The sequence below is a fragment of the Streptomyces luteolifulvus genome, from assembly GCF_008806595.1.
Classification (GTDB): Bacteria; Actinomycetota; Actinomycetes; order Streptomycetales; family Streptomycetaceae; genus Streptomyces; species Streptomyces luteolifulvus.
This window is the reverse complement of sequence record NZ_VZRB01000006.1, coordinates 284,508-340,751: the sequence shown is the minus strand read 5'-3', so window position 1 is coordinate 340,751 and position 56,244 is coordinate 284,508. Positions and strand designations below refer to the sequence as shown.

Genomic DNA, 56,244 nt, shown 5'->3' with positions numbered 1-56,244 from the left:
GACCGGAGCGTGCCGTGCGCTGGGCGGGAACTTCGCCGCTCTGTCGGTGTGGGAGCGGGAACTCGGCCGGCTGCGCGTCCTGGTGAACGTGGGGGAGCGGTCCGCGGGCGAGGTCGAGTTCCCCGACGACGAGGCGTACCCCGTGCACCAGTTCCCGGAGATCGCCGAGTTCCTGCACGAGCGCTGGGCCCAGGGCGGCGAGCCCAACGCCTGGGTCGAGACCGCCGAGGGCCCGGCGGCGGGAGGCTCTGCCGGTTACGTCCATCAGCGCGTCGCCGCCCTGCGCCGCCGGGGCCGCGGCTGCTGCGTCGTCGCGCCGATCGTGCTGAACGGCAGGGCCTGGGGCGAGCTGTATGTCGCCCGCCCGGCCGGCGCTCCCGTCTTCGAGCGGGGCGACGCCGACTTCGCCACCGTCCTGGCCGCCGTCGTCGCGGCCGGGATCGCACAGGCCGAGCGGCTGGAGGAGGTCCGGCGGCTGGCGTACACCGATGCGCTCACCGGTCTGGCCAACCGTCGTGCGGTGGACGGACGGCTGGACGAGGCGGTGGAGCGGCACCGGCGGGACGGCGTGGTCGTCAGCCTCGTGGTGTGCGATCTCAACGGGCTCAAGCGGGTCAACGACACCCGGGGACATGCCGTCGGGGACCGGCTACTGGAGCGGTTCGGGTCCGTGCTGTCGTTGTGCGGGGCCATGCTGCCGGGGGCGCTGGCGGCCCGCCTCGGCGGTGACGAGTTCTGTCTGCTGGCGGTCGGCCCGTCCGCCGACGCGGTGGTCAAGGCGGCCGACGAACTCTGCCGTCGCGCGGCCGAGCTGGAGCTGGGGGAAGGGGTCGCCTGCGGGGTCGCCTCCACCGACGACCCCATTGGGCCGCTGCACTCGGCCCGCCGGCTGTTCCGGCTGGCCGACGCGGCGCAGTACCAGGCGAAGGCGCGGCGGGCGACGAGGCCGGTCGTCGCCGGGCGCGAGGGTCCCGACGACGCGGTCGTACGGATGGCCGACGAGCCCGTCGGCGAGATGGCGACCCCGGAGCGCCGCAGGTTCAGGGGGCGGCCCTGAGGCGCCCAAGGGGGTGTGACCCAGTTGTAAGGGGCGAACCCGGTCCCCACTGGTGACATCTTCGAATTCACTGCGTACGCTCCTGAATATGGATATGCACACTGTGGTGGTGGGGACGTCCGGGGTGACCGCGTCCGACGTTCTTGCCGTGGCGCGCGGCGGCGCCCGGGTCGAGCTCTCCGAGGAGGCGGTCGCTGCCCTCGCCGCGGCCCGCGGGATCGTGGACCAGCTCGCCGCGAAGCCCGACCCCGTCTACGGCGTGAGCACCGGCTTCGGCGCCCTGGCGACCCGGCACATCAGCCAGGAGCTGCGGGCCCAGCTGCAGCGCAACATCGTCCGCTCGCACGCCGCCGGCATGGGCCCGCGCGTCGAGCGGGAAGTCGTACGGGCCCTGATGTTTCTCCGGCTCAAGACCGTCTGCTCCGGCCACACAGGTGTCCGGCCCGAGGTCGCGCAGACCATGGCCGACGTGCTCAACGCCGGGATCACCCCGGTCGTCCACGAGTACGGCTCGCTGGGCTGCTCCGGCGACCTGGCCCCGCTGTCCCACTGCGCCCTCACGCTCATGGGCGAGGGCGACGCCGAGGGCCCGGACGGAGAGGCCCGCCCCGCCGGCGCGCTCCTCGCCGAGCACGGGATCGCCCCCGTCGAACTGCGCGAGAAGGAGGGCCTCGCGCTCCTCAACGGCACCGACGGCATGCTCGGCATGCTGGTGATGGCGCTCGCCGACCTCGACAGGCTCTACACGTCGGCCGACGTCACCGCCGCCCTGTCGCTGGAGGCCCTGCTAGGCACCGACAAGGTTCTCGCCCCCGAGCTGCACGCCATCCGCCCGCACCCGGGGCAGGGCGCCAGCGCCGCCAACATGCTGGCCGTACTGAAGGGTTCGGAGCTCACCGGCCACCACCAGGACGACGCGCCCCGCGTCCAGGACGCCTACTCCGTGCGCTGCGCCCCGCAGGTCGCCGGTGCCGGACGGGACACCCTCGCGCACGCCCGCCTCGTCGCCGAGCGCGAGCTGGCGTCGGCCGTGGACAACCCGGTCGTGCTGCCCGACGGACGGGTCGAGTCCAACGGCAACTTCCACGGCGCCCCGGTGGCCTACGTCCTCGACTTCCTCGCCATCGCCGCCGCCGACCTGGCCTCCATCGCCGAGCGCCGCACCGACCGGCTGCTCGACAAGAACCGCAGCCACGGCCTCCCGCCGTTCCTCGCGGACGACGCCGGAGTCGACTCGGGGCTCATGATCGCCCAGTACACGCAGGCCGCGCTGGTGAGCGAGATGAAGCGGCTCGCCGTACCGGCGTCCGCGGACTCGATCCCGTCCTCCGCGATGCAGGAGGACCATGTCTCCATGGGCTGGTCGGCGGCCCGCAAGCTGCGCACCGCCGTCGACAACCTCACGCGTGTGCTCTCCATCGAGCTGTACGCCGCCACGCGCGGCGTCGAACTGCGCGAGGGGCTGAACCCGGCACCGGCGACTCAGGCGATCATCGAGGCGCTGCGCGCCGCGGGCGTACAGGGCCCCGGCCCGGACCGCTTCCTCGCCCCCGACCTCGCGGCGGCGGACGCGTTCCTGCGCGACGGGGAGTTGGTGGCGGCGGTCGAGAAGGTGACGGGACCGCTCGCCTGACCGCTTGTGTCCGTACGAGGCCGCCGTCGTCCTCCCCCGACGGCGGCCTCTCGGCTCACCTGACCTTGGCGACCTGCGCCTCGATGACGGCCGCCGGGATCTCGGCCGGCTCGCCGGAGGCGAGCGAGGCGAAGTCCACCGTGTAGAACGTGGCGATGGTGTTGCCGCTGCGCACCACTTCGGTGTGGAAGGTGGCCGTGCCCTCGCCGTCCACGTCGATGTCCGAGGAGAACGCCACCGTCTCGTCGCCGCTCCCGGACCCCTTCTCCGCGGCGACCTTGGTGACCTTCGTCTTCTCGCCCTCCGCAGGGAAGCCGTATCCGCCGGAACAGGCTGTCACGCCGTCAGAAACGGCCTTCATCGCCTTCTGCGCGCCGTCGCCCTCGTACGAGGACAGGCCCACGAACGTGAGTCTGACCTTGAGGGCGTCCTCGATGTCGGCCTCGTCGATGTCCGCCGGGGACGTGGCCTTCGAGGTCTTGTCCTCCGTGAGGGAGTTGCTGGCGTTCGCGTCCGTGTCACCCGGAGCGAGACCGGCCGTCGCCCAGGCGAGCGGCGCGCACTGTGCCTTGTCGGTCTTCACCTGGTCCTTGGACTTCGGCATGGTGTCGTCCCCCGAGGCGACCTTGAAGCCCTTGATCTCGCTCTGGGTGAGCAGCAGTTTCTCGAGGTCGGCCGCGGTCAGCGCCTTCGCGGCCGGAGCCGACGAGGAGGCGGATTCCTTGGCGTCGTCGGAGTCCTTGCCGGAGTCCGAGCAGCCCGTGACGAGGGCGAGCGACAGTGCGCTCACAGCAGCCGTGGCGCACAGCCGTGCCCCCGATGATCTCTTCATGGGCGGACTATGAAGTCCCCGTCAAGGAAGCGTCAAGTGGATTCAGAAACCGAGGCGTTCCCGGCGAACCGAATAAACGACGAACCCGGCACCCACAGCCAGCAGCGTGGTCCCGCCGACCACGTACGGCGTCGTGTCGAAGCTTCCCGTGTCGGCCAGCCGGGGCTCGCTCGCGGCCCCGTCCGAGACCGTGGACGCGGCCCGCGCCTGCGTCGTGACCTGCGGCGCGGGGCTCGCCGAGGACTCCGCTCTCGCCGGGCCGTCCTGCGTTGCGTTCGCGGACGGAACGAACCACAGGGCGCCCAGAAGGGTCCCCGCGGCGGTGGCGGTCAGCAACGGACGGCGAGCGGATGACACGGAATATCGAACCCCTTGTGACGCCGGTGAATTGGCCGTGTGGGGCGATGTTAGTGAAAGGCGCGGGTCACGGGAAAGTCACGGGAGCATCGGGCCTTACGCTCCGGGCATGAGCACTCCTGAGACATCACGTTTTGTACGCCTTCGCGTAGAACTCGTTCTCGAGGTCGAGGACCGGGACGCGGTCATCAAGACCGCGTTGCGGCGCATCGTCGCCGACGACGACATGCCCGCCACCGAGCGGACACACGCCGAGAGCGCTGTGACGGAAGACACTGCGGAAGCCCTCGCCTACCTCGTTGATCCGTTCGACCTGGTCAGCGATGTGCCGGGGATCGAACTCGCCCAGGCCTCCTGGAGCAGCGAGCAGATCGAATACGACCCGGACTCGCCGGACTGGGACCTCGACGAGGATGATGTCGACGAGGACGACTACGTCGAGGACGAGGTCGTGGCCGGCGACGGCCGGGCCGGCTGACGCGGCTTGGGAAAATCGTGACCCCGGGCGGCAACCGCCGTCCGGGGTTTCGTCGTCTCAGGGGGCGCACGGACCGCATACGCACCACCCGCCCCGGCGGACGTGGTGTGCCCCACACCTACAGAAAATGTGGAACGGGACCGGCCGGTCGTAGCGTTGAAGTCTTGTTAACGGGGACTCTCTGGGTTCTGGGGATTCGGCAACGATGGAGAAGCGTGTGATGACGAACAGTAAGCGGCGCAGGGGCCTGACGGTCGCGTCCGCGCTGCTCGGCGGTGTGCTGGTGCTCTCGGCCTGTTCCAGCGGCGGTGACGCCGATGGCGGCGACGGCAAGGACACGTCGCAGGCCAAGGTCGACGAGGCGGCAGCCAAGAAGACCTCCGAGGCCCAGATCAAGATCACGCCCAAGGACGGCTCGGACAACGCCTCCATCAACAACTCGGCCGCCGTCACCGTGAGCAAGGGCACGCTCACCGAGGTGACGATGACGACGGCCGAGGGCACGGCCGTCGAGGGCCAGATATCCGCCGACAAGAAGAGCTGGAAGCCCAGCGCCCAGCTGGAGCGCTCCACCACCTACAAGCTGAAGGCGACCGCGAAGGACTCGGCCGGTCGCGCCGCCCACGAGAACGCCTCGTTCACCACGGTCTCCCCGGCCAACAGCTTCATCGGGAACTTCTCGCCCGAGGACGGTTCCACCGTCGGCGTCGGCTACCCCGTGTCGATCAACTTCGACAAGGCGATCACCAACAAGGCCGCGGTCCAGAAGGGCATCACCGTCACCTCCAGCGGCGGCCAGGAGGTCGTCTGCCACTGGTTCAACGCCAACCGCATGGACTGCCGGCCCGAGGAGTACTGGCAGGAGAACTCCACCGTCACGCTGAAGCTCGCGCTCGACGGTGTCGAGGGCGCCTCCGGTGTCTTCGGCGTTCAGCAGAAGACGGTCACTTTCAAGATCGGCCGCAACCAGGTCTCCTACGTCGACGCGCAGTCCAAGCAGATGAAGGTCACGCGCAACGGCAAGACCATCAAGACCATCCCGATCTCGGCCGGTTCGCCCGACAACAAGACCTACGAGGGTCAGATGGTGATGTCGGAGAAGTTCAAGGAGACGCGCATGAACGGCGCGACCGTGGGCTTCACCGACGACGACGGCAAGGGCGAGTACGACATCAAGGACGTGCCGCACGCCATCCGTCTGACGAACTCCGGCACCTTCGTGCACGGCAACTACTGGGGCGCCAAGTCCATCTTCGGCAGCGTGAACACCAGCCACGGCTGTGTGGGTCTGTCGGACACGAAGGGCGCCAACGACAAGGGCACGGCCGGCTACTGGTTCTACACCAACTCGATCCTCGGTGACGTCGTGGTCGTGCAGAACACCGGCGACAAGACGGTGGCCCCGGACAACGGCCTCAACGGCTGGAACATGGACTGGGCGCAGTGGAAGGCCGGTTCGGCCGTCTGACGGTCCGGCGATCCGACGATTCACAGCTCTCCGGTGCCGCCCCCAGGGGCGGCACCGGTGTTTCCGGGGCCGCCCACTGCCTTGTTTCCGGCCGGTGCCCCCCACTGCCTTCTCATCCTTCTCTTACGGCGGCCTTATCCAGTCATCACGCGCCGTTCCTACGGTGCGGTCATGTTCTTCACCTACCTGAGGCGCGAGCTGCGCCGCCGCAGAAAGGCGGCCCTCGTCGTCGCCTCCGGCCTCGCGCTCGGCATCGCGCTGGTCATCGTGGTCAACTCCGTGTCGTCCGGCATGGGCAAGGCCCAGGAGAAGGTCCTCCAGTCCCTCTACGGACTGGGCACCGACATGACGGTCACCAAGGCGGCCGAGCCGCAGGCGAGCGGCTCCGACCGCCCGCGCTTCCAGTTCGACGCCCGGGACAGCGGCTCCGACGAGGAGCAGAGCAGCGACGTCGTCATGGTGCAGGGCTTCGAGACCCTGGCCGGCTCGACCGTGACCAAGGTCGGGGCGCAGAGCGGTGTCTCGGACGCGGCCGGCGGCCTCAGCCTCCAGGTCATCAAGGTCGACGGCCAGTTCACCCGGGGCCAGGTCCAGCAGAACGGCAACGGCGGCGACCAGCAGGGTGCGGGCCCCGGCCCGAGCGGCGGCACCAGCAGTGAGCCGCAGGGCGAAGTGCGGGGCGGCGGTGCCGACTTCGACGTCAACAGCTACTCGGTCTTCGGCACCGATGTCACCAAGCCCGCCCTCGGCCCCCTGACCTCCTCGAAGATCACCAGCGGTCGTACGTTCACGTCGACGGAGACCGACGCCAAGGTGGCCGTCGTCGACTCGGCGTACGCCAAGGAGAAGAAGCTCAAGGTCGGCTCCACCGTCACCATCAAGAGCGTCAAGTTCAAGGTCATCGGCGTCGCGACAGCCGACAGCGGTGACTCGGCCGCCAACCTCTACATCCCGCTCGAACAGGCGCAGACGATCGGCGACGCGAAGAACAAGGTCACCACGATCTACGTCAAGGCGACCGGCTCGCAGCGGATCGACGCCGTCAAGTCGGCGATCCAGAAGAACATCCCGGGTACGACGGTCACCACGTCCGCCGACCTCGCGGACACCGTCTCCGGCTCCCTGTCCACGGCCTCCTCGCTCGCCACCACCGTCGGCAAGTGGCTGTCCATCGCGGTGCTCGTGGCCGCCTTCCTGGTCGCCGGTCTGCTCACCTCCTCGGCGGTCTCCCGCCGGGTGCGCGAGTTCGGCACGCTCAAGGCACTTGGCTGGAGGTCGGGCCGGGTCACCCGGCAGGTCGTCGGCGAGGCGATGGTCAACGGTCTGCTGGGCGGTGCGCTGGGCATCGCCCTCGGCCTCGCGGGCGCGTACGCCGTGACGGCCGTCAGCCCCACGTTGCAGGCCCAGTTGGGCGGTGGCGCGGGCGGCGGCACGGGAGGCGGTCCCGGCGGCTTCGGCGGCGGACCGGGCCGGGCGGCCGCCAAGACCCTGGACGTCGCCCTCACGGCCCCGGTGAGCGTGACGACGGTGGCGATCGCGGTGGGCCTCGCGGTCACGGGCGGCCTGATCGCGGGCGCGTTCGGCGGATGGCGGGCGTCGCGGCTGCGGCCGGCGGACGCGCTGCGCCGCGTGGAGTAGCGGACCGCCCTCGACCCGCGCGAGCCGACCCACCCCAGGTGCGCGCGGAACTGCGCGACCAGCCCCCACGAACCCGCAGCCGAAAAGCGACGAACCCCTCCCAGGAGCCACCCACATGTACGAACTCAGAAATGTCACGAAGCGCTACACCCGAGGCAAGGAAACCGTCCACGCCCTCGAAGGCGTCGACCTCACCATCGCCGACGGGGACCGTCTGGTCATCCAGGGTCCCACCGGCGGCGGCAAGTCCACCCTCCTCCAGATGCTCGGCGGCCTCGACCGCCCCACCGAGGGCGAAGTCGTCCTCGACGGCACCGACCTGGCCAGGCTGCCCGAGGCCAGACTCACCAAGATCCGCAGCGAGAACATCGGTTTCGTCTTCCAGAGCTTCAACCTGATCCCCACCCTCACCGCACAGGAGAACGTCGAGACCGCCCTCGTACCCCTGGGCGCAAAGGGGAAGGAACGGCGCGAACTCGCCGCCGACGCACTGGAGTCGGTCGGTCTGGGGGAGCGGCTCGGGCATCTGCCGGGCGAGATGTCCGGCGGCCAGCAGCAGCGCGTCGCCATCGCCCGGGCGCTGGTGAAGCAGCCGAAGGTGCTGCTCGCCGACGAACCCACCGGAAACCTCGACGAGTCGATGCGGGACGAGATCATGGACGTACTCGAACGCATGTGGAAGGAGCTCGGGCTCACTTTCATCATGGTCACCCACGACTCGTCGATCGCGAAGAAGGCCCCGCGTCTCGCGACGATCCGCAAGGGGCGGATCTCGGTGGAGGAGAACACGACAAACTCGTAACAGAAAGCCCTCTCTGTTGCTTGCCTGTTGAGCCAAGTGATCACCCCCCGGCATACTGCGTCCTCCGGGGGGTGCACGCGCATGCGTGCGAGACCTCCCCCGGCCGGGTGAACGGGGAATTCACCCGGTACTTCCGCAAGGGGGAGTTTTGCGTAGACAAGTGAAAAAGGCATGCGCGGCCACGATCGCCACGGCGGCCGCCGTGGCGTTGGCGGCGGGCATGACCAGCCCGGCATCCGCGAAGGCCGCACAGGCGACCGGCACTTCGAAGGCCCAGCTCACGTCGAAGCACCGCCTCACCCTGATCACCGGTGACCGCGTCGTCGTCGACGCCAAGGGCCGGGTCGTGGGCGTGGAACCCGCCAAGGGCCGCGGCCACATACCCGTCCAGCTCCGCAAGGCCGACGGCCACACCTATCTGATACCGGCCGACGTCGCCCGCCTGGTCGCGAACGGCAAGCTCGACCAGCGCCTGTTCGACGTCACCGAGCTCAACAAGGCCACCACCCGCAAGTCCCAGAAGTCCGGCCTGAAGGTCATCGTCGGCTACAAGGGCGCCGCCGGGGCCGCCAAGGCCGACGTCCGTGACGCGGGCAAGCTCCGTACCAGCCTCAAGTCCCTGAACGCGGACGCGATCCAGACCAAGGTCGAGGACGCGCCCGAGCTGTGGGACGCGGTCACCGACGGCGACAGAACCGCCTCCGGTATCGCGCACGTCTGGCTCGACGGCGTCCGCAAGGCCAGCCTCGACAAGTCCGTGCCGCAGATCGGCGCCCCCACCGCGTGGGCGGCCGGCTACGACGGCAAGGGCGTCAAGATCGCCGTCCTGGACACCGGTGTCGACGCGACGCACCCGGACCTCAAGGACCAGGTGATCGCGTCCAAGAACTTCTCCACCTCCGCCGACGCGACCGACAAGTTCGGCCACGGCACGCACGTCGCCTCCATCGCGGCCGGTACGGGCGCCAAGTCGGCCGGCAAGTTCAAGGGCGTCGCGCCGGGCGCGAAGCTGCTCAACGGCAAGGTGCTCAGCGACGACGGCTACGGCGACGACTCGCAGATCCTCGCGGGCATGGAGTGGGCGGCCGAGCAGGGCGCCGACGTCGTCAACCTGAGCCTGGGCGGCGGCGACACCCCGGAGATCGACCCGCTGGAAGCCGAGGTCAACAAGCTCTCCGAGACCAAGGGCATCCTGTTCGCCATCGCCGCCGGCAACGAGGGCGAGTTCGGCGCGCAGACCGTCGGCTCCCCGGGCAGCGCTGCCTCCGCGCTCACCGTCGGCGCGGTCGACGACCAGGACAAACTGGCCTCCTTCTCCAGCCGCGGCCCCGGCATGGACGGGCAGATCAAGCCCGACGTGACCGCGCCGGGTGTGGACATCACCGCGGCCGCGGCCCCGGGCAGCATCATCGAGCAGGAGGTCGGGCAGAAGCCCGAGGGCTACCTCACCATCTCCGGTACGTCGATGGCGACCCCGCATGTCGCGGGCGCGGCGGCGATCCTCAAGCAGCAGCACCCGGACTGGACGTACGCCGAGCTCAAGGGCACGCTGACCGGCTCGACCAAGGGCGGCACGTACACGCCGTTCGAGCAGGGTTCGGGCCGCATCCAGGTCGACAAGGCCATCAAGCAGTCCGTGATCGCCGACCCCTCGTCGGTGGGCTTCGGCATCCAGCAGTGGCCGCACACCGACGACACGCCGGTCACCAAGCAGCTGACGTACCGCAACCTCGGTACGAAGGACGTCACGCTCAAGCTCACGTCGACCGCGACCAACCCGAAGGGTCAGGCCGCTCCGGTCGGCTTCTTCAAGCTCGGCGCCACCACGGTGACGGTCCCGGCGGGCGGCAAGGCCTCCGTCGACCTGACCGTCAACACCAAGCTGGGCGGCACCGTCGACGGCGCGTACTCCGCGTACGTGACCGCGACGGGCGGCGGCCAGAGCGTGCGCACGGCGGCCGCGGTGCAGCGCGAGGTCGAGTCGTACGACGTCACGCTGAAGTTCATCGACCGTGACGGCAACCCGGCCAAGAACTACAACACCAGCCTGGTGGGCCTCTCCGGCCTCGCCAAGGAGAAGTTCTACTCGCCGTACGACGCCGACGGCACCGTGACCGCCCGCGTTCCGCGCGGCGGTTACGTCCTGGACTCCGCGTTCTTCGTGGACCCGGAGGACTTCACCAAGGGCGCCGACTGGCTCGCCCGGCCGAAGCTGAGCGTCACCAAGAACCTCACGCTCACGCTGGACGCCCGCACCGCGAAGCCGGTCGACATCACCGTTCCCGACACGGACGCCAAGTCGGAGTTCGCCACGGCGGAATACGCGGTCAGCACGCCCGGCGCCAGCTTCGGCTTCGGCTGGTGGCTCGACTCGTACACCAACTTCCGCAGCGCCCACCTGGGCCCGAAGGTCACCGACGGTTCGCTGACCCAGCAGTGGGACAGCCACTGGACCAAGGGTGCCGACGAGCAGTACGACACCACCGCCGGCGGCACGGTCACCGAGCTCGCCACCGGCTACACCAAGCACTACAAGGCGAGCGAGCTGGCCACGGTGAAGGCCAAGCTGGGCTCCGGGGCGAGCGGCAAGAAGGGCTACCTCTCGGCGGTGGGCTGGCTGCCCGCCAGCAACAGCGCCTCCTCCATCGGCATCCCGCAGACCCTGCCCGGCACCCGCACCCTGCACCTGTCCACCTCGGACGGCGTGAAGTGGCAGCTGGACTTCGAGCAGAGCGGCGGCGTCGACGCGGACGGCTTCCCCATCACCGAGGCGTACTACACGCTCGGCGAGCCGCACACCTTCAAGGCGGGCCAGTCCTACACGAAGCGGGTCAACACGGCCGTCTTCGGACCGCACCTCACCAAGGACTTCGGCCTCTTCCGTGACGGCAACAAGATCTCCGGTGTCCTGCCGCTGTTCGCCGACGGCAAGGGCAACCCGGGCTCCTCGCTGTTCACCTCGGTCAACACGACCCTCTACCGCAACGGCACCAAGGTCGGCTCCCACGACGACCCGCTGTTCGGCGAGAAGGAGTTCAAGGTCCCGTCCGGCGACGCCGAGTACAAGCTGACGACGTCGGTCAAGCGCAGCGTCAAGATCGCGGCGGCCTCCACCCGCGTGGACGCGAGCTGGACGTTCCGCTCCAAGAAGACCACCGACCTCACCAAGCTGCCCGCGTCCTCGGCTCGCTTCGCGGCGACCACGGGCCTGGACAACAAGGTCACGGCCGGCGAGAAGGTCAAGATCCCGGTGATCGTCGAGGGTGCGGCCAAGGGTGCCAACCTGAAGTCGCTGTCGGTGTACGTGTCCTACGACTACGGCCAGACCTGGAAGAAGGTCGACGTCAAGGACGGCAAGATCACCGTGAAGAACCCGGAGAAGGGCAAGGCCATCTCCTTCCACGCGAAGATCGCCGACAAGAAGGGCAACAAGTCGACGATCTCGATCTACAACGCGTACTACGGCAAGTAGACCCTCGTCTGCTGACCGGGTTCGCTGAGCGCTGAGCGAAAGGCCCGCCGGAGGTGCAGCCTCCGGCGGGCCCTTCGTGTTTGTGTGGGCGTATGACTGCAGAGACCGTCGAATACGTCCGGTACCGCATCCCCGAGCAGCAGTCGGCGGAGTTCCTCGCCGCCTACACCCGTGCCGCGGCCCAGCTCGCGGCCGCGCCGCAGTGCGTCGACTACGAGCTGACCCGATGCGAGGAGGACTTCGAGCACTTCATCCTGCGCATCACCTGGACGTCGACCGAGGCCCACCTGGAGGGCTTTCGCAAGTCCGAGCTGTTTCCCGGCTTCCTCGCCGAGATCCGCCCCTACATCAGCGACATCCAGGAGATGCGCCACTACAAACCGACGACGGTCCGCGGCACGGGCTCCGCCGTCCCCACCCTCTACTCCTGGGCGGGCGGAGCCGAGGCGTTCTCCCGCCTGACCTCCCTCTTCTACGACAAGGTCCTGAAGGACGACCTCCTGGCGCCCGTGTTCGACGGCCTGGCCCCCGAACACGCCTCGCACGTCGCGCTCTGGCTCGGCGAGGTCTTCGGCGGCCCGGCCGCCTACTCGGAGAACCTGGGCGGCCACGGCCACATGGTCGCCAAGCACTTCGGCAAGAACATCACGGAGCCCCAGCGCCGCCGCTGGGTCAACCTCATCCAGGACGCGGCGGACGAGGCGGGCCTGCCCACCGACGCCGAGTTCCGCTCGGCGTTCCTCGCCTATGTGGAGTGGGGCACCCGACTGGCGCTGTACTTCTCGGGCCCGGACGCTCAGCCCCCGGCGGAACAGCCGGTACCGAAGTGGAACTGGGGGGCGGCGCCGCCGTACCAGCAGTGACGTGGCCTTGATGTGCCGGTCACGGCAATGTCGGCCCGTCCGGCGTTCGAGGCGAGGCCGTTCAGGCCGATCGGGGGTCCGGGGGCGGAGCACCCAGCGACCCGCCCGCACCCGACCGTGTCGCCCCCGAGCGCGTCGCATCCGCACCCCAGCTCGCCAGCAGGCGCAGCGCCTCCGCCGAGGCGGACCCTGGTTCGGCGTGGTACGTGATCAGGTTCTGGTTCGGATCATCCGCCAGCCGGAACGACTCGAACGACAGCGTCAGATCACCGACGAGCGGATGACGCAGCCGCTTGACCCCGTGGCCCTTCTCCTTGACGTCATGCGTGGCCCACAGCCGCCGGAACTCCTCGCTCTTCAAGGACAGCTCACCCACCAGTGCGGCCAGCTGCGGGTCGTCCGGATGGCAGCCGGCGTCCATCCGCAGATAGGCCACGATGTCGGCCGCCTTCTGGTCCCACTCCACGAACAGCTCGCGGTACTCGGGCTTCAGGAACACCATCCGCGCCCAGTTCCGCTCCTGCGCCGGCAGCCCGGCCCAGTCCCCGAAGACGGCCGCGGCCATCCGGTTCCACGCGAGGACGTCCGAACGCCGGCCCGCGATGTAGGCCGGAACACCGTCCAGCGTGTCCAGCAGCTGCCGCAGCGGCCCCCGCACCTGCTGCGTACGCCCCACCGGCTTCTTCTTGTGCTGCTTCGGCTTCGCCAGATGCATGAGATGCGCATGCTCGGCCTGGCTCAGCCGCAGAGCGCCCGCGATCGCGTCGAGGACCTCCGCGGACACGTTCTGCCCGTTGCCCTGCTCCAGCCGCGTGTAGTACGCCACCGACACCCCGGCGAGCTGCGCCAGCTCCTCGCGGCGCAGCCCCGGCACCCGGCGATGGCGCCCGAACCGCGGCAGCCCGACGTCCTCCGGCTTCAGCCGGGCGCGCCGGGTGCGCAGGAACTCGCTCAGCTCGGCGCGCCGGTCCAGGGCCCCACCGACGCCGGCCTGCCTGGGCTCCTGTGCGGGATCGGGCGGTGCGTCCATGCCCTCCAGTATTCACGGTCGTACGCAGACCAACCTGACCCCGCCAGTGGTAGGCACAGCGAACGTAGGCAGAGCCGTGGCCTGGGTGAATCCTTGCCCCTTCGCCAGGCTGGACGTCGTGCCCGGACGGACAGCAGACGACAGCCGGGCGCGGAATCCCGCTAGGAGAACCCCGGCATGACCACTGTTGCTGCGTACGCCGCACCCGCCGCCAAGGCTCCGCTGGAGCGCACCACCATCGAGCGCCGGCCGGTCGGTGAGTTCGACGTCCTGATCGACATCAAGTTCGCCGGCATCTGCCACTCCGACATCCACCAGGCACGGGAAGGCTGGGGCGAGGCGATCTTCCCCATGGTCCCCGGCCACGAGATCGCGGGCATCGTCTCCGAGGTCGGCCCCGGTGTCACCGGGTTCGCCGTCGGCGACCGCGTGGGCGTCGGCTGCCTGGTCGACTCCTGCCGCGCGTGCGAGAACTGCAAGGCCGGCCTGGAGCAGTACTGCACCGGCGGCGCCGTCGGCACGTACAACGCCCTCGACAAGAACGGCGAGCCTACCTACGGCGGCTACGCCGAGAAGATCGTCGTCGACGAGAACTTCGTCGTCCGCATCCCCGAGGGGCTGAAGCTGGACGAGGCCGCGCCGCTGCTGTGCGCCGGCATCACCACGTACTCCCCGCTGAAGCACTGGAACGCCGGCCCCGGCAAGAAGGTCGCCGTCGTCGGCATGGGCGGCCTCGGCCACATGGGTGTGAAGATCGCACACGCGCTGGGCGCGGAGGTCACGGTGCTCTCGCAGTCCCTGCGCAAGAAGGAGGACGGCCTGAAGCTGGGCGCGGACCACTACTACGCGACCAGCGACCCGAAGACCTTCGAGGAACTGCGCGGCACCTTCGACCTGATCCTTTCGACGGTCTCGGCGCCGCTGAACCTGGACACCTTCCTGTCCCTGCTGAAGACGGACGGCGCCTTCGTGAACGTCGGCGCGCCCGAGGAGCCGGTCCGCCTCAACCTGTTCTCGGTGATCGGCGGCCGCAAGACCCTCGCCGGCTCCGGCATCGGCGGCATCAGGGAGACCCAGGAGATGCTGGACTTCTGCGCCGAGCACGGCTTCGGCGCGGAGATCGAGCTGATCGGGGCGTCCGAGATCAACGAGGCGTACGAGCGGGTGCTGGCCAGTGATGTGCGGTACCGGTTCGTGATCGACGCCGCGACGATCTGACGCCCCCGGACGTCCCGGCCCCGGACGCCCCGGCCCCGGCCGCTTTGGGCCCTGATGAGGCAAGGCTTGCCTCATCAGGGCCCGGAGTATGTTGAGTACGGGAGGTCCATACGATGACCGTTCAGCTGAACCACACCATCGTCGCCGCGCACGACAAGGAGGCGTCGGCCCGCTTCCTCGCCGAGATCCTGGGGCTGGACGTGAGCCCCCAGTACGGCCCGTTCATCCCGGTCGAGATCCCCAACGGCGTGACCCTGGACTTCATGGAGACGTCCGGGACCATCACCCCCCAGCACTACGCGTTCCTCGTGTCGGAGGAGGACTTCGACACGATATTCGCCCGCATCGAGGAGGCGGGCCTGACCTACTGGGCGGACCCGTTCCACAGCCGTCCCGGAGCGATCAACCGCAACGACGGCGGCAGGGGCGCGTACTTCGACGACCCGAACGGCCACAGGCTGGAGATCCTGACCAGGCCGTACGGCAGCGGAGGCTGATCCCTCCCACGTGGCAGGAGTTCCCGGCGGAGAAGGTCCGGGAGCCGCGACAGGGCGTGGGCGGGCCCAGGCGGGCCTAGGGGGTCTTGGTGAGCGGGGATGCGGGCGGGACGGCAGGGTCGGTCCCGCCCATGTCCAGGCGGAACGGCGGGTACTGATCGGTCATCAGCGCGGCGTAGGCAGCCACCCGCGCCACCCAGCGGGCCAGACCGAGCAGGAAGTCGAAAAGGTGAACCGGGTACCGGGCGGTGAACAGCAGAATGACCACGGCGACCAGAGAGAGGAAGGCGATCAGACCCCCGCCGCCACGCCAGCCGTCGTCGTCCGCCCAGCCCCAGCCACCGGCGAACACCCCGACCACGATGTACTGCGGGATCGCCAGCAGCCACCACTTCACCAGGACCAGACCGCGCGAGAGACGCTCCGGATAGGCGACGTCGAAATGCGCCGGGTAGTCCGGCACGTCCGCGAGCGTGAACGGCGGGTACTGGTCCGTGCCGAGCGCGGTGTGGGCGTAATAGGTGACCCGCCAGTTCCAGCGCATCACGCCGACATTGAAGTCGAACAGGGTCCGTGGGTACTGGCCGGTGAACAGGATGGCGAAGAACGCGACGACGGTCACGAAGAAGAACGCGATCCACAGGAAGAACAGCACGATGTAGTGCGGGATGGCCAGGAGCCACTTCACCAGCCACAGCCATCTGGACAGCCGAGGGTCGAGAGACGCCTCGATACGCACAGGTGACACGCTGACAGGCATCATGCGGCTCAACTCCCAAACGGTTTCCCGATCATGAATCGAGACTCGCACCGGAAGGGGAGGGGCGCGACCGGGACTGGTCCATACGGGGCACGCGCCGTCGCTTTTCTACGGCGCATAGTAGGCGGCGTACTGAGCGGACTGTGCTTCGGTGGAGAAGTCCTCGAAGTCGCCGACGGCTTCGCACTGGAGCAGGCGTTGCAGGGCCGCATCCGCTTCGGGCAGACGCTTGCCCAAGAGGTACGACTTGGTCCTCGCCAGTCCGCTGCCGCACAGCAACTGGATGTCGATCGAGCAGTCGGCGTCCATGCCGGCGGACTTGGCCTGCCAGATGAGCAGTACGTCGTCGAGCGAGCCGGCGTTGAACAACTGCACGCAGCACAGCTTCATCAACTCCGTGTCGCCGTTGCCCTGAGCTTCTTGTTCCAGCCGGACGTGGTCGCTGAGCAAGCTTCGTACTTCGTCGAGGCTCGAGCCGTCGGGGCGCAGTCCGTAGCGGTGCAGACTCTCGTCTTCGTCCATCTCCACATCTTCTACTGGGAAGCGCTCCTCCGAACCGGAGGGTCCCGGCGGCGGGTTCCGCCACCTTGCCGTGTACGTCAGCCCAACCCGGGCCACGAGTCGGTTTCCGGGTGGCAGTTCAGCCGCGGCGCGCCTCGATCGCCGCGGCAACCTCGTCGAGGTCCCTGGCGATGGCCTTGCTCACGACCCGTGACCCAACGCCGCCCATCACCTTGGCGAGCAGGCCGGTGATCCCACCACCGTGTGCCGTGGCAGTGAACGTCATGCGGACCGTCGTCGCCGACGGGCCTTCCGCCTGCAACTGCCACTCCGAGACGTAATGGGTGCCATGCGACTCGGCCTCCACGACGTACCGCGCGGGTGGTTCGCTGGCGGTCACCCACATCTCCTCGGTGGTGTCCTTGCCGAACATGCGCCGGGTCTCCCGCCACCGCGTGCCGACGCCGAAGTCCCCGTCCGTGAGGACTTCGACGTTCGAGACGCTGCTGAGGACGTGTTCCATGCCCCCGGGGTCGGTCAGGGCCTCCCAGACAAGCCCCTGACCTGCGGCGATACGGCGCTCGACGACGACGCTTCTGCTGGTCATGCCACCCATGAAAGCACCAGGGTCCGACGGCTGCCCGATGACTGAGCGATGGCCGTCTGCGCCTCAGAGCAGGAGCGGAAGGCCTACGAGTGCCGCGGCGCTCGCGCCGAGTGCGGCCAGGAGCGACCCGGGCCAGTTGCCCGACTGGGCGTAGGTCAGCAGCCCGGCCAACAGTCCGGCCACTACCGAGGCTAAGAGAATGAGAGCCCAGCGCAAGGACAGCCGCTCCGGCGGGGGCGTGGGCGTGGGCGAGGTCGGTTCGGACATACGGCTCTCCTGCAACTGCGTCAGGACGGGATGAGGCAGCCCTGAGTCGGCTGCCGCGCACCGACACCGGCCTGGTGACGTCAGCTGCGACTCACCCTGGCCGTGCCCGGTGCCACCGAAACATCTCGAATGAGTGACCACCATAGCCATATGAGTTAGATCAGAGAAGGCTTCTGATATGTCATCACTCGCCGTGAAGGGGCATGAGAGCAGGCACCGGGCAGACACACGACAGATGTGCGCTCCGGCGTGCGCCCGGCGAGCCGTCTGTGCTTCTGATTGCGGTGGGCGGACTGCTGACTAGAGCGGCACTGTGACATAGCATCCCTGCCATGACTGGTCCCGAATTGGACCCTCCCGTGGATTCCGAGGACGTTTTACGGGGCTCGACCGCCAAGGTGGTGGAGCGACTGGGCTGCCAGATCGTGGAAGGCGGCAAGCCCCGCGACCAGCACCTGACCGTGGAAGCCGTCATGCACGAATGCGGGGTCACCCGGCCCATGGCCCGCGAGGCACTGCAGACGCTGCATCAGAAGGGCCTGATCAATCTGCAGCCGCGGATCGGAGCCACGGTTCAGGCACTGGAACGGTGGGATCTGCTGGACCCCGACGTCATCGCGTGGCGTCTGGAGGTGGCCCCCGACAGCCAGATGCGGTCACTCACGGAGCTGCGGGAGGTGATCGAGCCCCGGGCGGCCAGGCTGGCAGCCCTGAGCAGATCCGCGGAGATCTGCCACGACCTCACCAGCCAGGCCCGCACCTTGCTCGCCCTCAGCGAGGACGAGGACTTTGCGGAGCCGAAGGACGGAGCCGCTGTCCGGCAGCGCTTCCGGGACGTCGATGCAGCCTTCCATCGCACCCTGCTCGCCGGCTCGCGCAACGAGCTGTTCCTGCGTCTTTCCCACCCGGTCGTCATGGCGTTGAATCACCGGATCGACCGGGACTGGGCGGGCGGTCACCAGGAGGAGATGGTCTCGCCGGCGCGCGCTGTTGTCGGCGCCGACACCGTACAGAGTTATCCCACGCGGCCGCAGCCGATCGCCATGTGGCTGCACATGGGGCTGGCTTACGCCGTCGACCAGGGCCTGGCGGCGGCCGCGGAGGCTTTCGCGGAGGCCATCCTCGCGGAGATCCGCGGCGGGAGACTGCAGGATCCCGTCGTGCTCGACCATCTTCGGGCGGGTCTGGACCAGTTCAATACCAACGGCCTGCCGGCCGCTCATCGAGCCGGCTTCCAGGACGCCCTGGCCTCGTTGATCCGTGCCCGGCGCGCCCCCGTCGTCGTCATGGGGGCAAGTGGATGCGGCAAGACCACTGTGGGCCCGTACTTGGCGGAGTCGCTCAGGGTGCCGTTCGAGGAGGGCGACCGCTTCCATCCCCCGCGCAACCTGGAGTCGTTGCGGAACGGCACCCGTCTCGACGACAGCAGCTGCAGCCCATGGCTTGCCGCCATCGCGGGCCGTATGCGTGCGGCGGGCTCGGAGGAAGGGCTGGTGATCACGTGCTCCGCGCTCAGACGTATCCATCGCGAGATGCTGCGAGTTGCCCGCCCCGACGCGTTCTTCGTGCACCTGGACCTCGACCAGGACCTGGCCACCGCCCGCGTGGCCGGCAGAGAGTCGCACGTCATGCCCGCGTCCCTGGTGTCCTCACAGTTCGAGGACCTGGAGCCATTGCAGGAGGACGAGGCCGGCATGACGGTCGACGCGACCTTGCCCGTCGAACGCATCGTCGCCGAGGTCCAGACCGAGCTGGCCCGGCGCACGCGAGGGTGTTGAGAGGGTCCTGGCCCTCGACGGGGCTGGCGAAAGCAACCCTTCCTGGGCGTGCGGTGGTCTTACCGGGCGTCGGGCGTCGGGCGTCGGGCGTCGGGCGCCGGGCACGGAGGACCGGCCTCTGACGACTCGCACTGACATCCCCACGGGAAGGGCGCACTCCATGGTGCTGAATCCTGACTTCTGCCTGGACGTTCCGGAGGGTTTCGACGATTCGGACGCCGAGACCGGGGTGCATCCCATGGCCAGGAAGCTGTTCCCCGCCACAACTGCCGCGGATGCCTTCAGGAAAGCCCATGAGTGGGTGCGGGAACAGAACATCCGCCTGACGGACGTGTCATGGGATTTCTTCCACGAGGAGGACCAGCCCTACTGCCTGAGCATCTATTTCACGTTCGAGCTGGGTCCCGAGGACACCTGAGCGGCCGGGGCCCGCCAAGCGGGTCGGCCTGCCGCGGCACCGTGCAGATTGCCCGTGCCACGCGGGGTGCGGATTCCACGCACCCGCACCCGCACCTGGCGCCTGACCCCGTCCCGGCCAGCCTGTGCTGCCATGTGCCCCTTGCGTGCTTGGACGTGCAGACGCCGGGTTCATTGTTCTTACACTGCGTCGTCACGTCGGGGCCTGGTCGGGGAGAGTCCGGCAGGCGTGCCCTGCATCGGGATCCTCAGCACCTCGATCAGACTGGCGTAACTGTCGGAGCCGTGGCCTGCGGCCTTCGCCCGCTGCATCGCGGTCCTCAGCAGTTCGGGCAGGGCGTTGTCGACGCCTCGGAGTGCCGCGGCGTGGATGAGGTGGTCGATGGCAGCGATCTGCACATCGACGGTTGCGTCGTCTCCCGGGTAGCGACCGGCGTCCACTTGGACCGCGTAGGTGGTCAGGAACCCGGCCACCGCCGTCAGCCAGCGGACTGCGACGGGGGTGAACTCCGTGGCCGGTGTCTGCTCCGCGCCGACCAGCGCGGCACCGTGCAGCCAGCCGGTCATGGTCGACCACATCAAGCCGAGGAGCGCCGCGTCGTACAGGGAGGCCAGGCCGGGGTCGGAGCCCAGGTACAGGGGATCGCCCAGGGCCGCCAGGGTCGGACGGTGGGTTTCGAACGCGGCGGGCGAGCCGCTGTAGAGGAACATCATCTCGGGGCTCCCCACGCCGGGCGGGGTGGTCATGATCGCGCCGTCGACGTAGTCGATGCCGTGGGACCGGGCCCAGGTGACCGCCTCTTGGGCCTGCTCCGGCGAGCCGGAAGTGAGGTTGACCAGGGCCTTCCCCGTGAGAGCGTCGGCGACCGGGTCGAGGACGGAGTGCAGGGCGTCGTAGTCCAGCACGCAGGTGATGATGAGCGGGCTCGCCGAAATCGCCTCCTCGGGGGTCGCGGCCAGTCGGGCACCACGGTCGGCCAGCGGCTGCGCTTTGGACACCGAGCGGTTCCACACGGTGAGCGGATGGCCACTGTCCAGCAGGGTCGCCGCGAGCGCCGAGCCCATCGAGCCCAGCCCCATGACGGTAATGGCCTGTCGGTCGCCATTCATGTCACAACTCCTTTTAGATCGGTACGTGTTGGTCGATCACGTACTGATCACGCTCGCAGCGCCCGGCGAACGAGGACAGTGACACCCGTGACGGCTGCCACCAATTTCCTGCCATACCATTCGGGAGCATGGGTGCCGGATCTGTCGCCGTCGTCGTGACCGAGGAGTTGGCCGTCCCCTCGTGGGATCTCTACGAGTTGAGCATTCCGTGCACCGTCTTCGGCACGCCGCAGCCCGACCTGGCAGACGTCTGGTACGAGTTGCGTTTGTGCAGCGCCGAAGACCGTGCGCAGGACGGCGCGGTGTCGGGAACGGGCCTCTCACTGCGGACGAGCTACGGGCTCGACGACCTCGCCGACGCCGACACCGTGATCGTGCCCTCAGTACCCGACTCATGCGTGGACGAGGGCACACCGCTGCCGCCGGACCTGATCACCGCCCTGCGCGGCGCTTACGACGCGGGTGCCCGCATGGTCTCCCTGTGCACCGGCGCCTTCGCGCTCGCCGAGGCCGGGCTGCTCGACGGACGCCGTGCCACGGCCCATTGGATGCACACCGCGCAACTGGCCGAGCGTTACCCGAAGATCCACGTCGACGACTCCGTGCTGTACGTGGACGACGGCGACGTACTCACCAGCGCCGGGCTCACCGCCGGTCTCGACCTGTGCCTGCATCTGGTGCGGCGCGACCTCGGTGCGCACGTCGCCAACCAGCTGGCGCGCCGGATGGTCGTTCCCGCGCACCGTCCCGGCGGCCAGGCACAGTTCATCGACCTGTCGGTACCGGAGACCGACGACCAGGGACTCGCGCCGGTACTGGAATGGGCCCGCGCCCACCTGGACCAGCCGTTGACGGTCGACGAGCTGGCACGGAGAGCGGCGATGAGTCCGCGGACGTTCTACCGACGCCTTAGGGCCGCCACGGGGACGACTCCCCTTCGGTGGCTCCTCGAGCAGCGGCTGGGACGGGCGCGGATGCTGCTGGAGTCCACGGACCTCCCGGTCGAGAAGGTCGGGGAGCTGAGCGGCCTCGGCACGGCGAACAACCTTCGGCACCACTTCCTCAAGCAGGTCGGGGTGTCGCCGAGCGACTACCGGCGGATGTTCCCCTGTTCGACTGCGGCAGTTCGGTGACGTTGCCCGGCCTGCGCCGTGGGCACCGCCGGCAGCAGAAGGGGGGCGTCATGCAGCGTGCAACGTGCGTTGGACGGTTTCCCGACCGTGACCGACGCCTCCGCATCGCCTCGTCGTCGATTCGGATGGCCGGCCCTTCAGGCTGCGGCGCCGCAACGAGTACGGAAAGGTGCCGGATGCGGCATCGGCGAGGAAGAGCGACGATGGACTTCTGGGCCGCGGCGATCACCATCTTGGGGGCGTGGGAGACGTCATGCCGGTTCACAAGGTCCGCCCGGACATCAGCGTCCTGAATGACAGCCTCGAGGTGCCGGGGATCGGGCACCTCCCGGTGAACGCCTTCGTGCTGTTCGCCTCCCAGCCCGTCGTCGTCGACACCGGGCTCGGGCTGCCCGACCGGAACTTCCTGGAGACGGTCGGATCCGTGATGGATCCCGCCGACGTGCGGTGGATCTGGCTCACGCATCCGGACCGGGATCACACAGGCGGAATCTTCGATCTGCTGGCCGCGGCGCCGGAGGCTCGTGTGGTGGCCACGTTCCTTTCTGTGGGGCTCATGTCCTGTGAGCGGCCGTTGCCGCTCGATCGCCTCCATCTGATCAACCCGGGGCAAACCATGGATGTCGGCGACCGGACCCTCACGGCGTTCAGACCACCGCTGTACGACAACCCGGGCACGGTCGGCTTCTTCGACGACCGGACGGGGGTCTGCTTCAGCTCCGACTGCTTCGGTGGGCCGATGTCCAGCGCCGAGTTGGCACGAGCCGATGACGTCGGTGCGGTCGGCGACGAGGAATTGCGGGCCGCGCAGCTGCTGTGGGCCACGGTCGACAGTCCATGGGTGCAGAACGTGGACGCCCAGAAGTTCCGTGGCAGCTTCCAGCCTCTACGGGAGAGGGAGCCGGAGCTCATCCTCTCCACGCACCTGCCCCCGGCACCGGGAATCACCGGGACGATGATCGACAGACTGGGTTCGGCGGCTGGGGCCCCGGCGTTCACGGGGCCGGACCAGGCAGCGCTGGAGCAGATGCTGGCGGGGTTCGAGCCCACGGGCGGCGGGCAGCCGGCGTCCGGAACTCCGGATCGTTAAGCCCGTTGGTCGGCCAGAGGCAAGGCGGCCGCCATCTCGTTCCGCTCCTTGCGGCCGATCAGCGGGAAGATGATCTTCAGTCCCTGCTCACTGTCCACCGAGGAGATGACGAACGAGGAGTTGAGTATCCGCTCCTTGATCTCCGAGCGGACGAGACCGGCGCGCGGGATCGTCATCAGGTGTTCTTCCGGCCGGGCGAACGTCGGGTTCGCGCGGAAGATGAAGATGCGGCGGTCGGTCATCGCCAGGTACATGGGGGTCGGCGCCGGGATCACGGCCATTCCACCGCCGCTCAGGATTGCAGAGGCTGCCGCGAACGCCGCCGTCCGGCGCACGGTGACGGAACTCAGGTTCACGATCGTCGCCACCTCAACCTGCTCCCCGGACTCGAGCATGGGGTCGACGGCGGCCAGGAAGAGTCTGCGGCGCTTTCCGTTCACGGGCGTACTCCTGAGAGGTCGGGCGTGAGCCGTACGGGACTGCCCCGCACGGCTTGCGGCTGTCCGGCTCCTTTGGCGCCACAGGGTCCCCGTACCCGGACAACAGCCGTGCCGGAGTCCCGCACGGGCCCGGCCGGCGTGAGTCGTCGGCATACCTTGCCATACGTGGTCAGGGACCCGTTCCTGGTGGTTCTCGCGTACACCAGGGCCGACTGGACGGGCCCGGAATCGCCAGGAACCCTCACGCGTTGAGGAGGGTGGGTATCGGAGGCCTGTGGGGTTGGCCGAGTAGGCCGAGTCGAGCAAGCCGAGAAGTATTGGAGGGGCCGTAATGGCTGCGCAGACGCAGAGGGCCGTGTTGGCGGGCGGATGCTTCTGGGGGATGGAGGAGCTGATCCGCCGCCTTCCGGGTGTGACGGCGACCCGGGTCGGATACACCGGGGGTGACGTGCCGAACGCGACGTACCGTAACCACGGCACGCACGCGGAGGCCATTGAGATCCTTTTCGACCCCGAGAAGACCGGCTACCGCGCGATCCTGGAGTTCTTCTTCCAGATCCACGACCCGAGCACCAAGAACCGCCAGGGCAACGACATCGGCCTCAGCTACCGTTCGGCGATCTACTACACGGACGACGAGCAGAAGCGGATCGCCGAGGACACGATCGCTGATGTGAACGCCTCCGGACTCTGGCCGGGCAAGGTCGTCACCGAGGTGGAGCCGGTCGGCCCCTTCTGGGAGGCCGAGCCCGAGCACCAGGACTACCTGCAGCGTTACCCGGACGGCTACACCTGCCACTTCCCGCGCCCGGGATGGCGGCTGCCCGCCCGCACGGAGGGCTGACGGCGACTGCGCGGAGGCGGCCCGGCCGACGCATCCCACGCTCGGCCGCGCCCCCGCCGGGGAACCCCCATGACGACATGCGCTGATCCGGCCGGGGATGACACAGGCGCTCAGCGCAGCAGCGTCGCCGGGCTGCCGCCGTTCGCCTCGTAGCCCGCGACCGCGAGCGCGCGGTAGACCGCGAACTCCGCCGCCGGGTCGGCACTCAGCGTCCAGGGGAGGGCGCCCACATGGCCGTCGACGTTTATCAGCTGGTTCATGGCCTCCGCCCAGCGCTCGGAGCGGACCAGGAAGAAGACCAGGAGGTGGCGGACGTGCGCCAGCATCGGGTCGTCGGGGCGGGCCGAGTGCACGGCGTGCAGCGCGCCGTGGATCGCCTTGGTGACGACCTCGCTCTGGTAGAAGCTGCTGACCAGGTTCACCTCGGGCAGGTGCTCGAAGACCGAGAACAGCGGCATCGCGGCGAGCGGGGAGCCCTGGGGCGCGCGGGCGGCGGCGGCCTCCGCGAACGACGTGGCCTGCGCGCGCGAGCCGTGCCACTTCTCGCACCAGTAGTGCAGGGCGGCCAGATGCGCTCCCATATGGGCCGGGGCGCGGTCCAGGATCTGCAGCCACAGCTGCTCGAACTCGGCCTGCGTGTAGGCGAGTCCACGGGCCACCGACAGTTCGACGATGTACGGGATCGGGTCACCGGGAGCCAGCAGCGCCGCGTCGGCGCACGCCGACCTGGCCTCCTCCATGATGATCCGGAACTCGTCCGTGCCCGGCGTCGACGTCCGCCACGCCTGCTGCACCAGGAACTCCGCGTGGACGGCCGCGCCGCCCGCGTCCTTGGGTGCCTCGGCCCGCCACACCCGCAGCCACTGGCCCCCGGGCGTCTCGCTGACCCCGCCGGGCCGCTGCTGCAGTTCCAGGGACGCGGCGCCGGCGAAGGCCTGCACACGCTGCCAGCGCAGCTCGCCCTCGCTCTCCGTGCCCGAAAGGAGCTGCGAGGCCGCCCGGTAGTCCTGGGTGTGCTGCACCAGGTCGAGGACGTCCAGCAGGTCCTGGTCGGGGCCGGGCATGCGGATGTCCAGCTCCTCCTGCCGGACGAACCCGTAGTTCGCCGGGTCCGCGGCGTCCGGGTGGCCCGGCGGCACCTGTTCGATCATGCCGCGCCTGCGCCGCAGGAACGGAAGCAGCACGAAGCCGAGCATGACCAGTGCCATCAGGACCCAGAGAATCTCCATGCCTCAAGCGAACCAGACGGTGCCGACAATTGGCCAACCTGGTCGCGGACACCTGTGGAAAACCGTCGGTGTGCCCGGAAAACCGCCGTCGTCGTCCCGTGGGGCGACGGGAACCCGCCCCTCCGTTCTCCCGCGTCCCACGGCCGTACGGCGCGGCTCCCCGGGGCGCACTACCCTCGGTGCCCATGAGCGACAGGCAGATCAGTCAGCACTTCGAGACCCTCGCGATCCACGCGGGCAACACCGCCGATCCCCTCACCGGCGCGGTCGTCCCGCCGATCTACCAGGTCTCGACCTACAAGCAGGACGGCGTCGGCGGCCTGCGGGGCGGCTATGAGTACAGCCGTAGCGCCAACCCGACCAGGACCGCCCTGGAAGAGAACCTCGCGGCGCTGGAGGGCGGCCGCCGTGGCCTCGCGTTCGCGTCCGGGCTGGCGGCCGAGGACTGCCTGCTGCGTACGCTGCTCAGCCCCGGCGACCACGTCGTCATCCCCAACGACGCGTACGGCGGAACGTTCCGTCTGTTCGCGAAGGTCGTCTCCCGGTGGGGGGTCGAGTGGTCGGTCGCCGACACCAGCGATCCCGCCGCCGTACGGGCCGCGATCACCCCGAAGACCAAGGCCGTGTGGGTGGAGACCCCCTCCAACCCGCTGCTCGGCATCACCGACATCGCCGCCGTCGCGCAGATCGCGCACGACGCGGGCGCCCGGCTGGTCGTCGACAACACCTTTGCCACGCCGTACCTGCAGCAGCCGCTGTCCCTCGGTGCGGACGCCGTCGTGCACTCCCTGACGAAGTACATGGGCGGCCACTCGGACGTCGTCGGCGGCGCGCTGATCGTCAGCGACCCGGCGCTCGGCGAGGAACTGGCGTACCACCAGAACGCGATGGGCGCGGTCGCCGGGCCCTTCGACTCCTGGCTGGTGCTGCGCGGCACCAAGACGCTCTCGGTGCGCATGGACCGGCACAGCGAGAACGCCACCAAGGTCGCCGACATGCTCACCCGGCACGCGCGCGTGACGCGTGTGCTGTACCCGGGTCTGTCCGAGCACCCCGGTCACGAGGTCGCCGCCAAGCAGATGCGGGCGTTCGGCGGCATGGTCTCCTTCCAGGTCGAGGGCGGCGAGGAGGCGGCCGTCGAGGTCTGCAACCGCGCCAAGGTCTTCACGCTCGGAGAGTCGCTCGGCGGCGTCGAGTCCCTCATCGAGCACCCCGGACGCATGACGCACGCGTCGGCGGCCGGCTCGGCCCTCGAGGTCCCGGCCGATCTCGTACGCCTCTCCGTGGGCATCGAGAACGTCGACGACCTGCTGGAGGATCTGCAGCAGGCGCTCGGCGGGTAGTCACGGGCGGCGCCGGATCACCAGTTCGTGAGCGGTGGGGTCGTGTCCGAGGGCGGCTCCACCCAGGGGTGGGCCATCAGCGCCCACACCAGGAAGGTCACCGACGCGGCGAACAGCAGCAGCCACATCAGACGGCGTGCGACGGTTCTGCGACGCAGCATGCGGCCGCCACGCCGTACGACGTCCGCGTACAGGTCGGGCGGGACGGCCGGCTGCGTCCGTTCCATGATCCGCCGCGCGGCGGCCTCCCGCTCGGGCCGGTTCACGACGTCACCGCCTTCGCGCCCATCGGCGCCGGTGCCGGTCCCCGCGGGGGATGCAGCAGTGTGGCCGTCGCCCGGTCGCAGATCGCGTGGACGCGTTCGGCGGGCAGGCCGAGCAGAGCCGCCGCCTGCTCCTCGGCGACGCCCTCGAAGAACCTGAGAACGAGGATCAGGCGCTCCTGAGGGGTGAGCGCGGCCAGCGGACTGCCGGGGTGCGGGCGGGCCCGGCCGAGGCCGCCGTACTGGTGCCACGCCCCGCGCGCGAACCGGGTGGCCAGATACTGGCGGGCACGGTCGTACGGGTCCTCGCCGCGCAGCCGGTCCCAGGACGCGTACGTGTGGGCCAGGGACAGCGTCAGCAGGCGCCGCGCGCGCGGATTGTCGTCCGGTGTCTCCGCCGTCAGCAGCGTGGCGGCATGCAGCAACCGCCCGGCAGCGCCCGCGACGAACGCCTCGAACTCCCGGGCCCGGCGGGCGCCTTGGGACGCTTGCCGTTGTCGCACCGCGCCTCCTGCCTGAGGGCGACCCTGAGGATGCGGGACCCGGCCGCGTCCGGAAACGCTCGGGCCGCCTGCGACAGGGATCCCGATCTCATATGAGGCCAGGGGTGCCCTTTCGGTCAAGAGCCACGCACGCACCGGTGGCGTCCCGCCCGGGACCGACCTCCACCGCTCCACGCGCGTGTGGCGACGCTCAGGTCGGCGACGGCGCGTCCGCTCCCGGCAGCCCCTGGACGGCCATGCGGGCCGACAGGGCGGTATTGAAGCGTGTGAGGAGCGTGCAGAAGGCCTCGCGCTCCTGCGGCGCCCAGTCGTGGGTCAGCTCGGCCATCAACTGACGCCTGGACGACCGCACTTCCTCCAGGCGCGACTGCCCGCGCGGGGAGAGCTGGAGCACCACGGCCCGCCCGTCCTCGGGGTGCGAGGTGCGCTTGACGAGTCCGGTGTCGACGAGCGGAGCCACCTGCCGGGTGACCGTGGACGAGTCGATCCTCATGCTCGCGGCGAGCGCCTTGACGCCCATCGGTCCTTCGTTGTCGAGGCGGTTGAGCAGCAGGTATGCGGCCCGGTCCATGGAGTTGCGCACCTGCCCCACCCCGCCGAGCCGGGTCTGTTCGGCACGGCGGGCGAACACCGCCACCTCGTGCTGCAGGGTGTCGAGGAGACCGGTGTCACCGACGGTCGTCATGTCCATCGACATTTCAGGTGTTGTGGGCATGGCCGGGGGCTCGCTTCATGAAGGGGGTCCTGGGTTGGGGGACAGGGTACGCGGCCGGGGGGCGGGCCGTACCGGCGCTGAGGAAACCGGTCTCGGAGGTTGGTCACAGCCGCGGTCGCGGCGAGTGAACTGCGAGACTTGAGCCATGAACCACCGCACGGCCCACCCCCCGCCGCCGGTCACCCTCGACGACGTGCGCGGCGCTCAGAAGATGCTCGCGGGCGTGGCGCGGATGACCGCCATGGAGGGCAGCCGGCACCTGTCCCAGCTGGTCGGCGCCCCGGTGCACTTCAAGTGCGAGAACCTGCAGCGGACGGGATCGTTCAAGCTGCGCGGCGCGTACGTCCGTATCGCCTGCCTGCTGCCCGAGGAGCGGGCCGCCGGAGTCGTCGCCGCGAGCGCGGGCAACCACGCGCAGGGCGTGGCGCTGGCGTCCGCGCTGCTCGGGGTGCGTTCCACCGTGTTCATGCCGCAGGGCGCCCCGCTGCCGAAGATCAGCGCCACACAGGAGTACGGCGCCGAGGTGCGCCTGCACGGCCAGGTGGTCGACGAGACGCTGGCCGCCGCGCAGGAGTACGCGGCCGAGACGGGCGCGGTGTTCATCCACCCCTTCGACCACGCCGACATCATCGCGGGCCAGGGCACGGTCGGACTGGAGATCCTGGAGCAGTGCCCGGAGGTGCGCACGATCGTCGTGGGCATCGGCGGGGGAGGGCTCGCGGCCGGTATCGCGGTCGCGGTGAAGGCGCTCAGGCCGGACGTGCGGATCGTGGGTGTGCAGGCGGCGGGCGCGGCCGCGTACCCGCCCTCGCTGGCCGCCGGGCGGCCGGTGTCGGTCGACAACCCGGCGACCATGGCCGACGGAATCAGGGTGGGGCGGCCCGGCGACGTACCGTTCGGGATCATCGGCGACCTGGTGGACGAGGTGCGCACGGTGACCGAGGACGAGCTGTCCACCGCGCTGCTGCTGTGCCTGGAGCGGGCCAAGCTGGTCGTCGAGCCCGCCGGCGCGAGTCCGGTCGCGGCGCTGCTGAGCGACCCCGGATCCGTCGAGGGGCCGGTCGTGGCGGTACTGTCCGGCGGCAACGTCGACCCGCTGCTGCTCCAGCGCATCCTGCGGCACGGCATGGCGGCGCAGGGCCGCTACCTGGCCGTACGTCTGCGGCTGACGGACCGGCCGGGCGCCCTCGCTACGCTGCTCGGGGTGTTGTCAGTGGTGGACGCTAACGTCCTCGATGTGAGCCACGTACGGACCGACCCACGGCTCGGGCTCACGGAGGCGGAGGTCGAGCTGCATCTGGAGACGAAGGGCGCGGCGCACTGCGCCGAGGTCGGCCAGGCCCTCCGCGAGGCGGGTTACAAGGTCATCGACTGAGGTCAGGGCCTGTTCGTCACTTGTTTCGTCACTCGTTCGGAAAATTCCGTTGAGAGACGCGATACATCGCGTTAGTGTTCGTCGCGTCTCATGACGACCATCCCGACCACGACCACCCCGACCACGACCAACCCCGAAGACGTGGAGACTCACATGCCAGGCGCCATCTATGCCGAAGGTCTCGTCAAGACCTTCGGCGACGTAAGGGCTCTGGACGGCGTCGACCTCGATGTGCCCGAGGGCACCGTGCTGGGCCTGCTCGGGCCGAACGGCGCGGGCAAGACGACGACGGTCCGCTGTCTGACGACCCTGCTGCGCCCCGACAGCGGCAAGGCGGTCGTCGCCGGCCTCGACGTGCTCAGGCACCCCAACGAGGTACGCCGCTCCATCGGCCTGTCCGGCCAGTTCGCCGCCGTCGACGAATACCTGACCGGCCGCGAGAACCTGCAGATGGTCGGGCAGCTCTACCAGATGAAGGCGAAGGAGGCGAAGGTCCGGGCCGACGAACTGCTGGAGCAGTTCAACCTCGCGGACGCCGCCGACCGCACCGCCAAGACCTACTCCGGAGGCATGCGCCGCCGCCTCGACCTGGCCGCGGCCCTGGTCGTCTCCCCGCCCGTGATGTTCATGGACGAACCGACGACCGGCCTCGACCCCCGCAACCGCCAGCAGCTGTGGGAGGTCATCAAACAGCTGGTCTCCGGCGGTACGACCCTGCTGCTGACCACCCAGTACCTCGAAGAGGCCGACCACCTCGCGCACGACATCGCGGTCGTCGACCACGGCCGTGTCATCGCCCGCGGCACCTCCGACCAGCTCAAGGCCCGCACCGGAGGCGAGCGCGTCGAGGTCGTCGTCCACGACCGCGAACACATCCCGACCGCCGCCGAGGTGCTGGCCGGGTTCGGCAAGGGCGACACCTCCATCGAGGATCACACCCGCATGCTCACCGTCCCCGTCACCGGCGGCGCCAAGCTGCTGGCCGAGGTCATCCGCGAGCTGGACGCCCGCGGCATCGAGATAGACGACATCGGGCTGCGCCGCCCGACCCTGGACGACGTCTTCCTGTCCCTGACCGGCCATGTGGCCGAGGTGAAGGACGAGGAGCCCGGCGCGGCGGCCGGCGCGGCCGCCAAGGACCGCCGGCACAAGAAGGAGACCGCCAAGTGAGTGCCGTGACCGATGCCGTGCGGATCGCCGCGCCCGGCAACCCCGTCACCCAGTCCGTCCGCGACTCGCTGGTCGTCGCGAAACGCAACCTGATCCGTATGTCGCGGATCCCGGAGATGGTCATCTTCGGGCTCATCCAGCCGATCATGTTCGTGGTGCTGTTCAGCTATGTGTTCGGCGGCTCCATGAACATCGGCGGCACCACCGACCCCGCCGTCTACCGCGAGTTCCTGATGGCCGGCATCTTCGCGCAGACCGTCACCTTCGCCACCGCGGGGGCGGGCGCGGGCATCGCCGACGACATGCACAAGGGCCTGATCGACCGCTTCCGCTCGCTGCCCATGGCCCGCGGCGCGGTGCTGACCGGGCGCACCCTCGCCGACCTGGTGCAGACGGCGCTCACCCTGTTCGTGCTGGCCGTGGTCGCCCTGCTGGTCGGCTGGCGCACCCACACCAACTTCGGTGAGGTGCTCGGCGCCTTCGGGCTGCTGCTCCTGCTGGGCTATGCCTTCACCTGGGTCGGCGCGCTGATCGGCCTGTCCGTGCGCACCCCGGAGGCGGCCACCTCGGGCGGACTGATCTGGCTGTTCCCGGTCACGTTCATCTCGAACGCGTTCGTGGACTCCAGCAGGATGACGCCCTGGCTGCAGCACGTCGCCGACTGGAACCCGTTCAGCGCGACGGTCCAGGCCTGCCGTGTGCTCTTCGGCAACCCCGGGGTCTCGCCCTCGGACGCCTGGCCCATGGAGCACCCCGTGTGGGCCTCGCTGATCTACTCGGTCCTGATCATCGTCATATTCAGGACGCTGGCGGTGCGGAAGTACCGGTCCGCGACGGCATGACAGTGCCCCCGGCGTCTCGGGGACGCCGGGGGCCGGTCAAAGGACATGCCGGACGGGATCAGCTGGTGTACGGCTCGGCCTTGAGGATCGTCACCGAGGCCTTCTTGCCGTTGGGCAGCTCGTACTCCGCGTCCTCGCCGACCTTGTGGCCGATCACGCCGGCGCCCAGCGGCGACTGCGGCGAGTAGGTCTCGATGTCGGCGCTGGCGTACTCGCGGGAGGCGAGCAGGAACGTCAGCGTGTCGTCCTCGTCGCCGTCGAAGGCGATCGTCACGACCATGCCGGGCGCGACCGCACCGTCCGCCGAGGCCGGCGCCTCACCGACCTGGGCGTTCTCCAGGAGCTGGGTCAGCTGGCGCACACGGAGCTCCTGCTTGCCCTGCTCCTCCTTGGCCGCGTGGTACCCGCCGTTCTCACGCAGGTCGCCCTCCTCGCGCGCGGCCGCGATCTTGGCGGCGATCTCCGTGCGCGCAGGACCAGTAAGGTGCGCAAGCTCGTTCTTGAGCTTGTTGTACGCCTCCTGGGTCAGCCAGGTGACGTTCTCGCTGGTCTGGGTCACAGGTGCTCCTCGTAGGTACTGGGAATACAAAGCATCGCCCTACCCAGAAGAATGTTCCTTCTCGGATGGGCGAAACCACGAGCCTAACAATTCAGGGGCGGAAGGGGGAGGACATAAGCCACCAGAATTTCATTGACGCAGGTCAGCACCCACGCATTCGGAGCGACGTCAGTCGGCGTGGCAGCCGAGCAGTTCGGCCGTCGTGCCCGCCGAGGTGGTGCGGAGCGTGACGACCTTGTCGATGCGTGTCGCGGGCCCCTCGAAGCGGAAGTCGGCCCGGCCCACCTCGGCACCGTTCTCCGCCTGGGACCGCAGCGTGCAGTATCCGCTGACGCCGGCGTCCTTGCGGACCTCCAGATGCACCTTCACCGCGTCCGTCGACGGATCGAACGTGATCACCTCGGCGCTGATCTTGTTCTGGCCGACGTAGTGGTAGGCGAAGTAGCCGACCAGAGCGAGAAGCGCCGCCGCGAGGACGGCACCGACGACCTTCAGCGTGCGGTCCGCGCGCGCGTCCGAGGAACGGCCGTAACGGCCCTCGGGCGGACGCGTGCTCGCCGTCGTCATGATCGTCCTCTCGGCCTGGGGCAGGACCCCGGAATTAATCGCCCCCCGATTCGGTCACTATAGAAGCCGCCGATCGCACCGGCTCACACCGGGCGCCGACTACGAGGATTGAGTCTTGACTGACCAGCTGCGACTGATGGCCGTGCACGCCCACCCCGACGACGAGTCGAGCAAGGGCGCGGCCACCATGGCGAAGTACGTGTCCGAGGGGGTGGACGTGCTGGTCGTGACCTGCACGGGCGGGGAGCGCGGCTCCATCCTCAATCCGAAGCTGCAGGGCGACAAGTACATCGAGGAGCACATTCACGAGGTACGCAAGAAGGAGATGGACGAGGCCCGCGAGATCCTCGGCGTCGGGCAGGAGTGGCTCGGCTTCGTCGACTCCGGCCTGCCCGAGGGCGACCCGCTGCCGCCGCTGCCCGACGGCTGCTTCGCCCTGGAGGACGTCGACAAGGCGGCCGGCGAGCTGGTGAAGCAGATCCGCTCGTTCCGGCCCCAGGTGATCACGACGTACGACGAGAACGGCGGCTACCCGCACCCCGACCACATCATGACCCACAAGATCTCCATGGTGGCGTTCGAGGGAGCCTCCGACACCGAGAAGTACCCGGAGGCCGAGTTCGGCCCCGTGTACCAGCCGCTCAAGCTGTACTACAACCAGGGCTTCAACCGCCCGCGCACCGAGGCACTGCACCACGCCATGCTGGAGCGCGGCCTGGACTCTCCCTACGGGGAGTGGCTCAAGCGGTGGAGCGAGTTCCAGCGCACCGAGCGCACGCTCACCACGCACATCCCCTGCGCCGACTTCTTCGAGATCCGTGACAAGGCCCTGATCGCGCACGCCACCCAGATCGACCCCGACGGCGGCTGGTTCCGGGTCCCGATGGAGCTCCAGAAGGAGGTCTGGCCGACGGAGGAGTACGAGCTCGCGAAGTCACTCGTGGACAGCTCCCTCCCCGAGGACGACCTCTTTGCGGGCATCCGCGACAATGCCTGACATGAGCGCAAGCGCAAGCCTGGCAATGACACACCTCGTCCCCCTCGCCAAGGAGGTGGACGAGAACAAGGTCACCCCCGGCGTCCTCGGCTTCATCGTCTTCGCGGCGATGGCCCTGGCCGTATGGGCGCTGATGAAGTCGATGAACCGCCACATGGGCAAGGTCGACTTCAAGGAAGCGCCCGACCCCGAGGCGGACGGGTCCGCGTCCGAGGACACCCCGGCCGAGCCCAACTCCAAGCGGGGCTGACGCATCCGGGAGGGCGGGCGCCGGTCAGCGCTGGGCCGGCACCGCCACCCCCATCACCTCACGGGCGTGGCGGTTCGGCACCATGCCCAGCCGCCATGCCTGCCAGCCCGCCGCCAGGTCGACGCCCCGCTCCAGCAGCAGCTGATACGCCTCGACGTAGTCGTCCAGCTTCCCGTCCCGCGAGGAGTGTCCCGCCCGCGACAGCCGGGCCAGCTCCTCCTGCGCCACCGCCGTGCCGATCTCCACACCCCCGGGAGCGGCGTACGGCAGCAGCGTGCAGCGCAGGAAACGCGCCCAGTCCTCGCCCCGCCGGTCGCCGTACGACGTGAACAGCTCCACCGCCTCGTCGCACAGCGCCAGCGCCTGCTGCGTACGGGCGTTTCCCGCGTCGACGACCGCCAGCTCCAGACAGGTCCACGCCTCGCCGTGCGCGACACCGATGCGCTGGAAGTCCGCACGGGCATCCACCAGCAGTTGACGGGCAAAACCCGAGTTGCGCAGCGAACCCGTCTGCGCCGCACGCTGATCACGGGTGGCCCGCGCCGAATGGTGACGGGCACACGCCAGGCCGTACACGTCCCGCATCCGCGAGAACATCGTCCGTGAGCGCTCCAGCTCACGCACCGCCTGATCCAGATCGCCCGTCTCCTCCAGCGCCTGGCCCAGGTAATAGACCGTCCACGCCTCACCGCGGGCGTCCTCGTTGTCCCGGTGCCGCGCCGTCGCCTGCCGCAGACCCTCCACCGCCGCCGAGGCGTCACCGGCGACCAGACCGGCCCGGGCCAGCTGGGTCAGGGCCCACGCCTCACCACGGCCGTCACGGGTACGGCCGTACAGATCCAGGGCGTCACGCAGCTCCGCCTCCGCGCGCGCAATGTCCCCCATGCGCAGACCCAGCTGACCGAGCTGGAAGTGCGCCCACGCCTCGCCGTGCACCGACTCGCCCGCACGATGCAGCACCAGGGACTCCGTCAGCAGCTCCATCGCCTCGGACAGCCGGCCACGGTCACGCTCGACCGCCGCCAGCGCGTGCATCGTCCAGGCACGGTCCGTGGCCAGCTCCGCGGGCGCCTGAAGATCCAGCGCCTCCCGCAGCTTCGCCGTCGCCTCACCGAGATTGCCCTGGTGATGCAGGGTGATACCGAGCGAGCACAGCGCACGGGCCGCCCCCGCGTCGTGATGGGCCTCCCTGTACAGATCGACCACCGAGGTCAGCGTGGTGCGCGCCTTGTCCAGCTCACCCAGCTGCCGGGCCGCGATGCCCGTACGCCACTGCACCGAGCGGACCAGCAGACCCTCGTCGACTGCCTGCGCCAGCTCGCTGATCTCGCCCAGGCGGTACAGATCGCCGCGCAGCAGGCAGTAGTCGCACAGGGCACCCAGCAGATTCAGCACGGCGGCCTGGTCGACGCCCTCCGCGTGCCGCAGCGTCGCCGTGATGAAACTCGACTCGTCGTCCAGCCAGCGCAGCGCCTCGTCGAGGGAGGTGAAGCCGTGCGGACTGAATCGGTCCGAGCGGGTCGACATATGGCCGTCCACCAGACGCAGCACCGAGTCCGCCAGGTCCGCGTAGTTCACGATCAGCCGCTCCTGCGCCGCCGTACGCTCCGACGCCTCCTCCTCGTCGGCGAGACGTGCCTGCGCGAACGTACGGACCAGATCGTGGAGGCGGTAGCGGCTGCCCCGCACATGGTCGATGAGGCCGGCTCTCGCCAGCGCCACCAGATGCCGGGTCGCCTCCGTCTCGTCCGTCGCCAGCAGCGCCGCCGCCGCGGCCGCGCCCAGCGACGCCCGGCCCGCCAGCGCCAGCCGACGCAGCAGCCGGCGGGCCGTGTCCGACTGGTCGGTGTAGCGCAGCCACAGCGCACGCTCCACCGGCTCCACCGGACCGTACGCACCCAGATCCGAGGCCAGCGCACGCGGCGAGCGCGGGCCCAGGGCGGAGCCCGCGATCCGCAGCGCCAGCGGCAGCCCGCCGCACAACTCCCGGATCCGGTCGGCCGCTTCGGCGTCGTACGGCCCCGAACCGTTCTCCGCCGACGCATTCAGCAACTCCTCCGCGCCGGCCGCGTCCAGCGACTGCACCGGAAGCTGGTGCACCCAGGCGGAGAGGCCCGCGGGCAGATCGACGGGCCCCCGGGCCGTGACCAGGACCAGACTGTCGGAACGCTCCGGGACGAGCGTGCACACCTGCGCGGGGTCGCAGGCGTCGTCCAGGACGACGACGACCGGCACGCCCGTCAGATGCTGGTGGTACAGCTCGCTCAGCCGCTTGACCTGCTGCTCGGGGGACGAACGCTCACGGAACAGCAACTGCTCGCGCGGCGCGCCGAGACGGTTCAGCAGGTGCAGCAGCGCGTCGCGGGTGGGGAGCGGCGACTCTTCCGCAGTGTCGCCGCGCAGATCCACGACGCACGCCCCGCGGAACTGGTCCTTGAGATCGTGGGCCGCGCGGACCGCCAGGGTGGTCCGGCCGCTGCCGGGGGCACCGTGCAGCACGACCACCGTCGGCCGCGTCTCGGTGCTCGCGCGGGCCGCCTGCACCCACTGCCGGATCCGCGCCAGCTCCTGCCGACGTCCCGCGAACGGGCCCACCGGTTCGGGAAGCTGACCGAACGACTGCTGCAGCACACTGCGCCCGCGGGCCGCCGCGCTCTTGTCCGTGCCGCGCAGCCGCGGCCCCGTCTTCTTCGGGCCGGTGGAGGCGCTCAGCACACGCTGCTGGTCCAGGAACGGACGGATGCCCCGTACCTCCAGCGCCGTCAGCCACTGCAGACGCAGCTGCTCCGGACCGCCGGGCTGACCGATGGCGCCCGCGCGGTGATGGGCGGCGGGCAGATGGGAACCGGCCACCTTCACCACGGTCGCCGCCGCACCCACGACCCCCACCGTCATCCCGGTGCCCAGCGCCGTGCCCGCGCCGGTGCCGAGGGCCAGATCGGCCACGGTGGCGGCGACCGCGGCGACACCGGCCACCAGCAGCGCAGTGCCCGCGCCCTCCCGCGCATACCGCTGCCCGAAGGTGAGCCGTCCCGCCTCCGCCTCGTCCAGCGCGCGCGTGTACGCCTCGTACTCCTCCGCCGCCGTCTGCGCCATCGCCTCCAGCGATCCACGCGCCCGCGACAGCAGCACACTCCCCTCGGTACGCCCACCCGACCGGCGCACCTCCTCCTCCACGGCCCGCGCCAACAACCGCTCGGCCTCGGCCCGATGACTGTCCCGCATGTCACGTCCCCCTTCGGTGGCAACGGGTTTCTTGGTCAAGTGTGCTGTGCACGGAGCGTGGAGGGGAGGGGGCGGAATCAGGGGGACGTGTGACGAAACGGCCCAGGACGGGCCGCGCCACGGGCGGCTGTCCGATGTTCCCGGGGTGCTGCGGCAGGATGGAGGTATGCCGAACCGACTGGCTCATGAGACCTCCCCGTATCTCCTCCAGCACGCCGACAATCCCGTCGATTGGTGGCCCTGGTCGGCGGAGGCGTTTGAGGAGGCCCGGCGGCGGGGCGTACCGGTGCTGCTGAGTGTCGGCTATTCGAGTTGTCACTGGTGCCATGTCCTCGCCACGGAGAGCTTCGAGGACGAAGCGGTCGCCGCCTACATGAACGACCACTTCGTGAACATCAAGGTCGACCGGGAAGAGCGCCCCGACGTGGACGCCGTCTACATGGAGGCCGTGCAGGCGGCGACCGGGCAGGGCGGGTGGCCCATGACCGTGTTCATGACTCCGGAGGCCGAGCCGTTCTACTTCGGGACGTACTTTCCGCCGGCGCCCCGGCACGGCATGCCCTCGTTCCGGCAGGTGCTGGAAGGCGTGCGCAGTGCCTGGGCCGAGCGGCGGGACGAGGTCGCCGAGGTGGCCGGGAAGATCGTACGGGATCTGGCGGGGCGGGAGATCGGTTACGGCGACAGCAGTGCGCCCGGTGAGGAGGAGCTTGCGGGGGCGCTGCTCGGGCTGACCCGGGAGTACGACCCGCGGCGCGGCGGGTTCGGCGGGGCGCCCAAGTTTCCGCCGTCCATGGTGATCGAGTTCCTGCTGCGGCACCATGCGCGGACCGGGGCCGAGGGGGCGCTGCAGATGGCCGTCGACACCTGCGAGCGCATGGCGCGTGGCGGTATCTACGACCAGCTCGGCGGTGGGTTCGCCCGATACTCCGTCGACCGGGACTGGGTCGTGCCCCACTTCGAGAAGATGCTGTACGACAACGCCCTGCTCTGCCGTGTCTACGCCCATCTGTGGCGAGCCACCGGGTCCGAGCTCGCCCGTCGGGTCGCTGTGGAGACCGCGGACTTCATGGTGCGTGAACTGCGCACCGCCGAGGGCGGGTTCGCCTCCGCGCTCGACGCCGACAGTGACGACGGAAGCGGGAAGCACGTCGAGGGCGCCTACTACGTATGGACGCCGCAGCAGTTGCGCGAGGTCCTCGGGGAGGAGGACGCCGAGCTCGCGGCCCAGCACTTCGGGGTGACCGGGGAGGGCACGTTCGAGCAGGGCGCCTCCGTCCTGCAACTGCCTCAGGACGAGGGTGTGTTCGACGCCGGCAGGATCGCGGGCATCCGCGACAGGCTGCTCGGGGCCCGGTCGGCCCGTCCCGCCCCCGGCCGCGACGACAAGGTCGTCGCCGCCTGGAACGGGCTCGCCGTCGCCGCGCTGGCCGAGACCGGTGCCTACTTCGACCGTCCCGACCTGGTGGAGGCCGCGCTCGGCGCAGCGGATCTGCTCGTACGGCTGCACCTGGACGACCACGCCCGTCTCGCCCGGACCAGCAAGGACGGTCACATGGGCGCGAACGCGGGTGTGTTGGAGGACTACGCCGATGTGGCGGAGGGTTTCCTCGCGCTGGCCTCCGTCACCGGGGAGGGCGTGTGGCTGGAGTTCGCCGGGCTGCTGCTCGATCATGTCCTCGACCGGTTCGCCGACCCGGAGTCGGGTGCGCTGTACGACACCGCCGCCGACGCCGAGCAGTTGATCCGCCGGCCGCAGGATCCGACGGACAACGCCACCCCGTCCGGCTGGACCGCCGCCGCGGGCGCCCTGCTGGGCTATGCCGCCCACACCGGTTCGGAGCCGCATCGCACCGCCGCCGAGCGGGCGTTGGGCGTCGTCAAGGCGCTCGGCCCGCGGGTGCCCCGGTTCATCGGCTGGGGGCTCGCGGTCGCCGAGGCGCTGCTGGACGGGCCGCGCGAGGTCGCTGTCGTGGGCCCGGGCCTGGACGACGAGGGCACAAAGTCCCTGCACCGTACGGCACTTCTCGGCCAGGCTCCGGGCGCGGTCGTGGCGGTCGGGACTCCGGAGAGTGACGAGTTCCCGCTGCTCGCCGACCGGCCCCTGCTGCACGGTGAACCAACCGCTTATGTCTGCCGTAATTTCACCTGTGATGCCCCGACGACCGAACCTGAGCGGCTGCGTACCGCGTTGAGCGGCTGAAAACAGCAGGAAAACAGGCGTGGAGGGGCTTATTCCGCACGCCCAAATGGGCTGCGTGTTCGGATACCTCCCGCTAGCCCCCGCACCGTTCCGAAACACTCTATTTATCGGAACAGCTCTCACGCTTCACAGTTCCCCCTTACTCTCTCCACAGTGACGCGACGGATGTGACTCACCGTTGCGACAGGGGGCTTTGGGATCTGGGGGGATCTGGTTGTTGACGTCTGTCTTCATTGCTGCTGTCTCGCTGGCCTTGTTCTGGATGGCTGCCTTCACCTTGTGGTGGCAGATGCACGCGTGGCGTACGCCCGAAGTGCTCGCCTCCACCCGTTTCAGCAGTCCGGACGGTGACCAGCACGTCTCCTTCTCGCTGCTGCTTCCGGCGCGGCACGAGCAGGCCGTGCTGGACCACACCATCCAGCGGCTGCTGGAGTCCACACACACCGATTTCGAGATCATCGTCATCGTGGGGCACGACGACCCCGAGACCACGGCGGTGGCCGAGAGGGCCGCCGAACGCGATGCCCGCGTCCGTGTCGTCGTCGACACCCATGAGAAGAAGAACAAGCCGAAGGCCATGAACACGGCGCTGCCGCACTGCCGCGGCGATGTCGTCGGGGTCTTCGACGCCGAGGACCAGGTCCACCCGGAGCTGCTCGCCCATGTGGACCACGCGTTCCGGACCACCGGCGCGGACGTCGTCCAGGGCGGGGTGCAGCTGATCAACTTCCACTCCAGCTGGTACAGCCTGCGCAACTGCCTGGAGTACTTCTTCTGGTTCCGCTCCCGGCTGCATCTGCATGCCCAGAAGGGGTTCATCCCGCTCGGCGGCAACACCGTCTTCGTACGGACCGATGTGCTCCGAGAGGCCGACGGGTGGGACCCCAACTGCCTCGCCGAGGACTGCGACCTCGGTGTGCGGCTGTCCAGCGTCGGCAAGAAGGTCGTCGTCGCCTACGACTCCGACATGGTGACCCGTGAGGAGACCCCGGGCTCGCTGATGTCCCTGCTCAAGCAGCGCACCCGCTGGAACCAGGGCTTCCTTCAGGTCTACCGGAAGAAGGACTGGAAGCAGCTCCCGGGCTTCGGGCAGCGGCTGCTCGCCCGGTACACGCTGATGACGCCGTTCTTCCAGGCCTTCTCCGGTGTCGTCATCCCGCTCAATGTGGCGATCGCCCTCTTTCTCGATGTGCCGGTCGGGGTCGCGTTCATCACGTTCCTGCCGGCCGTCACCGCGCTGGTGACCTTTGTCTTCGAAATCGTGGGACTGCACGACTTCGGCAAGCAGTACGGGCTCCGAGTCCGCTTCGTCCACTACGTCAAGCTCCTCGTGGGCGGCCCCTTCTATCAGGTCCTCCTCGCCGGGGCCGCCGTACGCGCCGTGTGGCGTGAGCAGCGCGGCCAGAACGACTGGGAGTTGACCACTCATGTCGGCGCTCACCTCACCGAGGCCGACGTGATCCAAGAGTCCCGAGAGGACGTTCCTGCGTGACCTCCACCCTTCCCGCGGTGACCACTGCCAAGGTCCCCGCGCAACGGCAACCTGCGCCTGAGGAGCGTTCGACCGGTCGAACAACTCCGCCGAAGCCGACGCGGCTCCGCTCCTCCCGGCCCGACCTTCTCCTGTGCGGTGCGCTCCTGGTGGCGATCCTCGTCGTGCAGGGTTGGAACATCGGCTCCTATCCCACGCTCAGCGACGACGAGGGCACCTACCTCGCCCAGGCCTGGGCGGTCCAGCAGGGCAAGGGCCTCGCCCACTACACGTACTGGTACGACCATCCGCCCCTCGGCTGGATCCAGATAGCCGTACTGACCTGGATACCGTCGCTGATCAGCCCCGAGTCGATGACCGTCGGCTCGATGCGCGTCATGATGCTGGTGATCAGCGGTGTCAGCGCGGTCCTGGTCTTCGTGCTCGGGCGCCGGCTGTCGCTGCCGCGCTGGGCCGCCGGGCTCGGCATGGTGATCTTCGGGCTGTCGCCGCTGTCGGTGGTGCTCCAGCGTGAGATCTTCCTGGACAACCTCGCGGTGATGTGGACGCTCCTGGCGTTCACTCTCGCCGCCTCGCCGAGCCGGCATCTCTGGCACCACTTCGGCGCGGGCATCGCGGCCGCCACGGCCGTCCTCACCAAGGAGACGATGCTCGTCATCCTGCCCGCCGTCCTGCTGACGATGTGGCGGCACGGCCACCGCGACACCCGGAAGTTCGCGCTGACGGGCGCGATCACCGCCTGCGCGCTGATCGGCTTCTCGTACCCGCTGTTCGCCGTCCTCAAGGGCGAGCTCTTCCCGGGCGGCGGTCATGTCTCGCTCATCGACGGCCTCAAGTACCAGATGACCAGGCCGGGTTCGGGCTTCATCCTCGACCGGGGCTCCGGTTCGTGGGGCGTGCTCCAGTCGTGGCTGTACTACGACCGGGTACTGATCGTCGGCGGTCTCGCGGGTGCCCTGCTGCTCCTGGCCACCTGGCGCTGGTCGGTGACCGCCCGCGCGCTGGCCGGCCCGTGCCTGGCCGTGGCGATCCTCGCCGTGGTCGCGATGCGCCCCAACGGCTATCTGCCCGCGATGTACATCATCCAGGCCCTGCCCTTCCTCGCCCTCGTCCTCGCCGGAGGGACCGCCTCGGTCGCCCACGCGGTGCTGCGCCGATGGCGGAGCACCGGCGAGAAGCGGTTCGTCACTTCAGGCCGGTACGCGCTCGCGGCCGCTCTCGCGCTCGCCGCCGGCGCCTATGTCGTTCCCCACTGGTACGAGGGCGACCGCGTCGCCGTCACCGCCGACGCCAACGCCCCCTACCGGGCCGCCTCGAAGTGGCTGGCCACGGAGGTGGACGACCCGACCGACACGCGCGTCCTCGTCGACGACGCGCTCTGGCTGGACCTGGTGCACGCCGGGTACGAGCCCGGGCTCGGCGTCATCTGGTTCTACAAGGCCGACCTGGACCCCGCCGTGACGAAGACGATGCCCCGCGGCTGGAAGGACCTCGACTACGTCGTGGCCTCCCCGACGGTGCGGCGCGACGCGGTCGACCTGCCCAACGTCAAGGCGGCCATCCAGCACTCGACGCCGGTCGCCACCTTCGGCACGGGCGAGGACCGGATCGAGATCCGGCAGATCCAGACCACGGGCAGCGCCTCGGGAGGCGAGCGATGAGCCAGGACTACACCGTCCCGGGACGGCTGAACGATCCGGCCGTCCGGGCCGCCGCGAAAGCACCGGCCGAAGCGCCCCGGGGGCGGACGAGCCAGGATGACGTGGCGGAACCGGGTGCGGTCACGATCGTCGTGCCGACCTTCAACGAGTCGGCGAACGTACGGCAGTTGCTGCGCCAGATCACCGAGTCGGTGCCGTCGCGGCTGCCCTGCGAGGTCGTGTTCGTGGACGACTCCACCGACGACACCCCCGAGGTCATCCGCGAGGCGGCCAAGGACTGCCCGTTCCCGGTCACGGTGCTGCACCGGGACGAGCCGGTGGGCGGCCTCGGCGGGGCGGTCGTCGAGGGGATGAAGGCGGCCACGTCCGACTGGATCGTCGTCATGGACGGCGACTGCCAGCATCCGCCGTCGCTGGTGCCGGAACTCGTCGCCACCGGCGAGCGGGCGAACGCCGGCCTGGTCGTCGCCTCCCGCTACATCAAGGGCGGCAGCCGCGCCGGGCTCGCGGGCAGCTACCGGGTGGCCGTCTCGCGGGGTGCGACCTGGCTCACCAAGTCCCTCTTCCCGCGCAAGCTGCACGGCATCTCCGACCCGATGAGCGGCTTCTTCGCGATCCGCCGCAGCGCCGTGACCGCGGACGTCCTGAGGCCCCTCGGCTACAAGATCCTCCTCGAACTCGCGGTGCGCAGCCGCCCGCGCGAGGTCGCCGAGGTGCCGTTCGTCTTCCAGGACCGGTTCGCCGGGGAGTCCAAGTCGAGCGCCCAGGAGGGCTTCCGCTTTCTGCGCCATCTGGTCGGCCTGCGGACCGCCTCGCCCGTGGCGCGCATGGTCGGCTTCGGTCTGATCGGCCTGACCGGGTTCGTGCCCAACCTGCTCGGGCTGTGGGCGCTCACCGCGCTCGGCATGCACTACGTACCGGCCGAGATCCTCGCCAACCAGCTGGGCGTCGCCTGGAACTTCGTGCTCATCGAGCATCTGCTGTTCCGCGACCGCCGCGAGCACCGGCGCTGGTGGGACCGGGTCGGCCGGTTCGCGCTGCTCGCCAACGCCGACCTGGTGCTGCGCATCCCGCTGATCGCCCTGTTCGTGCACCGGCTCGGGATGGGTGCACTGTCCGCCACCGCGCTCGCGCTGGTGACGACCTTCGTTCTGCGCTTCGTGGGGACCGAGGCGCTGGTCTATCTGCCGCGCAGGGGAGTGCGCAGGGCCGCCCGATGAAGCACAGGAGCCGCACAGCAAGGAGAACCACGTGACACAACCCCGCGTGACCAGCCACAGTCCGAACAGACTCCGAAGAAGGACGGCACTGGTCGGGGTGGGCGCCCTGACCGCCGGTCTTCTGCTCACCTCGCCGCAGTCCGCGGCGGCCGCCAACCTGGTCAAGAACCCCGGGTTCGAGACGGCCGGCGCGGACGGGATGCCGTACTGCTGGGAGAAGTCCGGCTGGGGCGACAACGACTTCACCTTCACCCACACCTCCGACGCCCACTCCGGCGGCAAGGCCATGAAGGTCGAGCTGACCCGCCGGGTCGACGGCGACCGCAAGGCGCTGATCACCGAGTCGACGGAGTGCGCGCCGGTGGTGACGGCGGGCAAGCAGTACGACCTGTCGCTCTGGTACAAGACGACCACCCCGGACGCGAACGTCACCCTGTTCCGGCACGACACGACCGCCGGCTGGCAGTACTGGACCGACCTCAAGACGCTGGAGATGCAGGGGAACTGGACGCAGGCCACGGTCCGCACCCCCGAGATCCCGGCCGGCACGGACCGCATCACCTGGGGTGTGTCGGTGTACGGCACCGGCTCGGCGACGACCGACGACTACACGATGGAGCAGGTCCCCGACGTCCTGCCGCCCGCGGCCTGCACCGGCACGGCCGAGGAGTGCGCCAACGGCAAGTGGGATGTGCTGCCCACGCAGAACCCGGTCCGCTCGATGCACTCCGTCGTCCTGAAGAACGGCAAGGTGCTGCTGATCGCGGGCTCCGGCAACAGCGAGGAGCAGTTCAACGCGGGCACGTTCACCAGCGCCGTCTACAACCCGGCCACCGGCAGCTACAAGGTCGTCCCCACGCCGAAGGACATGTTCTGCGCCGGCCACGTCCAGCTCCAGGACGGGCGCGTGCTGGTGATGAGCGGCAACAAGGCGTACCCGGTGCCGGGCGGGCACGGCTACGAGGGCTTCAAGGACTCGTACATCTTCGACCCGGTCACCGAGACCTACAGCAAGACCAACAACATGAACGACGGCCACTGGTACCCGTCGGCGACCGAGCTCGGCAACGGTGACGTCATCTCCTTCGGCGGGCTGCGCGAGGACTCGTCCGGCTCGGTGACCGCCGAGTACTGGTCGGACAAGGACCAGCAGTGGCAGCCGCTGTGGAAGGTCAACCAGACCTGGTCGTTCTGGGGTCTGTACCCGTCGATGATCCTGATGCAGGACGGCCGCCTCTTCTACTCCGGAAGTCATGTCTTCGGCAACAACATCCCGGGCACCGGCTCGGCGGTCTACGACTACGACGCCAACACGATCACGCAGATCCCGGGCCTCAGGAACAAGGACGAGCGCGACCAGTCGGCGAGCGTGCTGCTGCCCCCGGCGCAGGACCAGAAGGTCCTCACCCTCGGCGGCGGCAACATCGACTCCAACCCTGACGCCAACCGGCTGACCGACATCATCGACCTCAAGCAGGCCAACCCGTCCTATGTGGCCGGCCCGCCGATCCCGCAGGGCACGGTCGACCTCGGCAACGGCAAGGTCGCCCAGACCGGCAACCAGGGCAAGATGTACGTGTCCGCCGTACTGCTGCCCGACGGCAAGGTCCTGGAGACGGGTGGCGCGCTGCACAACCGGGCCGATCCGGTCTTCGAGTCGTCGATCTACGACCCGGAGAGCAACACCTTCGACCCGGTGGCCGCCGACCCGCAGGCCCGCGGCTACCACTCGTCGTCGTTCCTGCTGCCCGACGGGCGGGTGATGTCGACCGGCGACAACCCGGGCAACGGCACCTGGAACCACAACGTGTCCATCTACACGCCGCCCTATCTGCTCAAGGGCACGCGTCCGACGATCACTTCGGTGATCGACACCGAGTGGAACTACGGCGACACCCAGCGGATCACCGTCGACCGGCCCGTCGCCAAGGCCGAGCTGATCCGCCCGGCGGCGGTGACCCACTCCTCGGACCCGAACCAGCGGTTCGTGGACCTGCCGCTGTCGGTGGACGGCAACAACGTCGACCTGAACGTGACGAGCAACCCCAACCTGGCCCCGCCCGGCTGGTACATGCTCTTCGCGGTGGACGCGAACGGCGTGCCGTCGGTGGCGAAGTGGGTGCACCTCCAGGGCCCGCAGGCGCTGAGCGCCACCGACGCCTCGGCGCACGTCCACTCCTTCGCCGACTCGCTGGAGGGCAAGGTCACCAAGCCCGGGAAGAAGCGGACCTCGCAGAAGGTGCCCGTCACCGTCTCCGGCTGCGACCGGCACTACGGCTCGATCAATGTGTGTGTGCCGACCGCCTTCCCGGCGAAGGTGAAGAAGACGACGGCCGCGCGGTGCGCCTGGCTGAAGAAGAACGACTACGGCCGGCTGAAGATCAACGGCAGGGACGACCCGCTGGGCCTGGACCGCAACCGGGACGGAATCGCCTGCGGAAAGGCCGACGTGACAAAGAGCTAGCGTTCACCCGCGAACTCGTCCAGGGCGCGCTCCACGATGGCCACCAGCTGCTCGTGGTGCGCGCCCTTCCAGTACGCCCGCCCGCACTGCCGGCACTGTGCGAAGACGTCGTACGACCGCTGCGTCCCGCCCTGCAACTGGTCCGCCACCTCCTCCTTGGTGGCCTCCTTGAGCAGTCCGTTGCAGGCGGTGCACCGGGTCCATGGCCTGAGCTCGGGCCGGAACCGGTCCAGGACGTCCCGCAGTTGCTCCTCGGGGCGGGTGCTGTAGACGAAGGCGCCCGCCCACAGTTCGCGGCGGCGCAGCAGGCCGCGGTCGCGGCTGAGCATGACCCGCTTCTCGGCGGCGGAGCGGGCGGCGAGGGCGGGGTCGCCGATGTCCGTCGACTCGTACGCCGTGTCCACGCCCAGCAGGCGCAGCCGCCGGGCGAGGGTTCCGAGGTGGACGTCGAGGAGGAAGCGCAGGGGCGCGCCGTGTACCCGCTGGGGCCGCTCGACCGTCCGTACCCGTACGGATTCGCCGCCTGCCGGGATGTACGACACCGGGACCTCGCGGCCGTCGACGAGGAGCACGCCGACCTCGGTCAGCGGGACGCCGGCCGACTCGACGACATGGCCGAGGGAGGAGAGTCCGTCGACGGCGAGCGCGCTCGCGCCGTCCCGCCGCCCCTGCGGGACGAAGACGGCCAGCTCGGGGGCGAATTCCAGGTGGATCTCCGGTGCGCTCACCGGGTCAGCATGTCACGGCGGCCCGTGCGGGGGCTCAGCGATTTTCCCGGGGGAGGCCGTGTTGCAGGATGTCCAGGGTCCGGTCGACGAGGGCGGCGAAGTCGTCCCGGTGGCCGTTCTCGGCCCAGTAGAGGGAGGTCTCCATCAGGCCGCCGACGAGGGACATCGCGTACACCCTCACCTCCAGGCTGTCCGGGTCCCGGCCGGTGCGCTCGGCGATGGCGGTGCAGAGCATGCGGCCGGTGACCGACATGCTCTCCATCATCCGGGAGCGCACCGCGGGGACCTGGACCATCAGACGGGTGCGCAGCCGGGCCACCTCCGGGTCCTGCTCGACGCCCGTGCGGACGGCCTCCCGCATCACATGCCGGATGGTGTCCGGCCACGGTTCGTCCACGGGCCGGGCACGCAACTTCTCCAGTAGGACCGGGTCGGACTCATCCGTGAGGACGATGTCCTCCTTGGCCGGGAAGTAGCGGAAGACGGTCGACGGTGACACCTCGGCGCGGTCGGCGATCTGCTCGATCGTCGTGGCGTCGTACCCCTGTTCCTTGATCAGTGCGTACGTCGCGGTGCGGATCGCCTCACGCGTCTTGATCTTCTTCCGCTCGCGCAGCCCCAGCCGGGGGCGGTCGGCGGGGGAGGTGGTGCGTGCGGCCGTCATGGAGGTCATTGTCGGGCATGGTCGGCAGGCCACGAAATGAGAGTAGCTCTCAAAATGGAGGGACTGTCCATCACGGGCAGCGGGTGTCACCCGTGCTGGTAGGCCACCAGTGAGATCCCGACGTAGTGGACGACGAACGCCGCCAGGGTGAAGGAGTGGAACACCTCGTGGAAGCCGAACCAGCGCGGTGACGGGTTGGGGCGCTTGATCCCGTAGATCACCCCGCCCGCGCTGTAGAGCAGGCCCCCGACGATCACCAGGACCAGGACCGCTATCCCGCCCGATCGCATGAAGTCCGGCAGAAAGAAGACGGCCGCCCAGCCCATCGCGATGTAACAGGGGGTGTAGAGCCAGCGCGGGGCGCCGACCCAGAACACCCGGAAGACGATGCCCGCGGCCGCCGCTCCCCAGATGCCCCACAGCAGCCACTGCCCCTTGGCGCCCGGCAGGAGCAGCAGGGTCAGCGGGGTGTAGGTGCCCGCGATGATCAAGAAGATATTGGCGTGATCCAGACGGCGCAGAATGCCGTCCATCCGGGGGTTCCATGTGCCCCGGTGGTACAGCGCGCTCACGCCGAACAGCAGGCACGCCGTCAGTGCGTAGATCCCGCAGGCGATCCGTCCGCGGGGGGAGTCGGCGAGGGCGGTCAGCACCAGGCCCGCGACGAGCGCGGCCGGAAACATGCCGAGATGCAGCCAGCCGCGGAGCTTGGGCTTGACCGGATGCGGCAGGGAGAGCGCGACGGGACCGCGGCCGGCGGCCGGCGTGTCCGTGGGCGCGTCGGGGACGGGCGCAGTCATGCGGCGCATCGTACCTACGGAACCGTAGGTTACGGATCGCTTCCGCCTACGGAACGGCGAAGAGTGGCCATTCTCTCATGGGAGTTGGCGGGTCGCCTGTTACGCAAAAGAACCTTCAGCTGAACCCAACGTGCACGCAAAGAGGCAGTTCTACACGTGGCGATCCTCACGTCGCTCACCTGTGCGCTCCTCTGGACATATGCGCACTCTCGTCGGATGATCAAATGAGTGCGGTCGGCACCGGATGAGCGCCAGAGTCACCCCGAGACGCATCCGGGTCGCAGCCCCCACGGGGCCTCCAACAAAAAACCCTTCTTCTAGGAGCAATCGTGGCGCGCGACATCGCGGCTCCCCCCGTCCCCACCAACCACCAGGAACTGATCTCCTGGGTGAACGACATCGCCGAACTGACGCAGCCGGACAGCGTGGTCTGGTGTGACGGATCAGAGGCCGAGTACGAGCGACTGTGCGAGGAGCTCGTGGCCAAGGGAACCTTCAGGAAACTCGACCCGATCAAGCGCCCCAACTCGTACTACGCCGCTTCCGACCCGACCGATGTCGCGCGGGTCGAGGACCGGACCTTCATCTGCTCCGAGAAGGAGGAGGACGCCGGCCCGACCAACCACTGGAAGGCACCCGCCGAGATGCGGGAGATCTTCCGGGGGACCGACGGCCAGGGCGGTGTCTTCCGCGGCTCGATGCGCGGCCGGACGATGTACGTCGTCCCGTTCTGCATGGGCCCGCTGGGCTCGGACCTCTCCGCGATCGGCGTCGAGATCACCGACTCCGCCTATGTCGCCGTGTCCATGCGCACGATGACCCGTATGGGACAGCCCGTCCTCGACGAGCTGGGCTCCGACGGCTTCTTCGTGAAGGCCGTGCACACCCTCGGCGCCCCGCTGGCTCAGGGAGAGGCCGACGTCGCGTGGCCGTGCAACTCCACCAAGTACATCTCCCACTTCCCCGAGACCCGCGAGATCTGGTCCTACGGCTCCGGCTACGGCGGCAACGCCCTGCTCGGCAAGAAGTGCTACGCCCTGCGCATCGCCTCCGTCATGGCGCGTGACGAGGGCTGGCTCGCCGAGCACATGCTGATCCTGAAGCTGACCCCGCCGCAGGGCGAGTCCAAGTACGTCGCCGCCGCGTTCCCGAGCGCCTGCGGCAAGACCAACCTCTCCATGCTCGACCCGACCATCTCCGGCTGGACCGTGGAGACGATCGGTGACGACATCGCCTGGATGCGGTTCGGTGAGGACGGGCGGCTGTACGCGATCAACCCCGAGGCCGGCTTCTTCGGCGTCGCGCCCGGCACGGGCGAGCACACCAACGCCAACGCCATCAAGACCTTGTGGGGCAACTCGGTCTTCACCAACGTCGCGCTCACCGACGACGGCGACGTGTGGTGGGAGGGCCTGACCGAGGAGGCTCCGGCCCACCTCACGGACTGGAAGGGCAACGACTGGACTCCGGCAGCCGAGACCCCGGCTGCCCACCCGAACTCCCGCTTCACCGTCCCCGCCTCGCAGTGCCCGATCATCGCGCCCGAGTGGGAGGACCCGAAGGGCGTGCCGATCTCGGCGATCCTCTTCGGTGGCCGCCGCGCCACCGCCGTACCGCTGGTGACGGAGTCCTTCGACTGGAACCACGGTGTCTTCCTCGGCGCCAACGTGGCCTCCGAGAAGACCGCCGCCGCCGAGGGCAAGGTCGGCGAACTGCGCCGCGACCCCTTCGCCATGCTGCCGTTCTGCGGCTACAACATGGGTGACTACATGGGTCACTGGGTCGATGTCGCCAAGGACAAGGACCAGTCGAAGCTCCCGAAGATCTACTACGTCAACTGGTTCCGCAAGAACGACGAGGGCAAGTTCGTCTGGCCCGGCTTCGGCGAGAACAGCCGCGTCCTGAAGTGGATCGTCGAGCGGCTCGACGGCAAGGCCGAGGGCGTCGAGACCCCGATCGGCATCCTGCCGACCAGGGAGGCCCTGGACACCAACGGCCTGGAGCTGGCCGACTCCGACCTGGACTTCCTGCTCACGGTCGACAAGGAGGTCTGGCGCGAGGAGGCCGCCCTGGTCCCCGATCACCTCAACACCTTCGGCGAGCACACCCCGAAGGAGCTGTGGGACGAGTACCGGGCGCTGGTGGAGCGCCTGGGCTGAGCGTCCTCCCGAGAACTCCGCGGCCGGTCCGATCTTGCCCTGACCTGCGATCGTCACGGCCGGCCGCGGTGCAGACCGGCGAGGTCCCGTACAACGGCGTGCGGGGCCCTGGGCCTGTCGTCGTACTCCCCGTCCGCCCCGACGGGACCGGTACGACGACAGGCCTTCGCCCGTGGTCGCGCCCCCTTGATCCAAGGATCTTCACGGCTGTTACATGGTTGTCACAGGTGTCTGTCCGAACGCAGCGGACACCCAACTCAGCCTGTGGGGGGCACAGTTGAATGCTGCACACCGTCCCGGACGTCTCGCGGCCACACTGGTCGCCGCCGCACTCGCCGGGGCCGGCCTGACCGTCGCCGCGGCGCCCGCCGCCCATGCGGCGGCCTCCGACGCGGTGGCCAAGCTGCCGATCTCGTCGTTCTCGGCGATCGCGGTCGACTCCGTGCACCAGCGCGTGTTCGTGGCGGACAGCAACACCGACTACTACCTCAACAAGGGCGTCATCGCCGTCTACGACTTCCGGGGCGAGCGTCTGACCACCCTCCAGACCCCGGCCCATGTCTCGGGTCTGGCCCTCAGCGCCGACAGCAGCAAGCTCTACGCCGGTCTGCGCGAGCAGATCCAGACGTACGACACCACCACCTTCCAACCGGCCTTCCTCGCCTCCACCAACACCGACACCTGCGGCCGGGAACTCGCCTTCTCCGGCGGCCAGTTGTACTTCACCACGCCCTACTCGCAGGATGCGGGCGCGTGCCCCACCGCCCAGACCCATCTGGACGGCATCGTGAACGGCGTGCACACCCGCACCGGCTGGAACGACTACGGCAAGCTCAAGATCGAAGCCGGCCCGGGCAACCGGATGCTGATGGGCCAGCCGCGCAACGACAACGCGGCCGACCCCTTCCTCACGGTGTACGACACCAGCGACGGCTCTCTCGTACGAGGCGCCGCCCCGCCGCTTCGCCGACAGTGAGGGCAAGGGCGCCCTCGATCTGAAGGACCTCGCGTTCTCCGCCGACGGCAGCAAGGTCGCCGTCGCCGACGCGGCCCACGGCACCCGGCTGCTCCACACCGGCGATCTGTCGGACGCGGCGAACGGCTACCCGGCGCTCCCGTCCGGGGCCACCGCGAGATCGGTCGCCCTCAGCGGCGACGGCTCGTACCTGGCGCGCGGCGCGGCGGCCACCGGCTCCACGCCCGACCTGCTGCTCCAGCCCGCCGACCCGGCCGACTCGACGGCCCCGCTGGAGTTCGTCTTCGAAGGCAGCCTCGACGGCGACCGGGTCGCCCCGCGCGGCATGGAGTGGTCGGCCGACGGTTCCCGGCTGTTCGCGGTCACCACCAATGCCGCCGGCAGCCAGTACTGGCTGCACTGCACGCTGACCAGCTTGCGCATCAGGGGCGCGGTGCGGTCGACGTCGGCGTCGCTCGCGGCGACCCGGCCGCCGTTCGCGACATAGGAGGCGGCGGCGAGATAGAGGGCACCCGAGTTGGAGGTCTCCGGGTCGGTGGAGGCGATGAAGAGGGTGCCGGTCAGCTCCCCGTACTGGGCGGCGCCCTCGAGCTGCTGCCAGGTCCGGTCGCGGCGGGCCGCGTCGAGATACGCCGCCATCTTCAGGGTGCCGCGGTTCTTGTCCAGCGTGGCAAGCCCGCCCGCGGCCAGCACCTCGGCGGCGCCTCGGTGCGCCACGACGACGAGGGGCGAGTAGAAGGGCCGCGGCAGGGTTCCGCGTACGTGGTACTTGCCGGCGAGTTCGTCGGCGGGAGCCCGGCTGGAGGGGAAGGCGAAGTCGTAGCCCTTGAGGTCGAGGCCCTCCATGGCCCACGAGCCGGACGTCTCCGTCTTCACGGTGTAGCCCTTGGCGGCGAGGGCCTTCACCACGTCGGGATCGGCGAAGAACTCCGCCTTCTCCGATCCGATGACTGCGCGCACGGTCTTCGTTGCCGTGCCCGTGTCCCCGTCTTGCCGGCCCGCTACGACGGCTGCCACCACTCCGCCGATCAGCAACACCGCGAGGACGATTCCTGCGATACGTCTCACGGCGGGGAGCGTGCTCGCGGAACTCCACATTCCTGGGTGGGGTGGGTTAACGGAGGGTGAAGTGGCCTTACCGTTATGCAACGGGAACGACGGACTATGCAACGGGAACGACGGACTCCGGTGAACGGCTTCTCTCCACCGCGACGGCGCGATGCCGCGCCGGGGGTTTGCGGCGGTGCCGAGTTGCGGGTTGCAGGGTGCAGGGGTCTTGCCCGGTATGCGACCGGCGCACCTTCCTCCCGCCGCGACGGCGCTCAGCCGGGACGGTCGATTGCGGCGGTGCCCAGCCCTCCGGTGCAACGCACAGCGTGTCTGTCTGGCCGCGATGTTCCGCTCACCCGCGCTTGCGGGGTGCCGCTCTCCTTGGGACGGGCGCCGCCCCAGCGGTACGACTGCCCGCGGCTGGGCTGGTGTTGCCCGCGGCTGGGCCGGTGCTGCTGGCGGCACAACTGCGCGATGCTATGTGCCGCCCGCAGTTGGGCCCGCTCAAGCCAACGCAGTGCGTGGCGCCCGGTCCGCGCGTCGCTCTGGGACGCGCGGACCGGGGCCGTTCGGGGGGAGCCGGATGGCTCAGTGGGGGGCGAGTTCGCGGGGCCCCAGTGCCGCCGCGTGCGCGTCCATCTGCTCGGCCGCCAGGATCGCCGCCGCCGTGTCGGCGCGCGACGCCGCGACGACCAGCGCCCGCCCGGCGAGGGTGTGCGCCCGCTGATGCAGCGCCGTGAGCTGGGTCTTGCGGCCGCCGGAGGCCACCGCGCGGGCCGGTGTACGTCCTCCCCGCAGCCGGGTCACCTGCTCGGCGAGCCGCTCGGCCGCGGCCTCCAGCTCGGCGGAGGGCGCCAGCGCTCGCAACTCGTCGGTGACGGCGAGCAACGCCGCGAGATGGCCCGCGAGCTGGATGTCCAGCTCTTCCTCGCGGGACCTGTGGGGGAAGTCCGAGGTGGTGCCGGCCATCGGGCTGTGGACCGACTTGGTGCGGATCGGTTCGTACATGGATGGCCTCCTGTGCTGTCAGGAAGCCATCCTACATTAGAACGCGTCTAAAGTTGAGTGTTCACGGCTGGCTGTAGCCGCCCAGGAAGTTCCCGATCCGGGTGACCGCGTCCCGCAGGTCGCCGACCGCCGGCAGGGTGACCACCCGGAAGTGGTCCTGCTCGGGCCAGTTGAAGCCGGTGCCCTGGACGACCATGATCTTCTCCTGCCGCAGCAGGTCCAGGACCATCCTCCGGTCGTCCTTGATCTTGAAGACGTTGGGGTCGAGGCGCGGGAAGAGATACAGCGCCCCCTTCGGCTTCACGCAGGTCACGCCGGGGATCTGGGTCAGCAGCTCATGGGCGACATCCCGCTGTTCCCGCAGCCGCCCGCCCGGCAGCACCAGGTCGTCGATGGTCTGCCGTCCGCTGAGTGCGGCGACGACCCCGTGCTGACCCGGCATGTTCGCGCACAGGCGCATGTTCGCGAGGATCGTCAGGCCCTCGATATAGGAGTCGGCGTGGGCGCGCGGCCCGGAGATCGACATCCAGCCGACCCGGTAGCCGGCCACCCGGTACGCCTTCGACATGCCGTTGAAGGTGAGGGTGAGCAGGTCGGGGGCGATCGACGCGGTCGCGGTGTGCGTGGCACCGTCGTACAGGATCTTGTCGTAGATCTCGTCCGAGCAGACCAGCAGGTTGTGGCGGCGGGCGATGTCGGTCAGTCCCTTGAGCACCGCCTCGTCGTACACCGCGCCCGTCGGGTTGTTCGGGTTGATGATGACGATCGCCTTGGTGCGGTCGGTGACCTTCCGCTCGACGTCCGCGAGGTCGGGCATCCAGTCGGACTGCTCGTCGCAGCGGTAGTGGACGGCCGTGCCGCCGGAGAGGGAGACGGCCGCGGTCCACAGGGGGTAGTCGGGCGACGGTACGAGGACCTCGTCGCCGTCGTCCAGCAGGCCCTGCATCGCCATCACGATCAGCTCGGAGACGCCGTTGCCGATGAAGACGTGCTCGACGTCCGTCTCGATGCCGAGGGTCTGGTTGTGCATGACGACGGCCCGGCGTGCGGCGAGCAGGCCCTTCGCGTCGCCGTAGCCGTGCGCCGACGACACGTTGCGGAGGATGTCCTCCAGGATCTCGGGCGGGCACTCGAAGCCGAACGCGGCCGGGTTGCCCGTGTTGAGCTTGAGAATGCGGTGACCGGCCGCCTCGAGCCGCATCGCCTCCTCGAGCACCGGGCCCCGGATCTCGTAACAGACGTTGGCGAGCTTGGTCGACTGGATCACCTGCATGTCAGGGAGCTTACGGCCCGGTAACGCGCCGTGGGTCGTGTTTTCCGCCACGTGAGACGCACGCTTTGACCGGTTATGGGCAACGGCTGTCCTAGGGGCCCCTTCAGTCTCTAGAATGCGCGGCCATGTCCAAGCCACCTCAGTACGACAACGGGGCGTACGGCGCGGACGGGACCCAGGGCCCGCCGACCGTGTACCATCCGTCGGCACCGCCTGCCCCGGAGTACGAGGGGTACAGAGATCCGGCGGCCGCCCACGGCTGGCAGAACGCCTACGACGAGACGTGCCGGCTGCCCCGGATACCCGACGGCGGCGAGCCCGGTCCGGGGGCCGGCGACTACGCGGCCTCGGATGACCGCGAGGCCGGGAGCCACCAGGCGGCCGGCGGCCGGCCGGACGAGCATGCCGCGTGGGGGGCCGGCGGTCCGGGCTCCGAGTCCGACTGGGAGGCGGCAGCGGACCCGGACACCCGAGTGGGCCGGCGTGCCCGCAGGCAGCGCGCCCGGCGCCGTATCGCGGTCGCCGCGGGCGCGGCGGGTGCCATGTCCGTGGCCGCGCTGGTGGCCGGGTTCTCCTTGTCCGGGTCGTCGGGCGACAGGGAGGGCAAGCACGACCGCACGGGCCGTCCGACGATCGGGGAGTCCGAGGCGCCGGAGGAGTCGGCCGCAGTCCTGTCGTCCGGCGGTGCGCAACGGTCCGCTCCCGCGTCCGCGAGCACCCCGGCGGACGCCTCCCCGTCCGAGACAGACACGCAGGGCCCCTCGACCACGCCGAGCAGCTCCGCCACTCCCACCCCAACGACCACCGCGAGCACCTGGGTACCGGGCAACTCCAACGGGAAGCCGGGCCGCGGAAACGCGAAGCGCGACAGGTAGCGATGTCGTCCGCCGAGGGGATCTGAGCGCGCCGTTCGCGGCACGGCTGTCGCCACCCCCACCACCGACCGCGTGAGCGCCCCACCCGGGCCCTCCGCTTCCGCCGAAGAGACCGAAGCACGCTCAGCCACGCTCAGCGGCGCAGCCACCAGCGTCCCAAGCAGCCCCGCATGCCGATAGGTTGACCCTGCCGAAGGGGGAGGCAGGGCATGGAGTTCTCGCTGCTGAACGACGAACCGGTCACCGCTGCGGAGGCGGATCTGCTCGGGACCGGCCGCGCCGCCCGCGAGTTGGCGAACCTGCTGGACGCCTCCCGGAGCGCGACCCCTTTCACGCTCGCCGTG

Annotated in this window: 51 protein-coding genes (2 of these 51 running past the window's edge); 30 read left to right on the top strand and 21 right to left on the bottom strand. The window is 69.5% G+C overall.

Features of this window, described 5'->3' with window-relative positions; genetic code table 11:
- Together F7R91_RS12060 and hutH are read left to right on the top strand one after the other, a co-directional pair.
- Positions 1-1,057, top strand: the 3' portion of a protein-coding gene (locus F7R91_RS12060; RefSeq protein WP_150947463.1) for a GGDEF domain-containing protein. 92 nt of this gene lie to the left of the window's left edge; 1,057 of the gene's 1,149 nt are visible here — the last part of the coding sequence; its start codon lies off the left edge, out of view; its stop codon occupies positions 1,055-1,057.
- Positions 1,058-1,151: 94 nt separating this feature from the next.
- A complete protein-coding gene (gene hutH / locus F7R91_RS12055) occupies positions 1,152-2,690 on the top strand; it encodes a histidine ammonia-lyase (RefSeq protein WP_150947529.1) in 1,539 nt (512 codons plus the stop codon).
- Positions 2,691-2,745: 55 nt separating this feature from the next.
- Here the strand turns inward: hutH and F7R91_RS12050 are convergent, their stop codons facing one another.
- Positions 2,746-3,522 carry a hypothetical protein gene (locus F7R91_RS12050; protein WP_150947461.1) on the bottom strand — a complete coding sequence of 259 codons (777 nt, stop codon included), beginning with the start codon at positions 3,520-3,522 and terminating at the stop codon, positions 2,746-2,748.
- A 42-nt stretch (positions 3,523-3,564) separates the two neighbouring features.
- Positions 3,565-3,879, bottom strand: a complete 315-nt coding sequence (locus tag F7R91_RS12045; RefSeq protein ID WP_150947459.1) for an LAETG motif-containing sortase-dependent surface protein — start codon at positions 3,877-3,879, stop codon at positions 3,565-3,567.
- A gap of 109 nt (positions 3,880-3,988) precedes the next feature.
- Here F7R91_RS12045 and F7R91_RS12040 point away from each other — a divergent pair, with 109 nt between their 5' ends.
- The 6 genes from F7R91_RS12040 (at position 3,989) to F7R91_RS12015 (ending at position 12,600) form a co-directional block, all read left to right on the top strand.
- Entirely contained in the window at positions 3,989-4,357 is a 369-nt protein-coding gene (locus F7R91_RS12040) for a hypothetical protein (RefSeq protein WP_225320608.1), read from the top strand.
- 220 nt (positions 4,358-4,577) lie between these two features.
- Entirely contained in the window at positions 4,578-5,825 is a 1,248-nt protein-coding gene (locus F7R91_RS12035) for a L,D-transpeptidase (protein WP_150947455.1), read from the top strand.
- Positions 5,826-5,996: 171 nt separating this feature from the next.
- Positions 5,997-7,463 carry an ABC transporter permease gene (locus tag F7R91_RS12030; RefSeq protein WP_150947453.1) on the top strand — a complete coding sequence of 489 codons (1,467 nt, stop codon included), beginning with the start codon at positions 5,997-5,999 and terminating at the stop codon, positions 7,461-7,463.
- 115 nt (positions 7,464-7,578) lie between these two features.
- Entirely contained in the window at positions 7,579-8,265 is a 687-nt protein-coding gene (locus tag F7R91_RS12025) for an ABC transporter ATP-binding protein (protein WP_150947451.1), read from the top strand.
- Positions 8,266-8,425: 160 nt separating this feature from the next.
- The gene (locus tag F7R91_RS12020) at positions 8,426-11,737 is read left to right on the top strand and encodes a S8 family peptidase (protein ID WP_150947449.1); all 3,312 of its coding nucleotides are present in this window, start codon (positions 8,426-8,428) and stop codon (positions 11,735-11,737) included.
- Between the two features lie 92 nt (positions 11,738-11,829).
- Positions 11,830-12,600 (top strand): group II truncated hemoglobin, encoded by a 771-nt coding sequence (locus F7R91_RS12015; protein WP_150947447.1) that lies wholly within the window; start codon positions 11,830-11,832, stop codon positions 12,598-12,600.
- A 61-nt stretch (positions 12,601-12,661) separates the two neighbouring features.
- On the opposite strand, the gene F7R91_RS12010 is transcribed toward F7R91_RS12015, so the two are convergent.
- Positions 12,662-13,630, bottom strand: coding sequence for a helix-turn-helix domain-containing protein (locus F7R91_RS12010; protein ID WP_150947445.1), 969 nt, complete (start codon positions 13,628-13,630; stop codon positions 12,662-12,664).
- A 177-nt stretch (positions 13,631-13,807) separates the two neighbouring features.
- Between F7R91_RS12010 and F7R91_RS12005 the strand changes: the two genes are divergently transcribed.
- Together F7R91_RS12005 and F7R91_RS12000 are read left to right on the top strand one after the other, a co-directional pair.
- Complete coding sequence (locus F7R91_RS12005; protein ID WP_150947443.1) at positions 13,808-14,848, top strand: NAD(P)-dependent alcohol dehydrogenase; 1,041 nt, start codon at positions 13,808-13,810, stop codon at positions 14,846-14,848.
- A gap of 113 nt (positions 14,849-14,961) precedes the next feature.
- Complete coding sequence (locus F7R91_RS12000; protein ID WP_150947442.1) at positions 14,962-15,345, top strand: VOC family protein; 384 nt, start codon at positions 14,962-14,964, stop codon at positions 15,343-15,345.
- Positions 15,346-15,421: 76 nt separating this feature from the next.
- Here F7R91_RS12000 and F7R91_RS11995 read toward each other — a convergent pair whose 3' ends face one another.
- From F7R91_RS11995 to F7R91_RS11985, 3 genes are all read right to left on the bottom strand, one after another.
- The gene (locus F7R91_RS11995; protein ID WP_150947441.1) at positions 15,422-16,108 is read right to left on the bottom strand and encodes a DUF4389 domain-containing protein; all 687 of its coding nucleotides are present in this window, start codon (positions 16,106-16,108) and stop codon (positions 15,422-15,424) included.
- Between the two features lie 105 nt (positions 16,109-16,213).
- Entirely contained in the window at positions 16,214-16,627 is a 414-nt protein-coding gene (locus tag F7R91_RS11990; RefSeq protein ID WP_150947440.1) for a hypothetical protein, read from the bottom strand.
- A 118-nt stretch (positions 16,628-16,745) separates the two neighbouring features.
- Positions 16,746-17,213, bottom strand: a complete 468-nt coding sequence (locus F7R91_RS11985; protein ID WP_150947439.1) for an SRPBCC family protein — start codon at positions 17,211-17,213, stop codon at positions 16,746-16,748.
- A 599-nt stretch (positions 17,214-17,812) separates the two neighbouring features.
- Here F7R91_RS11985 and F7R91_RS11980 point away from each other — a divergent pair.
- Complete coding sequence (locus F7R91_RS11980) at positions 17,813-19,258, top strand: gluconokinase, GntK/IdnK-type (protein ID WP_150947438.1); 1,446 nt, start codon at positions 17,813-17,815, stop codon at positions 19,256-19,258.
- Between the two features lie 160 nt (positions 19,259-19,418).
- Positions 19,419-19,676 (top strand): hypothetical protein, encoded by a 258-nt coding sequence (locus F7R91_RS11975; protein WP_150947437.1) that lies wholly within the window; start codon positions 19,419-19,421, stop codon positions 19,674-19,676.
- 179 nt (positions 19,677-19,855) lie between these two features.
- Here the strand turns inward: F7R91_RS11975 and F7R91_RS11970 are convergent, their stop codons facing one another.
- Positions 19,856-20,785, bottom strand: coding sequence for an NAD(P)-dependent oxidoreductase (locus F7R91_RS11970; protein ID WP_150947435.1), 930 nt, complete (start codon positions 20,783-20,785; stop codon positions 19,856-19,858).
- A gap of 128 nt (positions 20,786-20,913) precedes the next feature.
- Here F7R91_RS11970 and F7R91_RS11965 point away from each other — a divergent pair, with 128 nt between their 5' ends.
- On the top strand, positions 20,914-21,918 hold the full coding sequence (locus tag F7R91_RS11965; RefSeq protein ID WP_150947433.1) for a GlxA family transcriptional regulator: 1,005 nt from the start codon (positions 20,914-20,916) through the stop codon (positions 21,916-21,918).
- 253 nt (positions 21,919-22,171) lie between these two features.
- The gene (locus F7R91_RS11960) at positions 22,172-23,008 is read left to right on the top strand and encodes an oxygen-binding di-iron domain-containing protein (RefSeq protein ID WP_150947431.1); all 837 of its coding nucleotides are present in this window, start codon (positions 22,172-22,174) and stop codon (positions 23,006-23,008) included.
- On the opposite strand, the gene F7R91_RS11955 is transcribed toward F7R91_RS11960, so the two are convergent.
- A complete protein-coding gene (locus F7R91_RS11955) occupies positions 23,005-23,448 on the bottom strand; it encodes a hypothetical protein (RefSeq protein ID WP_150947429.1) in 444 nt (147 codons plus the stop codon). The two genes, F7R91_RS11960 and F7R91_RS11955, sit on opposite strands and share 4 nt — an antisense overlap.
- 331 nt (positions 23,449-23,779) lie before the next feature.
- Here F7R91_RS11955 and msrA point away from each other — a divergent pair, with 331 nt between their 5' ends.
- The gene (gene msrA, locus F7R91_RS11950; RefSeq protein WP_150947427.1) at positions 23,780-24,292 is read left to right on the top strand and encodes a peptide-methionine (S)-S-oxide reductase MsrA; all 513 of its coding nucleotides are present in this window, start codon (positions 23,780-23,782) and stop codon (positions 24,290-24,292) included.
- A gap of 110 nt (positions 24,293-24,402) precedes the next feature.
- On the opposite strand, the gene F7R91_RS11945 is transcribed toward msrA, so the two are convergent.
- Complete coding sequence (locus F7R91_RS11945; protein WP_150947424.1) at positions 24,403-25,521, bottom strand: hypothetical protein; 1,119 nt, start codon at positions 25,519-25,521, stop codon at positions 24,403-24,405.
- A 185-nt stretch (positions 25,522-25,706) separates the two neighbouring features.
- Here F7R91_RS11945 and F7R91_RS11940 point away from each other — a divergent pair, with 185 nt between their 5' ends.
- Positions 25,707-26,864, top strand: coding sequence for a cystathionine gamma-synthase (locus F7R91_RS11940; protein ID WP_150947422.1), 1,158 nt, complete (start codon positions 25,707-25,709; stop codon positions 26,862-26,864).
- A 17-nt stretch (positions 26,865-26,881) separates the two neighbouring features.
- Here F7R91_RS11940 and F7R91_RS11935 read toward each other — a convergent pair whose 3' ends face one another.
- The 3 genes from F7R91_RS11935 to F7R91_RS11925 all read right to left on the bottom strand — a co-directional run bounded on the left by F7R91_RS11935 (position 26,882) and on the right by F7R91_RS11925 (position 28,327).
- On the bottom strand, positions 26,882-27,130 hold the full coding sequence (locus tag F7R91_RS11935) for an amiloride-sensitive sodium channel family protein (protein WP_150947420.1): 249 nt from the start codon (positions 27,128-27,130) through the stop codon (positions 26,882-26,884).
- Entirely contained in the window at positions 27,127-27,630 is a 504-nt protein-coding gene (locus F7R91_RS11930) for a sigma factor-like helix-turn-helix DNA-binding protein (RefSeq protein WP_191971453.1), read from the bottom strand. The genes F7R91_RS11935 and F7R91_RS11930 overlap by 4 nt, the downstream gene beginning before the upstream one ends.
- 190 nt (positions 27,631-27,820) lie before the next feature.
- Positions 27,821-28,327 (bottom strand): MarR family winged helix-turn-helix transcriptional regulator, encoded by a 507-nt coding sequence (locus F7R91_RS11925; RefSeq protein ID WP_191971452.1) that lies wholly within the window; start codon positions 28,325-28,327, stop codon positions 27,821-27,823.
- A 163-nt stretch (positions 28,328-28,490) separates the two neighbouring features.
- On the opposite strand from F7R91_RS11925, the gene ilvA reads away from it, so the two are divergent.
- The 3 genes from ilvA to F7R91_RS11910 all read left to right on the top strand — a co-directional run bounded on the left by ilvA (position 28,491) and on the right by F7R91_RS11910 (position 31,732).
- Complete coding sequence (ilvA, locus tag F7R91_RS11920; RefSeq protein ID WP_150947418.1) at positions 28,491-29,720, top strand: threonine ammonia-lyase; 1,230 nt, start codon at positions 28,491-28,493, stop codon at positions 29,718-29,720.
- Between the two features lie 153 nt (positions 29,721-29,873).
- On the top strand, positions 29,874-30,890 hold the full coding sequence (locus tag F7R91_RS11915; RefSeq protein ID WP_150947416.1) for an ATP-binding cassette domain-containing protein: 1,017 nt from the start codon (positions 29,874-29,876) through the stop codon (positions 30,888-30,890).
- On the top strand, positions 30,887-31,732 hold the full coding sequence (locus tag F7R91_RS11910) for an ABC transporter permease (protein WP_150947415.1): 846 nt from the start codon (positions 30,887-30,889) through the stop codon (positions 31,730-31,732). Before F7R91_RS11915 ends, F7R91_RS11910 begins: the two co-directional genes overlap by 4 nt.
- 58 nt (positions 31,733-31,790) lie before the next feature.
- On the opposite strand, the gene greA is transcribed toward F7R91_RS11910, so the two are convergent.
- Positions 31,791-32,291: a transcription elongation factor GreA gene (greA, locus tag F7R91_RS11905; RefSeq protein WP_150947413.1), complete on the bottom strand. Its 501-nt coding sequence runs from the start codon at positions 32,289-32,291 to the stop codon at positions 31,791-31,793.
- Between the two features lie 168 nt (positions 32,292-32,459).
- Complete coding sequence (locus F7R91_RS11900; RefSeq protein WP_150947411.1) at positions 32,460-32,858, bottom strand: DUF4307 domain-containing protein; 399 nt, start codon at positions 32,856-32,858, stop codon at positions 32,460-32,462.
- Positions 32,859-32,994: 136 nt separating this feature from the next.
- Between F7R91_RS11900 and mca the strand changes: the two genes are divergently transcribed.
- Positions 32,995-33,855, top strand: coding sequence for a mycothiol conjugate amidase Mca (gene mca / locus F7R91_RS11895; RefSeq protein ID WP_191971458.1), 861 nt, complete (start codon positions 32,995-32,997; stop codon positions 33,853-33,855).
- Entirely contained in the window at positions 33,848-34,105 is a 258-nt protein-coding gene (locus F7R91_RS41970; RefSeq protein WP_191971451.1) for a hypothetical protein, read from the top strand. Before mca ends, F7R91_RS41970 begins: the two co-directional genes overlap by 8 nt.
- A gap of 24 nt (positions 34,106-34,129) precedes the next feature.
- Here the strand turns inward: F7R91_RS41970 and F7R91_RS11885 are convergent, their stop codons facing one another.
- A complete protein-coding gene (locus F7R91_RS11885; RefSeq protein WP_150947407.1) occupies positions 34,130-37,330 on the bottom strand; it encodes a tetratricopeptide repeat protein in 3,201 nt (1,066 codons plus the stop codon).
- Between the two features lie 166 nt (positions 37,331-37,496).
- Between F7R91_RS11885 and F7R91_RS11880 the strand changes: the two genes are divergently transcribed.
- The 5 genes from F7R91_RS11880 (at position 37,497) to F7R91_RS11860 (ending at position 46,367) form a co-directional block, all read left to right on the top strand.
- Positions 37,497-39,530, top strand: a complete 2,034-nt coding sequence (locus tag F7R91_RS11880; protein WP_191971450.1) for a thioredoxin domain-containing protein — start codon at positions 37,497-37,499, stop codon at positions 39,528-39,530.
- Positions 39,531-39,744: 214 nt separating this feature from the next.
- A complete protein-coding gene (locus F7R91_RS11875) occupies positions 39,745-41,022 on the top strand; it encodes a glycosyltransferase (RefSeq protein WP_150947405.1) in 1,278 nt (425 codons plus the stop codon).
- Entirely contained in the window at positions 41,019-42,683 is a 1,665-nt protein-coding gene (locus F7R91_RS11870; RefSeq protein ID WP_150947402.1) for an ArnT family glycosyltransferase, read from the top strand. Before F7R91_RS11875 ends, F7R91_RS11870 begins: the two co-directional genes overlap by 4 nt.
- Entirely contained in the window at positions 42,680-43,903 is a 1,224-nt protein-coding gene (locus tag F7R91_RS11865; RefSeq protein ID WP_150947400.1) for a glycosyltransferase, read from the top strand. Before F7R91_RS11870 ends, F7R91_RS11865 begins: the two co-directional genes overlap by 4 nt.
- 31 nt (positions 43,904-43,934) lie before the next feature.
- Positions 43,935-46,367 carry a galactose oxidase early set domain-containing protein gene (locus F7R91_RS11860; RefSeq protein WP_150947398.1) on the top strand — a complete coding sequence of 811 codons (2,433 nt, stop codon included), beginning with the start codon at positions 43,935-43,937 and terminating at the stop codon, positions 46,365-46,367.
- Here F7R91_RS11860 and F7R91_RS11855 read toward each other — a convergent pair.
- The 3 genes from F7R91_RS11855 to trhA form a co-directional block, all read right to left on the bottom strand.
- On the bottom strand, positions 46,364-47,095 hold the full coding sequence (locus tag F7R91_RS11855) for a Mut7-C RNAse domain-containing protein (RefSeq protein ID WP_150947396.1): 732 nt from the start codon (positions 47,093-47,095) through the stop codon (positions 46,364-46,366). The genes F7R91_RS11860 and F7R91_RS11855 overlap by 4 nt on opposite strands.
- A 34-nt stretch (positions 47,096-47,129) precedes the next feature.
- Entirely contained in the window at positions 47,130-47,759 is a 630-nt protein-coding gene (locus F7R91_RS11850) for a TetR/AcrR family transcriptional regulator (RefSeq protein ID WP_456243065.1), read from the bottom strand.
- An 86-nt stretch (positions 47,760-47,845) separates the two neighbouring features.
- Complete coding sequence (trhA, locus tag F7R91_RS11845) at positions 47,846-48,559, bottom strand: PAQR family membrane homeostasis protein TrhA (protein WP_150947392.1); 714 nt, start codon at positions 48,557-48,559, stop codon at positions 47,846-47,848.
- Positions 48,560-48,888: 329 nt separating this feature from the next.
- Between trhA and F7R91_RS11840 the strand changes: the two genes are divergently transcribed.
- Positions 48,889-50,718: a phosphoenolpyruvate carboxykinase (GTP) gene (locus F7R91_RS11840; protein ID WP_150947390.1), complete on the top strand. Its 1,830-nt coding sequence runs from the start codon at positions 48,889-48,891 to the stop codon at positions 50,716-50,718.
- Positions 50,719-50,995: 277 nt separating this feature from the next.
- Positions 50,996-51,694: a YncE family protein gene (locus F7R91_RS42630; protein WP_225320607.1), complete on the top strand. Its 699-nt coding sequence runs from the start codon at positions 50,996-50,998 to the stop codon at positions 51,692-51,694.
- A gap of 126 nt (positions 51,695-51,820) precedes the next feature.
- On the opposite strand, the gene F7R91_RS11830 is transcribed toward F7R91_RS42630, so the two are convergent.
- The 3 genes from F7R91_RS11830 to F7R91_RS11820 all read right to left on the bottom strand — a co-directional run bounded on the left by F7R91_RS11830 (position 51,821) and on the right by F7R91_RS11820 (position 55,025).
- A complete protein-coding gene (locus F7R91_RS11830) occupies positions 51,821-52,762 on the bottom strand; it encodes a hypothetical protein (protein WP_225320606.1) in 942 nt (313 codons plus the stop codon).
- A gap of 570 nt (positions 52,763-53,332) precedes the next feature.
- Positions 53,333-53,752, bottom strand: coding sequence for an SCO4983 family protein (locus F7R91_RS11825; RefSeq protein ID WP_150947388.1), 420 nt, complete (start codon positions 53,750-53,752; stop codon positions 53,333-53,335).
- A gap of 61 nt (positions 53,753-53,813) precedes the next feature.
- Entirely contained in the window at positions 53,814-55,025 is a 1,212-nt protein-coding gene (locus tag F7R91_RS11820) for a pyridoxal phosphate-dependent aminotransferase (protein ID WP_150947386.1), read from the bottom strand.
- Between the two features lie 125 nt (positions 55,026-55,150).
- On the opposite strand from F7R91_RS11820, the gene F7R91_RS11815 reads away from it, so the two are divergent.
- Together F7R91_RS11815 and F7R91_RS11810 are read left to right on the top strand one after the other, a co-directional pair.
- Positions 55,151-55,900, top strand: coding sequence for a hypothetical protein (locus tag F7R91_RS11815; protein WP_150947384.1), 750 nt, complete (start codon positions 55,151-55,153; stop codon positions 55,898-55,900).
- A gap of 209 nt (positions 55,901-56,109) precedes the next feature.
- Positions 56,110-56,244: the 5' end (the start) of a P-loop NTPase fold protein gene (locus tag F7R91_RS11810; protein ID WP_150947382.1), read on the top strand. 1,638 nt of this gene lie beyond the right edge of the window; only the first 135 of its 1,773 coding nucleotides appear in the window; it begins with the start codon at positions 56,110-56,112; its stop codon lies beyond the right edge, outside the window.

Bases quoted from the DNA above. Each gene is read 5' to 3' on its own strand.
- F7R91_RS11880 (WP_191971450.1), top strand. From the start codon at position 37,497: ATGCCGAACCGACTGGCTCATGAGACCTCCCCGTATCTCCTCCAGCAC.
- mca (WP_191971458.1), top strand. From the start codon at position 32,995: ATGGCCGTGCACGCCCACCCCGACGACGAGTCGAGCAAGGGCGCGGCC.
- F7R91_RS11985 (WP_150947439.1), bottom strand. From the start codon at position 17,213: ATGACCAGCAGAAGCGTCGTCGTCGAGCGCCGTATCGCCGCAGGTCAG.
- trhA (WP_150947392.1), bottom strand. From the start codon at position 48,559: ATGACTGCGCCCGTCCCCGACGCGCCCACGGACACGCCGGCCGCCGGC.
- ilvA (WP_150947418.1), top strand. From the start codon at position 28,491: ATGAACCACCGCACGGCCCACCCCCCGCCGCCGGTCACCCTCGACGAC.
- F7R91_RS11850 (WP_456243065.1), bottom strand. From the start codon at position 47,759: ATGACGGCCGCACGCACCACCTCCCCCGCCGACCGCCCCCGGCTGGGG.
- F7R91_RS11940 (WP_150947422.1), top strand. From the start codon at position 25,707: ATGAGCGACAGGCAGATCAGTCAGCACTTCGAGACCCTCGCGATCCAC.
- F7R91_RS11975 (WP_150947437.1), top strand. From the start codon at position 19,419: ATGGTGCTGAATCCTGACTTCTGCCTGGACGTTCCGGAGGGTTTCGAC.
- F7R91_RS11820 (WP_150947386.1), bottom strand. From the start codon at position 55,025: ATGCAGGTGATCCAGTCGACCAAGCTCGCCAACGTCTGTTACGAGATC.
- hutH (WP_150947529.1), top strand. From the start codon at position 1,152: ATGCACACTGTGGTGGTGGGGACGTCCGGGGTGACCGCGTCCGACGTT.
- F7R91_RS11915 (WP_150947416.1), top strand. From the start codon at position 29,874: ATGCCAGGCGCCATCTATGCCGAAGGTCTCGTCAAGACCTTCGGCGAC.
- F7R91_RS11815 (WP_150947384.1), top strand. From the start codon at position 55,151: ATGTCCAAGCCACCTCAGTACGACAACGGGGCGTACGGCGCGGACGGG.
- F7R91_RS11970 (WP_150947435.1), bottom strand. From the start codon at position 20,785: ATGAATGGCGACCGACAGGCCATTACCGTCATGGGGCTGGGCTCGATG.
- F7R91_RS11825 (WP_150947388.1), bottom strand. From the start codon at position 53,752: ATGTACGAACCGATCCGCACCAAGTCGGTCCACAGCCCGATGGCCGGC.
- F7R91_RS12050 (WP_150947461.1), bottom strand. From the start codon at position 3,522: ATGAAGAGATCATCGGGGGCACGGCTGTGCGCCACGGCTGCTGTGAGC.
- F7R91_RS11965 (WP_150947433.1), top strand. From the start codon at position 20,914: ATGGGTGCCGGATCTGTCGCCGTCGTCGTGACCGAGGAGTTGGCCGTC.
- F7R91_RS12030 (WP_150947453.1), top strand. From the start codon at position 5,997: ATGTTCTTCACCTACCTGAGGCGCGAGCTGCGCCGCCGCAGAAAGGCG.
- F7R91_RS11995 (WP_150947441.1), bottom strand. From the start codon at position 16,108: ATGATGCCTGTCAGCGTGTCACCTGTGCGTATCGAGGCGTCTCTCGAC.
- F7R91_RS12000 (WP_150947442.1), top strand. From the start codon at position 14,962: ATGACCGTTCAGCTGAACCACACCATCGTCGCCGCGCACGACAAGGAG.
- F7R91_RS12035 (WP_150947455.1), top strand. From the start codon at position 4,578: ATGACGAACAGTAAGCGGCGCAGGGGCCTGACGGTCGCGTCCGCGCTG.
- F7R91_RS11885 (WP_150947407.1), bottom strand. From the start codon at position 37,330: ATGCGGGACAGTCATCGGGCCGAGGCCGAGCGGTTGTTGGCGCGGGCC.
- F7R91_RS11980 (WP_150947438.1), top strand. From the start codon at position 17,813: ATGACTGGTCCCGAATTGGACCCTCCCGTGGATTCCGAGGACGTTTTA.
- msrA (WP_150947427.1), top strand. From the start codon at position 23,780: ATGGCTGCGCAGACGCAGAGGGCCGTGTTGGCGGGCGGATGCTTCTGG.
- F7R91_RS12010 (WP_150947445.1), bottom strand. From the start codon at position 13,630: ATGGACGCACCGCCCGATCCCGCACAGGAGCCCAGGCAGGCCGGCGTC.
- F7R91_RS11990 (WP_150947440.1), bottom strand. From the start codon at position 16,627: ATGGACGAAGACGAGAGTCTGCACCGCTACGGACTGCGCCCCGACGGC.
- F7R91_RS11945 (WP_150947424.1), bottom strand. From the start codon at position 25,521: ATGGAGATTCTCTGGGTCCTGATGGCACTGGTCATGCTCGGCTTCGTG.
- F7R91_RS41970 (WP_191971451.1), top strand. From the start codon at position 33,848: ATGCCTGACATGAGCGCAAGCGCAAGCCTGGCAATGACACACCTCGTC.
- F7R91_RS11925 (WP_191971452.1), bottom strand. From the start codon at position 28,327: ATGTCGATGGACATGACGACCGTCGGTGACACCGGTCTCCTCGACACC.
- F7R91_RS11960 (WP_150947431.1), top strand. From the start codon at position 22,172: ATGCCGGTTCACAAGGTCCGCCCGGACATCAGCGTCCTGAATGACAGC.
- F7R91_RS12015 (WP_150947447.1), top strand. From the start codon at position 11,830: ATGACTGCAGAGACCGTCGAATACGTCCGGTACCGCATCCCCGAGCAG.
- F7R91_RS11900 (WP_150947411.1), bottom strand. From the start codon at position 32,858: ATGACGACGGCGAGCACGCGTCCGCCCGAGGGCCGTTACGGCCGTTCC.
- F7R91_RS11865 (WP_150947400.1), top strand. From the start codon at position 42,680: ATGAGCCAGGACTACACCGTCCCGGGACGGCTGAACGATCCGGCCGTC.
- F7R91_RS12025 (WP_150947451.1), top strand. From the start codon at position 7,579: ATGTACGAACTCAGAAATGTCACGAAGCGCTACACCCGAGGCAAGGAA.
- F7R91_RS12040 (WP_225320608.1), top strand. From the start codon at position 3,989: ATGAGCACTCCTGAGACATCACGTTTTGTACGCCTTCGCGTAGAACTC.
- F7R91_RS12005 (WP_150947443.1), top strand. From the start codon at position 13,808: ATGACCACTGTTGCTGCGTACGCCGCACCCGCCGCCAAGGCTCCGCTG.